This is a genomic window from Streptomyces sp. NPDC047085 (assembly GCF_040643735.1).
Lineage (GTDB): Bacteria > Actinomycetota > Actinomycetes > Streptomycetales > Streptomycetaceae > Streptomyces.
The window spans coordinates 1-57,671 of the sequence record NZ_JBEYUW010000008.1; the positions used below are offsets into that span (position 1 = coordinate 1).

At 71.3% G+C, this 57,671-nt stretch carries 44 protein-coding genes; 10 read left to right on the forward strand and 34 right to left on the reverse strand.

Annotated features, from left to right (window positions below; genetic code table 11):
* Positions 1 to 502 precede the first annotated feature (502 nt).
* From ABZ865_RS25395 to thyX, 3 genes are all read right to left on the reverse strand, one after another.
* On the reverse strand, positions 503 to 2,188 hold the full coding sequence (locus ABZ865_RS25395) for a ribonuclease J (RefSeq protein ID WP_361234614.1): 1,686 nt from the start codon (positions 2,186 to 2,188) through the stop codon (positions 503 to 505).
* Positions 2,189 to 2,342: 154 nt separating this feature from the next.
* Positions 2,343 to 3,242: a 4-hydroxy-tetrahydrodipicolinate synthase gene (gene dapA / locus ABZ865_RS25400; RefSeq protein WP_361234616.1), complete on the reverse strand. Its 900-nt coding sequence runs from the start codon at positions 3,240 to 3,242 to the stop codon at positions 2,343 to 2,345.
* Positions 3,243 to 3,453: 211 nt separating this feature from the next.
* Positions 3,454 to 4,197, reverse strand: a complete 744-nt coding sequence (thyX, locus tag ABZ865_RS25405) for an FAD-dependent thymidylate synthase (RefSeq protein WP_361234619.1) — start codon at positions 4,195 to 4,197, stop codon at positions 3,454 to 3,456.
* Between the two features lie 158 nt (positions 4,198 to 4,355).
* On the opposite strand from thyX, the gene ABZ865_RS25410 reads away from it, so the two are divergent.
* Both ABZ865_RS25410 and ABZ865_RS25415 read left to right on the forward strand, forming a co-directional pair.
* On the forward strand, positions 4,356 to 4,538 hold the full coding sequence (locus ABZ865_RS25410; RefSeq protein WP_361234622.1) for a hypothetical protein: 183 nt from the start codon (positions 4,356 to 4,358) through the stop codon (positions 4,536 to 4,538).
* A 90-nt stretch (positions 4,539 to 4,628) separates the two neighbouring features.
* The gene (locus ABZ865_RS25415; RefSeq protein ID WP_361234625.1) at positions 4,629 to 5,183 is read left to right on the forward strand and encodes a hypothetical protein; all 555 of its coding nucleotides are present in this window, start codon (positions 4,629 to 4,631) and stop codon (positions 5,181 to 5,183) included.
* 68 nt (positions 5,184 to 5,251) lie between these two features.
* Here the strand turns inward: ABZ865_RS25415 and ABZ865_RS25420 are convergent, their stop codons facing one another.
* The 5 genes from ABZ865_RS25420 to rpsO form a co-directional block, all read right to left on the reverse strand.
* Positions 5,252 to 5,716, reverse strand: a complete 465-nt coding sequence (locus tag ABZ865_RS25420; protein ID WP_361234628.1) for a hypothetical protein — start codon at positions 5,714 to 5,716, stop codon at positions 5,252 to 5,254.
* A gap of 9 nt (positions 5,717 to 5,725) precedes the next feature.
* A complete protein-coding gene (gene dapB / locus ABZ865_RS25425) occupies positions 5,726 to 6,478 on the reverse strand; it encodes a 4-hydroxy-tetrahydrodipicolinate reductase (RefSeq protein WP_361234631.1) in 753 nt (250 codons plus the stop codon).
* A 27-nt stretch (positions 6,479 to 6,505) separates the two neighbouring features.
* On the reverse strand, positions 6,506 to 7,885 hold the full coding sequence (locus ABZ865_RS25430; protein ID WP_361234635.1) for a pitrilysin family protein: 1,380 nt from the start codon (positions 7,883 to 7,885) through the stop codon (positions 6,506 to 6,508).
* On the reverse strand, positions 7,882 to 10,104 hold the full coding sequence (locus ABZ865_RS25435; protein WP_361234638.1) for a polyribonucleotide nucleotidyltransferase: 2,223 nt from the start codon (positions 10,102 to 10,104) through the stop codon (positions 7,882 to 7,884). Before ABZ865_RS25435 ends, ABZ865_RS25430 begins: the two co-directional genes overlap by 4 nt.
* 315 nt (positions 10,105 to 10,419) lie before the next feature.
* Positions 10,420 to 10,707, reverse strand: a complete 288-nt coding sequence (gene rpsO, locus ABZ865_RS25440) for a 30S ribosomal protein S15 (RefSeq protein ID WP_030619140.1) — start codon at positions 10,705 to 10,707, stop codon at positions 10,420 to 10,422.
* A gap of 354 nt (positions 10,708 to 11,061) precedes the next feature.
* Between rpsO and ABZ865_RS25445 the strand changes: the two genes are divergently transcribed.
* Positions 11,062 to 11,358 (forward strand): DUF397 domain-containing protein, encoded by a 297-nt coding sequence (locus ABZ865_RS25445; protein ID WP_361234641.1) that lies wholly within the window; start codon positions 11,062 to 11,064, stop codon positions 11,356 to 11,358.
* A gap of 82 nt (positions 11,359 to 11,440) precedes the next feature.
* Here the strand turns inward: ABZ865_RS25445 and eccD are convergent, their stop codons facing one another.
* Positions 11,441 to 12,970: a type VII secretion integral membrane protein EccD gene (gene eccD / locus ABZ865_RS25450; protein WP_361235428.1), complete on the reverse strand. Its 1,530-nt coding sequence runs from the start codon at positions 12,968 to 12,970 to the stop codon at positions 11,441 to 11,443.
* A 358-nt stretch (positions 12,971 to 13,328) separates the two neighbouring features.
* Between eccD and eccCa the strand changes: the two genes are divergently transcribed.
* Positions 13,329 to 17,294, forward strand: a complete 3,966-nt coding sequence (gene eccCa / locus ABZ865_RS25455; RefSeq protein WP_361234645.1) for a type VII secretion protein EccCa — start codon at positions 13,329 to 13,331, stop codon at positions 17,292 to 17,294.
* Between the two features lie 50 nt (positions 17,295 to 17,344).
* Here the strand turns inward: eccCa and ABZ865_RS25460 are convergent, their stop codons facing one another.
* The 9 genes from ABZ865_RS25460 to ABZ865_RS25500 form a co-directional block, all read right to left on the reverse strand.
* A complete protein-coding gene (locus ABZ865_RS25460; protein WP_361234648.1) occupies positions 17,345 to 18,025 on the reverse strand; it encodes a serine/arginine repetitive matrix protein 2 in 681 nt (226 codons plus the stop codon).
* 118 nt (positions 18,026 to 18,143) lie between these two features.
* Complete coding sequence (locus ABZ865_RS25465) at positions 18,144 to 18,449, reverse strand: WXG100 family type VII secretion target (protein WP_361234650.1); 306 nt, start codon at positions 18,447 to 18,449, stop codon at positions 18,144 to 18,146.
* Positions 18,450 to 18,473: 24 nt separating this feature from the next.
* Complete coding sequence (locus ABZ865_RS25470; RefSeq protein WP_361234653.1) at positions 18,474 to 18,812, reverse strand: WXG100 family type VII secretion target; 339 nt, start codon at positions 18,810 to 18,812, stop codon at positions 18,474 to 18,476.
* Positions 18,813 to 18,866: 54 nt separating this feature from the next.
* Positions 18,867 to 20,024: a S8 family serine peptidase gene (locus tag ABZ865_RS25475; protein WP_361235431.1), complete on the reverse strand. Its 1,158-nt coding sequence runs from the start codon at positions 20,022 to 20,024 to the stop codon at positions 18,867 to 18,869.
* Between the two features lie 85 nt (positions 20,025 to 20,109).
* Positions 20,110 to 21,804 (reverse strand): hypothetical protein, encoded by a 1,695-nt coding sequence (locus tag ABZ865_RS25480; protein WP_361234656.1) that lies wholly within the window; start codon positions 21,802 to 21,804, stop codon positions 20,110 to 20,112.
* Positions 21,804 to 22,226 (reverse strand): hypothetical protein, encoded by a 423-nt coding sequence (locus ABZ865_RS25485; RefSeq protein ID WP_361234659.1) that lies wholly within the window; start codon positions 22,224 to 22,226, stop codon positions 21,804 to 21,806. Before ABZ865_RS25485 ends, ABZ865_RS25480 begins: the two co-directional genes overlap by 1 nt.
* A 142-nt stretch (positions 22,227 to 22,368) precedes the next feature.
* Positions 22,369 to 23,652, reverse strand: a complete 1,284-nt coding sequence (gene mycP, locus ABZ865_RS25490; RefSeq protein ID WP_361234662.1) for a type VII secretion-associated serine protease mycosin — start codon at positions 23,650 to 23,652, stop codon at positions 22,369 to 22,371.
* 11 nt (positions 23,653 to 23,663) lie between these two features.
* Positions 23,664 to 25,193: a type VII secretion protein EccB gene (eccB, locus tag ABZ865_RS25495; protein ID WP_361234665.1), complete on the reverse strand. Its 1,530-nt coding sequence runs from the start codon at positions 25,191 to 25,193 to the stop codon at positions 23,664 to 23,666.
* A 244-nt stretch (positions 25,194 to 25,437) separates the two neighbouring features.
* Positions 25,438 to 26,928 (reverse strand): PQQ-binding-like beta-propeller repeat protein, encoded by a 1,491-nt coding sequence (locus ABZ865_RS25500; protein WP_361234667.1) that lies wholly within the window; start codon positions 26,926 to 26,928, stop codon positions 25,438 to 25,440.
* Between the two features lie 444 nt (positions 26,929 to 27,372).
* Between ABZ865_RS25500 and eccE the strand changes: the two genes are divergently transcribed.
* From eccE to ABZ865_RS25515, 3 genes are all read left to right on the forward strand, one after another.
* Complete coding sequence (gene eccE / locus ABZ865_RS25505; RefSeq protein WP_361234670.1) at positions 27,373 to 28,710, forward strand: type VII secretion protein EccE; 1,338 nt, start codon at positions 27,373 to 27,375, stop codon at positions 28,708 to 28,710.
* A gap of 62 nt (positions 28,711 to 28,772) precedes the next feature.
* Positions 28,773 to 29,519, forward strand: a complete 747-nt coding sequence (locus tag ABZ865_RS25510; protein ID WP_361235433.1) for a hypothetical protein — start codon at positions 28,773 to 28,775, stop codon at positions 29,517 to 29,519.
* A 359-nt stretch (positions 29,520 to 29,878) separates the two neighbouring features.
* Positions 29,879 to 33,325, forward strand: coding sequence for an SCO5717 family growth-regulating ATPase (locus tag ABZ865_RS25515; RefSeq protein WP_361234673.1), 3,447 nt, complete (start codon positions 29,879 to 29,881; stop codon positions 33,323 to 33,325).
* Positions 33,326 to 33,397: 72 nt separating this feature from the next.
* Here the strand turns inward: ABZ865_RS25515 and ABZ865_RS25520 are convergent, their stop codons facing one another.
* From ABZ865_RS25520 to rimP, 9 genes are all read right to left on the reverse strand, one after another.
* On the reverse strand, positions 33,398 to 34,345 hold the full coding sequence (locus tag ABZ865_RS25520) for a bifunctional riboflavin kinase/FAD synthetase (RefSeq protein WP_361234676.1): 948 nt from the start codon (positions 34,343 to 34,345) through the stop codon (positions 33,398 to 33,400).
* Between the two features lie 196 nt (positions 34,346 to 34,541).
* Positions 34,542 to 38,402, reverse strand: coding sequence for a trypsin-like peptidase domain-containing protein (locus tag ABZ865_RS25525; RefSeq protein WP_361234679.1), 3,861 nt, complete (start codon positions 38,400 to 38,402; stop codon positions 34,542 to 34,544).
* A 258-nt stretch (positions 38,403 to 38,660) separates the two neighbouring features.
* Positions 38,661 to 39,566 carry a tRNA pseudouridine(55) synthase TruB gene (gene truB, locus ABZ865_RS25530; RefSeq protein ID WP_361234682.1) on the reverse strand — a complete coding sequence of 302 codons (906 nt, stop codon included), beginning with the start codon at positions 39,564 to 39,566 and terminating at the stop codon, positions 38,661 to 38,663.
* Positions 39,563 to 40,015 carry a 30S ribosome-binding factor RbfA gene (rbfA, locus tag ABZ865_RS25535; protein ID WP_361234685.1) on the reverse strand — a complete coding sequence of 151 codons (453 nt, stop codon included), beginning with the start codon at positions 40,013 to 40,015 and terminating at the stop codon, positions 39,563 to 39,565. Before rbfA ends, truB begins: the two co-directional genes overlap by 4 nt.
* 42 nt (positions 40,016 to 40,057) lie before the next feature.
* A complete protein-coding gene (locus ABZ865_RS25540; RefSeq protein WP_361234688.1) occupies positions 40,058 to 40,351 on the reverse strand; it encodes a DUF503 domain-containing protein in 294 nt (97 codons plus the stop codon).
* A 272-nt stretch (positions 40,352 to 40,623) separates the two neighbouring features.
* The gene (infB, locus tag ABZ865_RS25545; RefSeq protein ID WP_361234690.1) at positions 40,624 to 43,674 is read right to left on the reverse strand and encodes a translation initiation factor IF-2; all 3,051 of its coding nucleotides are present in this window, start codon (positions 43,672 to 43,674) and stop codon (positions 40,624 to 40,626) included.
* Between the two features lie 145 nt (positions 43,675 to 43,819).
* Entirely contained in the window at positions 43,820 to 44,113 is a 294-nt protein-coding gene (locus ABZ865_RS25550) for a YlxR family protein (protein WP_361234693.1), read from the reverse strand.
* Positions 44,114 to 44,214: 101 nt separating this feature from the next.
* On the reverse strand, positions 44,215 to 45,201 hold the full coding sequence (gene nusA, locus ABZ865_RS25555) for a transcription termination factor NusA (protein WP_361234696.1): 987 nt from the start codon (positions 45,199 to 45,201) through the stop codon (positions 44,215 to 44,217).
* A gap of 2 nt (positions 45,202 to 45,203) precedes the next feature.
* On the reverse strand, positions 45,204 to 45,713 hold the full coding sequence (gene rimP, locus ABZ865_RS25560) for a ribosome maturation factor RimP (RefSeq protein ID WP_361234699.1): 510 nt from the start codon (positions 45,711 to 45,713) through the stop codon (positions 45,204 to 45,206).
* A 227-nt stretch (positions 45,714 to 45,940) separates the two neighbouring features.
* Between rimP and ABZ865_RS25565 the strand changes: the two genes are divergently transcribed.
* The 3 genes from ABZ865_RS25565 (at position 45,941) to ABZ865_RS25575 (ending at position 47,975) form a co-directional block, all read left to right on the forward strand.
* Positions 45,941 to 46,492 carry a hypothetical protein gene (locus ABZ865_RS25565; protein WP_361234702.1) on the forward strand — a complete coding sequence of 184 codons (552 nt, stop codon included), beginning with the start codon at positions 45,941 to 45,943 and terminating at the stop codon, positions 46,490 to 46,492.
* Entirely contained in the window at positions 46,489 to 47,001 is a 513-nt protein-coding gene (locus ABZ865_RS25570) for a ferritin-like domain-containing protein (protein ID WP_361234704.1), read from the forward strand. Before ABZ865_RS25565 ends, ABZ865_RS25570 begins: the two co-directional genes overlap by 4 nt.
* A 65-nt stretch (positions 47,002 to 47,066) precedes the next feature.
* Positions 47,067 to 47,975, forward strand: a complete 909-nt coding sequence (locus ABZ865_RS25575; RefSeq protein ID WP_361234707.1) for an aminoglycoside phosphotransferase family protein — start codon at positions 47,067 to 47,069, stop codon at positions 47,973 to 47,975.
* 109 nt (positions 47,976 to 48,084) lie between these two features.
* Here ABZ865_RS25575 and ABZ865_RS25580 read toward each other — a convergent pair whose 3' ends face one another.
* The 7 genes from ABZ865_RS25580 to ABZ865_RS25610 all read right to left on the reverse strand — a co-directional run bounded on the left by ABZ865_RS25580 (position 48,085) and on the right by ABZ865_RS25610 (position 57,556).
* Positions 48,085 to 49,788, reverse strand: a complete 1,704-nt coding sequence (locus tag ABZ865_RS25580; protein WP_361234710.1) for a proline--tRNA ligase — start codon at positions 49,786 to 49,788, stop codon at positions 48,085 to 48,087.
* Positions 49,789 to 49,877: 89 nt separating this feature from the next.
* The gene (locus ABZ865_RS25585; protein WP_361234713.1) at positions 49,878 to 50,408 is read right to left on the reverse strand and encodes a GNAT family N-acetyltransferase; all 531 of its coding nucleotides are present in this window, start codon (positions 50,406 to 50,408) and stop codon (positions 49,878 to 49,880) included.
* A gap of 20 nt (positions 50,409 to 50,428) precedes the next feature.
* Positions 50,429 to 51,277, reverse strand: coding sequence for a GNAT family N-acetyltransferase (locus ABZ865_RS25590; RefSeq protein WP_361234716.1), 849 nt, complete (start codon positions 51,275 to 51,277; stop codon positions 50,429 to 50,431).
* A gap of 222 nt (positions 51,278 to 51,499) precedes the next feature.
* A complete protein-coding gene (ispG, locus tag ABZ865_RS25595) occupies positions 51,500 to 52,657 on the reverse strand; it encodes a flavodoxin-dependent (E)-4-hydroxy-3-methylbut-2-enyl-diphosphate synthase (protein ID WP_361234719.1) in 1,158 nt (385 codons plus the stop codon).
* A gap of 170 nt (positions 52,658 to 52,827) precedes the next feature.
* The gene (locus ABZ865_RS25600) at positions 52,828 to 54,129 is read right to left on the reverse strand and encodes a site-2 protease family protein (protein WP_361234722.1); all 1,302 of its coding nucleotides are present in this window, start codon (positions 54,127 to 54,129) and stop codon (positions 52,828 to 52,830) included.
* On the reverse strand, positions 54,126 to 55,397 hold the full coding sequence (gene dxr / locus ABZ865_RS25605; protein WP_361234725.1) for a 1-deoxy-D-xylulose-5-phosphate reductoisomerase: 1,272 nt from the start codon (positions 55,395 to 55,397) through the stop codon (positions 54,126 to 54,128). Before dxr ends, ABZ865_RS25600 begins: the two co-directional genes overlap by 4 nt.
* A 221-nt stretch (positions 55,398 to 55,618) precedes the next feature.
* On the reverse strand, positions 55,619 to 57,556 hold the full coding sequence (locus ABZ865_RS25610; RefSeq protein WP_361234728.1) for an acyl-CoA dehydrogenase family protein: 1,938 nt from the start codon (positions 57,554 to 57,556) through the stop codon (positions 55,619 to 55,621).
* Positions 57,557 to 57,671 lie beyond the last annotated feature (115 nt).

The following is a 57,671-nucleotide window of genomic DNA, read 5'->3' on the forward strand; positions in this document are numbered from 1 at the left end:
CTCTCGGGCTTTCCTCCGGGCGCTTCCCTTCGGTCTTGCGTTTCCGACTCTATCAGATCTTTTCTCGATCCGATTTCCTCGGTGCTTTCCAGGTTCCCGCTCTCGCGTTTCCCTTTCCGGCGTTTCCGACTCTATCAGATCCTCGCGGTGCCTGATTCCCAGTCAGAGGGGGTTGTCTTCGCGGCTGTTGGGCCGTTCCGACGTCTCAAACCTTAGCGGATCAGCTCGGCAGTTCCTAATCGGGCCGCCGGACTCCGATCGAATGAATTACATGCGGGCGCGCCGAATGCAGTCCCGATCGGGAGATCGTGCTGTTGGTTGGGTGCCGCTTTCGCGGCGGAGGTGCCACCACAGAACCGTTCCGGCTCCGGGGCAGACCAAGAACTTTACGGATCCAGTAGAGGGGTGTCAACCCTGCTGTCAAGATTTTTTCAGCCGGATGGCCGAGTGGGGCCCCTCGACGTGTGTCGAGGGGCCCCACTGCTGGTCAGCGCGCCGGAGGTCAGACCTCGACGACGACCGGGAGGATCATCGGGCGCCGGCGATAGGTGTCCGAGACCCACTTGCCGAGGGTGCGGCGGATGAGCTGCTGGAGCTGGTGCGGCTCCACGACGCCGTCCTGGGCGGACCGCTCCAGGGATTCGGTGATCTTCGGGATGACGTCCGCGAAAGCCGAGTCGTCGATGCCGGAACCACGGGCCTGCACATGCGGGCCACCCGTGATCTTGCCGGTGGACGAGTCCACGACCACGAAGACCGAGATGATGCCCTCGTCGCCGAGGATCTTGCGGTCCTTCAGGGCCGGCTCGCCGACGTCACCGACGGAGAGGCCGTCGACGTACACGTAACCGGCCTGGACCTTGCCGGCGATCCTCGCCTTGCCTCCGACGAGGTCGACAGCCACGCCGTCCTCGGCGATGACGATCCGGTCGTGCGGCACGCCCGTCAGCGCGCCCAGCTCGGCGTTGGCGCGCAGGTGGCGCCATTCGCCGTGCACCGGCATCAGGTTCTTCGGGCGGCAGATGTTGTAGAAGTACAGCAGCTCGCCCGCGGACGCGTGGCCGGAGACATGGACCTTGGCGTTGCCCTTGTGGACGACGTTGGCGCCCCAGCGGGTCAGGCCGTTGATCACGCGGTAGACCGCGTTCTCGTTGCCGGGGATGAGGGACGAGGCCAGGATGACCGTGTCGCCCTGGACGATCCGGATCTGGTGGTCGCGGTTGGCCATGCGGGACAGGGCGGCCATCGGTTCGCCCTGGGAGCCCGTGCAGACCAGGACCACCTCGTCGTCCGGGAGGTCGTCCAGTGTCTTGACGTCGACGACCAGGCCCGCAGGCACCTTCAGGTAGCCGAGGTCCCGTGCGATGCCCATGTTGCGCACCATGGAGCGGCCGACGAAGGCGACCCTGCGGCCGTACTCCTGGGCCGCGTCCAGAATCTGCTGGATGCGGTGGACGTGGCTGGCGAAGCTCGCCACGATGATCCGCTTGCGGGCTGCGGCGAAGACCTGGCGCAGCACGTTGGAGATGTCGCGCTCGTGCGGGGTGAAGCCGGGGACCTCGGCGTTCGTGGAGTCGGTGAGGAGGAGGTCGATGCCTTCCTCGGACAGTCGTGCGAACGCGTGCAGGTCGGTGAGGCGGTTGTCCAGCGGGAGCTGGTCCATCTTGAAGTCGCCGGTGTGCACCACCATGCCGGCGGGGGTGCGGATGGCGACCGCCAGGGCGTCCGGGATGGAGTGGTTGACGGCGACGAACTCGCAGTCGTAGGGGCCGATGCGCTCGCGGTCGCCGGCCTCCACCTCGAGGGTGTACGGGCGGATCCGGTGCTCCTGGAGCTTGGCCTCGATGAGTGCGAGGGTCAGCTTGGAGCCGATCAGCGGGATGTCCGGCTTCTCGCGGAGCAGGAACGGGACACCGCCGATGTGGTCCTCGTGGCCGTGCGTGAGGACGATGCCCTCGATGTCGTCGAGGCGGTCCCGGATGGACGAGAAGTCCGGCAGGATCAGGTCGATTCCGGGCTGCTCCTCCTCGGGGAAAAGCACTCCGCAGTCGACGATCAGGAGACGGCCGTCGTACTCGAAGACCGTCATGTTCCGGCCGATCTCACCGAGGCCGCCGAGCGGGGTGACCCGTAGGCCGCCCTTGGGGAGCGGCGGGGGCGGGCCGAGTTCGGGATGCGGATGACTCAAAAGACTCTCCTCACCACACGCGCCACGTACCGGTGGGCACGTGGCGCGCGTGACGTTCGTGCAGAAGCAGTTGTCGTGGGGAATGCGGGCACCGGTGGCCCGCGTATGCGGTTGTCGATTCAGTTGTGAAGCTCGGGTGGAGCCAAGTCTGTTGTCAGAGCTGTACCCCGCTGGCAGCAAGATCGATCTTGAGCTGGGCGATCTCCTCGGGCGAGCACTCGACCATGGGGGCGCGCAGGGGCCCTGCGGGCAGTCCCTGGAGGGCGAGTGCGGCCTTGGTGGTCATGACGCCCTGGGTGCGGAACATGCCGGTGTAGACCGGGAGCAGCTTCTGGTGGATCTCGGTGGCCTTGACGACGTCGCCCGAGGTGTACGCGTCGACGAGGGCGCGCAGGTCCGGGGTGACGAGGTGGCCGACGACGGAGACGAAGCCGACCGCGCCCACGGAGAGCAGGGGCAGGTTGAGCATGTCGTCGCCGGAGTACCAGGCGAGGCCGGACCGGGCGATGGCCCAGCCGGCGCGGCCCAGGTCGCCCTTGGCGTCCTTGTTGGCGACGATCCGGGGGTGCTCGGCGAGGCGGACGAGCGTCTCGGTGTTGATCGGGACGCCGCTGCGGCCGGGGATGTCGTAGAGCATGACCGGAAGGCCGGTGGCGTCGGCGACGGCCGTGAAGTGCCGGTACAGGCCCTCCTGCGGGGGCTTGTTGTAGTACGGCGTGACGACCAGGAGGCCGTGGGCGCCGATGCGCTCGGCTTCGCGGGCGAGTTCGATGCTGTGGTGCGTGTCGTTGGTGCCGACTCCGGCCACGATGTGGGCGCGGTCGCCGACGGCTTCGAGGACGGCTCGTACGAGGTCCGATTTCTCCGCGTCACTGGTGGTGGGGGACTCGCCGGTGGTGCCGTTGATGATCAGGCCGTCGTTGCCTGCGTCCACCAGGTGGGTGGCGAGCCGCTGCGCGCCGTCGAGGTCGAGTGCGCCGTCCGCCGTGAAGGGCGTGACCATGGCGGTGAGGACCCGCCCGAAGGGGGTCTGCGGAGTCGAGGTCGGAGCCATGGGTTACACGCTACTCGGTGCGCAATCCGGGGTCTGCCCTTGGGGTGCCGGGAAAGTCAGGACAAATATGGAGCCCGGCACTGCCTGCTCGGGGGTTCAAGCAGTGCCGGGTCCGTTTGATCAGGCTAGATGAACTTCTCTAAATGCCGCAATACGGACACTTCGCGCGGCTGATCCGTACATCCGTTCCGCGCGGGGGAACAGGGCTTCGTTACGGGGCCACACGCCCGTTCGCATTGAAGGCGGCATAGGTGAGGGGCATGAGCCGGGCCCACTCCTGCTCCATCTTCTCGCCGACCATCTCGATCTCCCGCTGCGGGAAGGACGGCACCTTGGCCAGCTCGTGCTGGGTGCGCAGACCGAGGAAGTGCATCAGGGAGCGCGCGTTGCAGGTGGCGTACATCGAGGAGAAGAGGCCGACGGGGAGCACCGAACGGGCGACCTCGCGGGCGACGCCCTCGGCGAGCAGCTTCTGGTAGGCCGCGTACGCCTGCTCGTAGGACTCCTCGAGGGTGGCGCGCACGGTCTCGTGCTGGGCCGGGGTGCCCTCGACGAAGACGTACTTGCCCGGGCGGCCCTCCTGGACGAGCTTGCGGGAGGCGTCGGGGACGTAGAAGACCGGCTCCAGCTCCCGGTAGCGGCCCGACTCCTCGTTGTACGACCAGCCGACGCGGTGCCGCATGAACTCGCGGAAGACGAAGATCGGGGCGCTGATGAAGAACGTCATCGAGTTGTGCTCGAACGGGCTGCCGTGCCGGTCGCGCATCAGGTAGTTGATCAGGCCCTTCGAGCGCTCGGGGTCCTTCTTCAGCTCGTCCAGGGACTGCTCGCCGAGCGTGGAGACGCGGGCGGCGAAGAGGACGTCGGCATCCGAAGCGCTGGACTTCACGAGTTCGACGGTGACGTCACTGCGCAGGGTGAGCGACTCGGGGGTGGTCACGGGGGTCCTTCCCATCACTTTTCGGTTCGCGCCCACTGTACGGGGGCCCACTGACAGAGCCCGAACCATGACCGCGCCGAGGATTTTTTCGGACATGGGCACCTTTTGTGTCACTCGAGCGTCTGTATCGGTGAGAACTGCCTGTTCGATCCCGAGAGGAGCGGTGCCCGCCCGTGCTCAGCGAAGTCACTCCCCCGCCCCGTCAGCGGTTGTCCGCCGCTCAGATAGCCGGGCGGTGGCTGCTCGGCCTCACGATCGTCGCCGGGCTCGTGGGCTCGGTGATCATCGGCAGGCCCGCCCTGTCCACGCCGGCCGGCACGCCGACCCAGCAGTCCCAGGCCTCCCAGGGGCACTGACCCTTCCGGACGCCCAAGGGTGGTGAGCGGGAACGGGGGCGGATAGCCTCACCGGGCACAGCCCATGCGAGGACCGAATGAGGACCAGCCGTGCCCCTGCCCTTTCTGACGGCCGACCGCACCTTCGACGCGGCATCCGACAGCTCGCTGCCGTACGACGACCGTGACCGCTGGCGGCGCCCGTACCGCCCCGGCCCGTGGCGCGTGGGCGGGGCCGCGCTGGGGCTCCTGCTGGCCTCGTTCGTGCTGTTCGCGGCGGTCCTGATCGCCCTGACCGGATCCGCGTCCTCCGCCGCCGTGGTCCTCGGTCTCGCGCTGGCGGTCATCGCGGCCGCGCTGCGGATGCTGCGCATGGGCGTGTGGGTGAGCGCGCGCGGACTGCGCCACGTGTGCTTCCTGATGACGCGTACGGTGCCCTGGAGGCGCGTGGTCTCGGTGCGGACGGTCCAGCAGCCGGTGCGCTGGCTGGGGCTGCCCCGCACGGTGCAGGGGCAGGCCCTCACGCTCGTCCGCAAGGACCGGGCCCCCGAGGACACCGATCCGCTCCTCACCACGCACTCGCTGGACTTCCTGCACCGCCCCGCGGCCTTCGACCGGGCGGCGGACACGGTGGAGGCGTGGGCCGCGGAGTACGGGCGCCACTGACCGCGTCAGCGACGCAGGAGGGGCCGGTCCGCGAGGTGCGGACCGGCCCCTCCTGCGTAGCGCCCGGCTCAGGCCGTCGTAGCGCCCGGCTCAGGCTTGCCTTCGTGCAGGGCGATGGCGCGCTGCATGGCCTTGCGGGCGCGCGGGGTGTCGCGGGCGTCGTGGTAGGCGATGGCGAGCCGGAACCAGCTGCGCCAGTCGTCCGGGGCCGCCTCCGTCTCGGCCTTGCGCTTGGCGAACACCTCGTCGGCCGAGTCACGGTCGATCCGGCCGCCCGGGGTGCGCTTCAGCTCGTCGACGGGCAGGCCGCCCTCGGCGTCGAGTTCGGCGGCCAGCTGGTTGGCCTTGCGGACGAACTGCGTGTTCTTCCACAGGAACCACAGTCCGATGACCGGCAGGACGAGTACCGCCACGCCGAAGGTGACGGTGAGCAGCGTGCCGGACTGGATGAGCATGACGCCGCGGCTGCCGACCAGGACGAAGTAGAAGACGAGGACGGCGGCCGTGACGAGGTAAGTGATCTTCGCGCGCATCAGACGGGTTCAGCCCAGGTCCAGGAAGTTCTCCAGGCCGAACGTCAGGCCCGGGGTGGACACCACACGGCGGACGCCGAGCAGGATGCCCGGCATGAAGCTGCTGTGGTGCAGGGAGTCGTGGCGGACGGTCAGGGTCTCGCCCTCGCCGCCGAGCAGTACCTCCTGGTGGGCCAGCAGGCCGCGCAGGCGGACCGCGTGCACCGGGACGCCGTCGACGTTCGCGCCCCGGGCGCCCTCCAGGGCCGTCACCGTGGCGTCCGGGGCCGGGGCGGTGCCGGCGGCGCGGCGGGCCTCGGCGATGAGCTGGGCCGTGCGCGTGGCGGTGCCGGAGGGGGCGTCCACCTTGTTCGGGTGGTGCAGTTCGACGACCTCGACCGACTCGAAGTACGGCGCGGCGATCTGCGCGAACTTCATGGTCAGGACGGCCCCGATGGAGAAGTTCGGGGCGATGAGCACGCCCGTCTCCGGGGACTGGGCGAGCCAGCTCTTCAGCTGCGCGAGGCGCTCCTCGGTCCAGCCCGTCGTACCGACGACCGTGTGGATGCCGTGGCGTACGCAGAAGTCGAGGTTGCCCATGACGGAGGCGGGGGTGGTCAGCTCGACGGCGACCTGGGCGTCGGTGTCCGCCAGCGTCTCCAGCTTGTCGCCGCGGCCGAGGGCAGCGACCAGCTCCATGTCCTCGGCGGCCTCGACCGCCCGTACCGCCTCGGACCCGATGCGGCCCTTGGCTCCGAGGACCGCCACGCGCAGCTTGCTCATCTGTTGCTTCCTTACCGAAGACGGGGGTTAGGCGACGGCGTCGTGCAGCCGCGCGGCCTGCTTGTCCTTCAGCGGGCCGATGACCGACAGGGACGGGCGCTGCCCCAGGATGTCGCGGGCGACCGACCGGACCTCGTCCGGGGTGACCGCGGCTATCCGGGCCAGCATGTCGTCGACGGACATCTGCTCGCCCCAGCACAGCTCGCTCTTGCCGATACGGTTCATCAGCGCGCCGGTGTCCTCGAGGCCGAGGACGGTGGAGCCCTGGAGCTGGCCTATGGCGCGGTTGATCTCGTCGTCGGAGAGGCCGTGCTCGGCGACGTGGTCGAGTTCGTCGCGGCAGATCTTCAGCACGTCGTGCACCTGGCTGGGCCGGCAGCCGGCGTAGACGCCGAACAGGCCGCAGTCGGCGAAGCCGGAGGTGTACGAGTACACGCTGTAGGCGAGGCCGCGCTTCTCGCGGACCTCCTGGAACAGCTTCGACGACATGCCGCCGCCGAGGGCCGTGTTCAGGACGCCCATGGCCCAGCGGCGGTCGTCGGAGCGGGCGAGGCCCGGCATGCCGAGGACGACATGGGCCTGCTCGGTCTTGCGGCCTATCAGCTCGACGCGGCCGGCCGTGCGGATCGTGCGGCGGCCGTGGCGTGGGGTGATGGGCAGCGCGCCGGCGTCCTTGAGGGCGCCCGCCTTCTCGAAGGCCGCGCGGACCTGTCGTACGACCTTGTTGTGGTCGATGTTGCCGGCGCAGGCGACCACGAGGTGGGTCGGGTCGTAGTGCTTGCGGTAGAAGCGGCGGATGCGGTCGGCGGTGAGGGCGTTGACCGTGTCGACGGTGCCGAGGACCGGGCGGCCGAGGGCGTTGTCGCCGAACATGGTGTGCGCGAACAGGTCGTGCACGCAGTCGCCCGGGTCGTCCTCGGTCATCGCGATCTCTTCGAGGATCGCGCCGCGCTCGACGTTGACGTCCTCTTCGAGGATCAGCGAGCCCGTGAGCATGTCGCAGACGACGTCGATGGCGAGCGGCAGGTCGGTGTCGAGCACGCGCGCGTAGTAGCACGTGTACTCCTTGGCCGTGAACGCGTTCATCTCGCCGCCGACGGCGTCGATGGCGGCGGAGATGTCCAGCGCGGACCTGCGGTCGGTGCCCTTGAAGAGCAGGTGCTCCAGGTAGTGCGTGGCGCCGTTCAGGGCCGGGGTCTCGTCGCGGGAGCCGACGTGCGCCCAGATGCCGAAGGTGGCCGAGCGCACGGAGGGCAGGGTCTCGGTGACGATGCGCAGGCCCCCCGGGAGGGTGGTCTTACGGACCGTACCGATGCCGTTCTGCCCCTTGATGAGGGTTTGGGTACGGGCAACGGCCCGCGCCTCCGAAGAGGTGCGGGCCGTCGCCTGCGAGCTGCGGGACGTCACTGGTCGGCGTCGTCCTTCTTCGTCTCGTCGTTGCCTTCTTCGCCCTCGATCACCGGAACGAGGGAGAGCTTGCCGCGGGAGTCGATCTCGGCGATCTCGACCTGGACCTTCTGGCCCACGCCGAGGACGTCCTCGACGTTCTCCACGCGCTTGCCGCCGGCCAGCTTGCGGATCTGCGAGATGTGCAGCAGACCGTCCTTGCCGGGCAGCAGGGAGACGAACGCACCGAAGGTGGTCGTCTTCACGACCGTACCGAGGTAGCGCTCGCCGACCTCGGGCATCGTCGGGTTGGCGATGCCGTTGATCGTGGCGCGAGCGGCCTCGGCGGAGGGGCCGTCGGCGGCACCGATGTAGATCGTGCCGTCGTCCTCGATGGTGATCTCGGCGCCGGTGTCCTCCTGGATCTGGTTGATCATCTTGCCCTTGGGGCCGATGACCTCACCGATCTTGTCGACCGGGATCTTGACGGTGATGATCCGCGGGGCGTGCGGGGACATCTCGTCGGGCCGGTCGATGGCCTCCATCATCACGTCGAGGATGTGGAGACGGGCGTCGCGGGCCTGCTTGAGGGCCGCGGCCAGGACGGAGGCCGGGATGCCGTCCAGCTTGGTGTCGAGCTGGAGGGCGGTCACGAACTCCTTCGTACCGGCGACCTTGAAGTCCATGTCACCGAAGGCGTCCTCCGCACCGAGGATGTCGGTGAGGGTGACGTAGTGCGTCTCGCCCTCGATCTCCTGGGAGATGAGGCCCATGGCGATACCGGCGACCGGGGCCTTCAGCGGCACACCGGCGTTCAGCAGCGACATGGTGGAGGCGCAGACCGAGCCCATGGACGTCGAACCGTTGGAGCCGAGGGCCTCGGACACCTGGCGGATCGCGTACGGGAACTCCTCGCGCGTCGGCAGCACCGGCACGAGCGCGCGCTCGGCGAGGGCGCCGTGGCCGATCTCGCGGCGCTTCGGGGAGCCGACGCGGCCGGTCTCACCGGTGGAGTACGGCGGGAAGTTGTAGTTGTGCATGTAGCGCTTGCGGGTCACCGGGGAGAGGGTGTCCAGCTGCTGCTCCATGCGGAGCATGTTGAGGGTGGTGACGCCCAGGATCTGGGTCTCGCCACGCTCGAACAGCGCGGAACCGTGCACCCGCGGGATGGCCTCGACCTCGGCGGCGAGGGTGCGGATGTCGGTGACACCGCGGCCGTCGATGCGCTTCTTCTCCTTGATCACGCGCTCGCGGACCAGCTGCTTGGTCAGCGCGCGGTACGCGGCGGAGATCTCCTTCTCGCGGCCCTCGAACTCCGGCAGGAGCTTCTCGGCGGCCAGCGCCTTGACGCGGTCCAGCTCGCCCTCGCGCTCCTGCTTGCCGGCGATGGTGAGCGCCTGGGCCAGCTCGGGCTTGACGGCGGCCGCCAGGGCCTCGAAGACGTCGTCCTGGAAGTCCAGGAAGATCGGGAACTCGCCGGTCGGCTTGGCGGCCTTGGCGGCGAGGTCGGACTGGGCGCGGCACAGCACCTTGATGAAGGGCTTGGCCGCCTCCAGACCGGCGGCGACGACCTCCTCGGTCGGCGCCTCGGCGCCGCCCTCGACCAGCTTGATGGTGTGGTCGGTGGCCTCGGCCTCGACCATCATGATCGCGACGTCGCCGTCCTCCAGGACGCGGCCGGCGACCACCATGTCGAAGACGGCGTCCTCGAGCTCGGTGTGCGTCGGGAACGCGACCCACTGACCGCGGATCAGCGCGACGCGGACGCCGCCGATCGGGCCGGAGAAGGGCAGGCCGGCCAGCTGGGTGGACGCGGACGCGGCGTTGATCGCGACGACGTCGTACAGGTGGTCGGGGTTGAGCGCCATGACCGTCGCGACGACCTGGATCTCGTTGCGCAGGCCCTTCTTGAAGGACGGGCGCAGCGGGCGGTCGATCAGGCGGCAGGTGAGGATCGCGTCCTCGGAGGGGCGGCCCTCGCGGCGGAAGAAGCTGCCGGGGATCTTGCCGGCAGAGTACATCCGCTCCTCGACGTCCACCGTGAGCGGGAAGAAGTCGAGCTGGTCCTTGGGGCTCTTGGAGGCGGTGGTGGCCGACAGCACCATGGTGTCGTCGTCCAGGTACGCCACGGCGGAACCGGCGGCCTGCTTGGCCAGGCGGCCCGTCTCGAAACGGATGGTACGGGTGCCGAAGGCGCCATTGTCGATGACGGCCTCGGCGTAGTGGGTCTCGTTCTCCACTAGCGTTTTCTCCTCGTCTTCGTCCTCCTCGCCCGTGTGGCAGGGGGACGGTTGCGGAGAAGCGCGCCGTGCGGTGCGGGCCGGTCTTCGATCGAAGCACCCGGGGCTCGCTTCCCCCCGGGGGCCACTACCGAGGACCGGCGGCGGCGTGGTGCGCTCCTCCTCGTTCTGTGTCGTACGTACTGCGTCGTGCGTTCTGCGTTACCGCGTTGTGCTACCACACTACAAAGCGTGTGTGACACTTCGCACGTTTCCGCACGTACGGCAAAGGGAGCGGCCCCCGAACGTCTCGGGAACCGCTCCCCTCACGGCGTCTTACTTGGCGCCCGCCGCACCGCGGCGGATGCCGAGGCGGTCGACCAGCGTACGGAAGCGCTGGATGTCCTTCTTCGCCAGGTACTGCAGCAGGCGACGGCGCTGACCGACCAGGATCAGCAGACCACGGCGGGAGTGGTGGTCGTGCTTGTGGGTCTTGAGGTGCTCGGTCAGGTCGGAGATCCGACGGGACAGCAGAGCGACCTGAACCTCGGGGGAGCCGGTGTCACCCTCCTTGGTACCGAACTCGGCGATGATCTGCTTCTTCGTAGCGGCGTCGAGCGACACGCGTACTCCTCATGGTCTGTGACTGCCACCGAGTGCCCCCGGTCTGCTTCTCGGGGGAGCTTCCGTGACTCGGAAGGCGGGGATCCGCTGCGCGCGGCCTCCAGGGCGGGGAGCTCCGGGGGTGCGTACACGAACGGCCGTCACTCAGCGTACCAGGGTCGGAGGGCGGCCCTTGCCAGGGCCCCAGGGGGCCGTCTGCGGGCAGGCCGCCCGGGTCAGTCTCCTCGCCGGCCTGTGACGCTTTCGTGGCGCCCCGTAATCGGGCGCATGTCGGCGAACCGCTGACCAGCCAGAACCCCGGCCAGTAGGGTGACTTCACCGCTCGCCGGCACAGAAGGAAGGACGACGGCCGCGATGACCGACGCCGATGACAAGGAACTCAAAGCGCGCAAGGAACGGGAGCGCGACGAGCTGTACGCGCTCGACATCTCGGACGTCGAGTGGCACTGCGCCCCGGGCACGGAGGAGCACGAGGAGCGCGTGGAGATCGCCTACCTGCCGGGAGGGGCGGTCGGCATGCGGTCCTCCCTGGACCCGGACACCGTGCTGCGCTACACGGAGGCCGAGTGGCGTGCCTTCGTGCTCGGCGCGCGGGACGGGGAGTTCGACCTGAAGCCGATGCCGCACAACGGCGGGCTCGACGTGAAGTGACGACGTCCGGGAGGGGTCGTGAGGCCTTTCCTGCCCGTCAGCCGGAGCCGGGGTTCGGTATCCCCGGCTCCGGTCCGTCGGCTCACTTGCTGGTCATCGCCCGCGCGGTCGCGTAGACGTCGAAGACCGCCAGGGTCAGCGGGATCAGCGTCAGCAGGACGAATCCCTCGCAGATCTCCAGGAAGCGGCCCCAGAAGGGGGTCAGGCCGCCGCGCGGCAGGATCAGGCCCAGCGCCGTGACCAGTGCGGTGGCCGCGGCGATGACCGCGATCAGCCAGACCGTGCGGATGTCCAGGTCGGTGCGGTGACCGGCGAGCGCCGCGCGCACCACCGAGTCCGGCGGGTTCAGGGCGAGCCCGAGGCCCAGCAGGACCAGGGAGCCGAGGCCCGCGGCGAGGACGGACGCGACCTGCGCGGTGTAGCGGAAGAGCTGGGCGCGCATCAGCATCGCCACACCGGTGGCGAGGGCGAGCAGTTGGGCCCAGATGTCGCTGGAGAAGCCGAGCACCGCCGAGGCGCCGACGGCGAGGAGCGCACAGCCGCCGACCAGTCCGACGAGGAGTTCGTGCCCCCTGCGGGCCTGGGCCTCGACGCGCTCGGTGTCCACGGCGTCGGGCATGGGGGCGTCGGTGCCGTAGGCGGACCGGGCCGCGTTGTCCGGGGGCTCGAAGCCGATCGGCAGCCGGGCGAAGCGCATCGACATCCCCGGCAGGAAGGCCAGGGCGCCGACGGCCACCGGGGCGCACACGCCGGCCGTCTCGACCGGCGTCCAGTCGAGCAGCGTCGCCGCGAAGACGACGGCCAGGGCGACGGCCGAGGCGAACACGAAGGCCACGAACGGGCCGTCGCCGTGCGGGGAGCTCAACGCGAGGATCAGGGCGGCGACCAGGACGGCCGCGCACGCCAGCAGGAACTGGAGCCTGCCGATCCCCTGCCCGTCGGCCAGGGGCAGCAGCCCGCTGCCCGCGACGCCCATGTTGGGCAGCGCGCCGAGGCCGAGGGCGACGGCCGAGCCGCGGTCGTCGTAGACCCGTGCGCGTACGGCGGACAGCACCACCAGCAGGACGCCGGTGACGGCGGCGAGGATGCCGGCCAGCCCGTGCATGTCGTGGCGCGGGTCGGCGGTCCAGGCGACGAACGCGAGCAGCGCCGGCAGCACACCGCCGCCGACGAGGCCCGCGGCCCGGGTCAGGTCGCCGCTCCACAGCGTGTGCTGCCGGGTGACGGCGGACGCGACGGCCTCGGTGACGTCGTCGAAGACGGCGGGCGGCAGGGACTCCGCGAAGGGGCGCAGCGTGAGGAGTTCACCGTCGAGAATGCGCTGGGCGGCGAAGGACCGGGAGCTGTCCAGCACGGTGCCGTCGGTGCGGACGAGGTGGTAGCCGACCGGGGCGCCGGCGTCGGGGCTCTGCCGGGACAGCCGGAGGATCTCCGGGTACAGGTCGGCGACCGGCACGTCGTCGGGCAGGGCGACGTCGATCCGGCTGTCCGGCGCGACGATGGTCACCCGGCAGAAACCGAGTCCCGTACCGGCTGCGGCTCCCGCTCCCACTCCCCCTCGTGCTCCGGAAGGGGTTCCCGTCCCGGGTCCGCCGGTGGTGGCGGCCGTCATGCTCACCTGCTGCTCCCCCTCAGTGGTCGTGCTGCGTCTGCGTCGTCGTGCGTGTGCGTCGTCGTGCGTCTACGTCGCGGTGCGTCCGCGTCGTGAAGGTCCTGTGCCGATCGGCCCCGTGTCCTCCACACCGGCGGCGGCACGGCGGCCGCAGGGCCGGACTCCGGGGCCATCTCGGGCCAGCTTCGGGTGAGTTGTCCGGAATTCCCGGCCGTGCGACCGTGTGCTCACGCGAACACCCGGCACCCTACCGCTCACCCGCCCGCCGTGAACTCAGTAGGATCACGCGGCGGCCTGCGTCCGCCGGACACGGGGCGGTGGGTGGAAGGCCCGGGTCGGGCAAGGGAATTGGTGAGCAGTGAGCCAGATCGTCGTCAAGCGCCCTCCTCGGGCGCTGCCGTCCGAAGTGCCCACGCAGGAAGTCGCTGTCCAGCCGCCGCCCGCATTGCCGCGGGGGCACCAGGAGAGCGTGCTGATGCAACTGCTGCCCACGCTCGGCATGGGCGGCTCGGTGGTCTTCTTCTTCACGAGCGGCCAGCCGTTCATGAGGATCATGGGCATGGTCATGATCGCCTCGACGGTGGCGATGTCCATCGCGATGGTGGTCCGCTTCCGCCGCGGCTCCCAGGGGCAGCTGGCCGACCTGCGCCGCGACTACCTCAGCTACCTGTCACAGACCCGCAAGTCCGCCGTGGCGACCGCGAAGGCGCAGCGGGACGCCCAGTACTACCTGCATCCCTCCCCCGAGCAGCTGTGGGCGCTCGTCGCCGAGGGCAGCCGGGTGTGGGAACGGCGGCCGGGCGACGAGGACTTCGCGCACGTACGCGTCGGACTGGGCCCGCAGCCGCTGGCGACCCCGCTGATCGCCCCGGAGACCGGCCCCGTCGAGCAGCTCGAACCGCTGACCGCGGGTGCGATGCAGCGGTTCCTGGCCCTGCACGGCACGCTCGACGATCTGCCCATGGCCGTCTCGCTGCGCGCCTTCTACCACGTCACCGTCAGCGGTGAGCCGCAGTCCGTACGCTCCTGCGCCCGTGCCCTGGTCGGCTCGCTGGCCTCACTGCACTCCCCCGAGGACCTGGTCGTCGCGGTGGCCGCGGGGCGCGAGGCGCTGCCGCACTGGGACTGGGCGAAGTGGCTGCCCCATGTGCAGGTGTCCGGCCTGGTCGACGGCGCGGGCACCCGCCGGCTGATCAGTACGGACACCCGCGAGCTGGAGGACCTGCTGGCCACCCGGCTCACCGGCCGCCCCCGCTTCCACCCGGACGCGGCACCGCTGCTCGACGAACCGCACATCGTGATCGTCCTCGACGATCTGTCCCTGCTGCCCGACTCGGTGCTCGCCAGTGCGGAGGGCCTGCAGGGCGTCACCGTGATCGAGGTGGTCCCAGGTCAGCTGACGGGCTCGGCCGGCGACCTGTCCGTCGTCGTACAGCCGGGCGCGCTGAGCCTGGAGTCCGGGCACGGCATGGTCTACGAGGGCGTCCCGGACGGCCTGTCGTACGAGTCGGCCGAGGCGCTGGCCCGGCAACTGGCGCCGCTGCGCATGGCGTCCGGCGGTGACGACGACCAACCGCTGCTCGCCAACCTGGAGTTCACCGACCTGCTCGGACTGGGCGACGCCGCGTCCGTCGACACCAAGCGGACCTGGCGGCCGCGTGCGCTGGCCGAGCGGCTGCGGGTGCCGATCGGCCTCGGCGAGGACGGCCGTCCGGTCATGCTGGACCTCAAGGAGGCCGCCCAGGAGGGCATGGGCCCGCACGGTCTGTGCGTCGGCGCGACGGGTTCCGGCAAGTCGGAGCTGCTGCGCACGCTGGTCCTGGGCCTTGCGGTCACGCACTCCTCGGAGACCTTGAACTTCGTCCTCGCCGACTTCAAGGGCGGCGCGACCTTCGCCGGCATGGCGCAGATGCCGCACGTGGCGGCGGTCATCACCAACCTCGCGGACGACCTGACCCTGGTCGACCGCATGGGCGACTCGATCCGCGGTGAGCTGAACCGGCGCCAGGAGTTGCTCCGCGACGCCGGCAACTACGCCAACATCCACGACTACGAGAAGGCGCGCGCGGCGGGTGCGCCCCTGCAGCCGATTCCCTCTTTGGTGTTGGTGATCGACGAGTTCAGCGAGTTGCTGACCGCCAAGCCCGACTTCATCGAGATGTTCGTGCAGATCGGCCGTATCGGCCGTTCGCTGGGTGTGCATCTGCTGCTGGCGTCGCAGCGCCTGGAGGAGGGCCGGCTGCGCGGCCTGGAGACGTACCTCTCCTACCGGATCGGTCTGCGCACCTTCTCCGCGGCCGAGTCGCGGGCCGCCCTGGGCGTCCCCGACGCCTACGAACTCCCCAACGTCCCCGGTTCGGGCTTCCTGAAGTTCGGCACGGACGAAATGGTCCGGTTCAAGGCGGCGTACGTCTCCGGGGTGTACCGCACGGGCGCGCAGCGGGCGGCGCTGCCGGGCGGGCCGCTGCCGGTGGACCGGCGTCCGGCGCTGTTCACGGCGACGGAGGTGCCCGTGCAGCACGCCGCCGTACCGCAGCAGCGCAGCGAGCCCGCGCCGGACGTGGACGACGCGCTGGCCGACACGGTCCTCGACGTGATCGTGCGCCGGCTGGAGGCGCAGGGGCCCGCGGCGCACCAGGTGTGGCTGCCGCCGCTGGAGAGCCCGCCCTCGCTGGACGCGCTGCTGCCCGGTCTGACGGCCGTGCAGGGCCGTGGCCTCACCCAGCCCGACTACGAGGGCGCGGGACGCCTGGTGGTCCCGGTGGGCCTGGTGGACAAGCCGTACGAGCAGCGCCGTGACCGCCTGCTGCTGGACTTCTCGGGCGCGGCGGGCCACATGCAGATCATCGGCGGCCCGCAGTCCGGCAAGTCGACCCTGCTGCGCTCCCTCATCTGCTCCTTCGCGCTCACGCACACGCCGTACGAGGTGCAGTTCTACGGCCTGGACTTCGGTGGCGGCGGCATGACGGCGGTGGCCGGCCTGCCGCACGTGGGCGGCGTCGCCTCCCGCCTGGACCCGGAACGGGTGCGCCGCACCGTCTCCGAGGTCTACGGCATCCTGACCCGCCGCGAGGAGTACTTCCGCTCGTCAGGCATCGCGTCCATCGCGGACTTCCGCGCCCGGCGGGCACGCGGGGACATCTCCGTCACGGACCAGCCGTGGGGCGACGTGTTCCTGGTCATCGACGGCTGGGGCAACTTCCGTACGGACTACGACGGCCTGGAGCCGGCGGTCCTGGACATCGCCGCGCGGGGCCTCGGCTACGGCATCCACGTGATCGTCACGGCGTCGCGTTCGATGGAGGTCCGGGCGAACCTCAAGGACCACCTCATGAACCGCCTGGAGCTGCGGCTCGGTGACGTGATGGACTCCGAGATCGACCGCAAGGTGGCGGCGAACGTCCCGGCAGGCGTGCCGGGACGTGGTGTGTCGCCGCAGAAGCTGCACTTCATGGCGGCGGTGCCGAGAATCGACGGCATCACCTCCGACACCGACCTCGCCGACGCGACGGCGGCGCTGACCACCGAGGTCGGCCGGCACTGGCAGGCGCCGGGCGCCCCGCAGGTACGGCTGCTGCCCCGCCAGTTGGAGGCGCTGCAGCTGCCGCCGGGCGACCGCTTCCCGAAGCAGGGTGTCGCCTTCGCGCTGGACGAGGACAACCTGGAGCCGGTGTTCGTCGACTTCGACCAGGACCCGTTCTTCCTGATCTTCGGCGAGAGCGAGTCCGGCAAGTCCAACCTGCTGCGGCTGCTGATCAAGCAGCTGACGCTGCGCTACGGCGGCGACGAGGCCAAGTTCTTCGTCGTCGACAACCGCCGCTCCCTCCTGGACATCACGCCGGCCTCGCATCTGGCGGAGTACATCCCGATGTCCAACGCCATGGACCATCACATGGTGGCGCTGGCCGACCTGATGAAGCGGCGCACGCCCACCGCGGAGGTCACGGCTCAGCAGTTGCGGGAGCGAAGCTGGTGGCGGGGGCCGACGGTCTACGTGGTCGTGGACGACTACGACCTGGTGTCGACCTCCAGCGGGAACCCGTTCAGCGGGCTCGCCGAGATGCTCCCGTTCGCCCGCGACGTCGGCGTGCGGTTCATCATCGCGCGGTCGACGGCGGGGGCGGGGCGGGCCTCGTTCGAGCCGTTCATGCAGCGGATGACGGAGCTGGGCGCGCAGGGCGTGGTCCTGGCCGGCGACCCGAGCGAGGGGGACCTCCTCGGCGGGGTGCGACCGCGCCCGCTGCCGGCCGGGCGGGGCGTCTACGTGTCGCGGCGGCGGGGGAAGATGCTGGTGCAGACGGGACTGGTGGATGTGGAGTACTGAGTGAGGGGCGGGCGCACGCGGCGTCTCCGCCGGACGGCATTCTGAGGGGATCAGTAGGACATGGGGCCGGACGTGGGCCCCGGGCCGGGAGGACCGGAGGTCGGTGCGCCCCAATGCGCTGCGGGTGCCCACCCGGTGGCGAGCCGTTGACGGTGGCGGCTGCGGCGGACGGCGGTGACGACCACGATGGTCACCGATACGACGAATGCGGCCAGGAAGCAGCCGACGCCGGCGGCGATGCTACCGATCGTGGCCCCCACGTGGGGCTTGTCTCCCAGCGCGAACTCGGCCGGCTGCTCCGAGGTGCAGGTGAGCGTGTAGTCGCCGCCGGCGTCGGGCGTCACCTCGAAGACGCGCTCCCAGGTGCGGGATCCGACGGTGATCTGGAAGCTGCTGTCCGGCTGCCTCATCGTCCCGGAGGGCATTCCCGGAATCCGGCAGTCGACCCGGCCCCTGCCTGAGGCGGAGACGTAGATCGCCTTGGTCTTCCCCTGGACGAAGCTGAACGTCCGCGAGTCACCGCTGGAGAAGCTCCGTGCGGTGTCGATCGAGTCCACCGTGTTCTTCACCGTCAACACGATGAAGACGGTGCCGAGGCCGGCCAGGACGAGCCCCAGCAGCGCGGCTACCAGGTACCAGATGCGTCGAGGCCGCACGTCCTTCGCCGGGATGTTCGGCGGCGGAGGCGGAGGACCGCCGTACGGGGCTCCCCAGGGGGTCTGTATGGCCACGACGCCGCATCGTACGGCAATCGTATGGAGCACCGTGCATACGGTCTTGACGGAACGGAGTTCGAGGGGTGGGCGCCTCCCGCGCGCGCCCACCCCTCGCTGTGTCTGCGGCGTGTGCTCACTCGAAGTAGCTGGCGCCCTTGAGGTCGCCGCCGCGGTAGTCACCGCCGGCGTTGTGGACGCGGTGCGTGATGGAGAGCAGCGCCTGGTGGATGGCCCTGGCGTGCTCGTCCCACTTCTTCGACTTGCGCTGGAAGGCTTCGTAGGCCTCGCCGCCCCAGCCTTCAGCGACGTGGATGACGCCGCTCTTCAGAGCGCCGAGGTCCTCCTCGAGCTTCTTGGCCACGTCACCGAGCTCGGTGGCGAGCGCGTCCAGGGCGCCGTACTTGACGGCGAGATCGTCGTAATGCGGCTTGGCGGTCATGTCTTCCTCTTTCCTAGCGGCCCGTCAGTAGAGATTCAGCGCCGAAGTGCTCGCACCGGCATCCACTTCGATCTTCGTGATCGTCGCGTGGAGTTCGTCCTCGAGCTTGTTCTTGTCGCTCTTGTTGAGGCGAATGCCCTCGAGGAAGTCTTCGAGCATGTGCCCGATGGCGGCCATGTGCTGGTTGATCTCGTGCTGCTTCTGCTTGAACGCGTTGGCTCCCTGGCCGGTCCACTGGGCCTCGATCATGTCGATCGTGCCCTGAAGCTTGCCGAGCTGCTTCTTGACGGAGTCGTAGCGGTCGATGACGTTCGTCTGGAGCTTTTGTGCGTGGTCATCTGCAAACTTGCGGCCTTCAGCCATTTCGACACTCCCCTTCGTGAGAGTTGTGCTTCGTGTTGTTTCTCTAGTGAGCCGTCAGGCGCGTCGTCGTGACCGGATGACAGCGAAGGCTCCGCCGCCGATCACCACGAGCGCGGCGGCCGCCCCGACGGCCACCCAGGTCAGGGCACCGTCGGACGACTTCGAGGATTTTCCGGTCGCCGAAGTCTGGCCGCCCGACGACGACTTGGCCGGGGAGGACGAGGGGGACGGCGAGGCCGTCGCCTTGCCCACCGAGTTCTCCTTGGCGAGCGGGTCGGCGTGCGCCGGGCCCGGGTTGTAGTCGGCGTTCTCCAGCACCTTCCGGGGACGGATGAGGCCGTAGCCCAGGTAGTTGCTGGGCGTGTCCTTGGGCCAGTCGCGGCCTGCGGTGTCGATCAGGGCACGGAGGACCTGGTCGTTGGTCCAGTCGGGGTGAGCGGACCAGATGAGAGCGGCGGAGGCGGAGGCGACGGCGGTAGCGGTGCTGGTGCCCATGCCATGAACGCAGTACGAATGGAAGGTCGCGTCGCACCACACGGGGACGTCGACTCCTGGGGCTGCGAGATCGACAGAGCGCCCGTGGGTCGAGAACTTCCCCACCGTGCCGGTCTTGTCAGCGGCGGCGACCCCAACGACGTAGGGATACGAGGCGGGATACAGATTGTTGTTCGTGGTCTCGGCATCGTTACCGGACCCGGCGAACATCAGCTTCCCCTTGGACTCGGCGTACTTGATCGCGGCTTCATCATCGTCGTAGGCGATGTAGCCGCCGAAGGACATATTGATGATCTTCGCGTCACTGTCGGCGGCGGCTCTGATCGCCGCGGCGATGCCGGGAGCCTTTTTGGCCTCTGCCTTGTCCTTCAACCCTTTGAGCGCGACCCTGTAAGGCACGATCTTGGCGCCGGGAGCGAGGCCTTTCACCCCACCGCCGGCACCTGTACCGGCGATCATCTCGGCGATCGACGTTCCGTGACCGGTGTAGTCCTTGGTATCGCCGTAGGCGACAGCCTTCGGTACCTCGTCGACCAGTACCTGGCCCTTCAGGGAGGGAGTCGCCGGATTGACGCCCGTGTCGATGACGGCGACCTTGACTCCCTTGCCGGTGCTCGTCTTCCACATCTGGTCGGCCTTCATGGCCGACAGGTACCACTGTTGCGACTGGACGTCGTCGGCCACCGCGCTGGGGGCCAGGCCCACCGGCAGAGCCATCAGTGCGCCAAGTGCCGCGCACACGGCGGTCACTCGTCTCGTGCTCGCTGACAACATGCCTCTCGTACGTCCTCGCTTCATCTGGTTAGTCGGTCTCCGACGCCTGCTGCCGGCGCGACGTCTTTCTGCCGTGGTCCCGTGCGGAGCCTCGGTTGGAGGCACGGCCTGAGACGCTCTCACCAGAGGTCCGTCCGCCGTTCGTTGCCGCTGACGCCTTGCCGTTGGACGCACCGACCACACCGTCGGTGGGGGCCACCGGCCTGCGCGACACCTGTCCGCCGCGGCTTCCCTGGTCGGGCGTCCTGATCACCCCGCGTTGCCCCGGTCGCTCGACCGTGCTCGGGGTACGGGAGGCGGGGTCGCCCCCGATGACCGTGCCACGGGGCACCCTGGAGCCGTTCAGGCCCTGGGAAGGTGGCGTGCTGGGCTTTCCACCGACGACACCGCTGGTGGTACGAGCTGCCCCGGTGGGGCCCGTACCGCCCGCGCGCTCGGCGGGCACGCCTACGGTCTTGGGCATTCCGCCGATGACACTACGACCTACCGGAGCCCTGCCCGCGGGCACCTGCCCCAGGGGCGCCCTGCCGACTGGCGACATGGGCCCGCGTGCTCCCGCCTGGCCTGGTACGGCAGTTCGCCCCACAGGGCCGAGGGGCGAGCGCTCTGTGCCGCCTCCGACTCGAGATGCTCCAGTGGCAGGAGTGGTCATGCGCGGCGGTGTCACCATCGGGCCTCTGGTTCCGCCCGCACCGCCACGCCCCACGGGCATACCCACGGTCGGAGGCATGGGGGCAGTAGGAACGGTGGGAATCGGCCCTCCAGGTCCTCCACCAGGTGCAGGGGACGCCGGCGGGGCGGCAGGGGGCGTCGGATGCACGGTCTGCGGCGGCAGCGTATCGACGCTGTCGATGTCGGTACCCACGTCCTGGGCGGGATCCGCGCCGATGTGCCGATCCGGAGCCGTGACGACGTCATGGAGCTTCTGGCCGGGGTCGAGGGTCTCCGAACGCGGTCCGGCCGCAGTGGCCGCGGAGTGACGGGAAACGTCGCCCGTACCACCGCTCCCGGGTTCATGAATCGGTGCATATCCGGCGGGATCCACCTTAGGCACCCCCATGTCCGGCATCTTCCCGAACTGAGGCACCTCCTGGGTGCGCAGCGACTCTTCTGAGACCGCATAGTACGACGCCAAGCGGTTCATCTGGTTGATCGCCTCTTGGCGGTGCCCTTCCACCTGTTGGGCCGCCTGGTACTCCTTGTTGGTGTCGACCTGAGCGACGATCGGGAAGTCTTGGACGCTTTTGGCGATGAGCCTCGTGTCGCGGGGCGGCATGGACTTGCGGACCGAGGCCAGTCCTGTGCCGGCCGCGGTGATCTGGGTGCCTACGTTCTCCGCGTAGAGAGCGAGCGTGTAGGCGTTGGTGACGAGGTCGGTTGCCCAGGTCTGGAACGCGGTGGCCGCTTCGCCGTGCCAGTCGATGCGTCCGATGTGGCCGCTCAGTTCCTCGGCGGCGTCGTTGATCGCGTCGCGGGCGTCCCAGAGCGCGTTGCCCGCGTTCTCCAGGTGCTCCGGATTCGCGGACTCCACCATGTCGATCATGTCGTTCAACTGGTGGCGCTCGAAGTTGGTCCGGCCGAAACTGATGCCCTGGCCGAAGCCCAGACCCAGCGGATCGAGGCCCCTGGACACGGCCATGACCACGTCGACGTTGTCGACCTGCTGCCTGGCCTGGTCGCGGTCCGCTTGGTGGGCGTCTGGCTGCGTGTGGTGGTCACCCATCAGTACCCCGCCTTCACCTGCTTGTGGTCCGTGCGCTTCTCGTCGCCTTGCGCATCGGTCAGTTGATCGTTGATCTCGGTCCGGATCTCGTGGAAGCGGCGCCGGAGATCGTCGTCCAGCTTGTCGAAGCCGACGTCCGCGCCATGCACGGCGATCTGCATCGCTTCGATCTGGAGCGCCAACGACTTGGAGAGTGAGGTGATCCGCTCGTGGACGCGCTCGTACTGACTGTGCAGACCCGCGGCCTCGGCGAAGTCGCCCTGGCCGCAGAACGAAGCCTGGGAGAGCGTGTGCATCGCGACCTTCTGGGAGCTGCCCGGCGAACTCTCGAAGCTCGTGAGCAGCGTGTCCACACGCTTCTTGAACGTCTTCAGCGCTTCCAGACCACGCCTGAGGTCGCTCCCGCCCATGTCAGGAAGCACGTTGCGCCTCCCCCGTCTCAGTCCCCCGCTTGAGGGGTTTGCACTCCTCAAGCATTCGTTTTCGCAACGGAGCCACTGTAGCCAACCGAACTGACAGCCCCAACTCCCTTATGTGACAGCCCTGCACCAGCCAAGCACCTCCTCACGCATCATTCACACCTCTGAGCTTGCCCTGCCGGCCGCCCCGCCGTCGCGCGTCGCGGATCGCGACCGCCGCCCCGGCGAGCCCCGCCACGAGCACTCCCACGCCGATGGCCACGTAGGTGGCCAGGCGGGCGTTGCGTTGTGCGGGGGTTTCGCCGAGGGTGAGTCGGGCGACGGTGGGGGCCTCCGCATGGGTGAGGCCGGGGTCGGGGTGGGGGGACTCGATCGGGTGATCGTCCTCCGTGAGGGCGCGGACGGGGTCGACGACGCCCCAGCCGACCAGGCGGTCGTGGCCGGCGATGGAGCGTTCGGCGGTCTGCTCGATCTGGGCGACGACCTCGCGGGCGGTCCAGTCGGGGTGCTTGGACTTGATGAGCGCGGCGACACCGGCGACGTACGGGGCGGAGAAGCTGGTGCCGTTGTCGGAGCAGTGGCCGCCCTGGGGGACCGTGGAGACGATGTCGACGCCGGGCGCGGCGACGCCGACGAAGTCGCCGGACTGGGAGAAGGCCGCGCGTTCATTGTTGCGGTCCGATGCGGCGACGGCCAGGACGCCGTCGTACGACGCCGGGTACGTCTTCTTGACGTTGCCGCCCAGGCCGTCGTTGCCGGCCGAGGCGACCACGACGATCTCGTGCGCGAGGGCCTCGTCGATCGCCCTGTGCAGGTCCTCCGCCGGTGCGACCGCGTTCGCGGTGTCCTGGGAGATGTTGATGACCTGGACCTTGGCCTTGATCGCGTGGCGGATGGCGCCGGCCAGGGTGTTGGCCGTGCCGTGGCCCTCGGCGTCGTTCTGCTTGATCGGGACGATCGTCGCCTGCGGGGCCAGCCCGACGAAGCCGGTGCCCCGCATGGGGCGGGCGGCGATGATGCCGGCCACGCGTGTGCCGTGGCCGACCGTGTCCGTGGTGGCCTTGGACTTGGCGCCGTCGACCGGTTGGCCCTTGCTGTCCTTGGCGGGCAGGAGGTTCTTGCCCAGCGAGCCGGCCACGGCGTGGGTGAGCTGCGGGTTGGCCGTGTCGACGCCGGTGTCGATGACGGCGACCCTGACGTTCTTGCCCTTCGACTGGCTCCACAGCTCGTCCAGCATGACGCGCTGCAGGGCCCAGGGCGTGCCGGCGTACATGTGGTTGGTCTTGGCGAACGTGCACTGGTCGGAGCCGGAGTCGGCGGCCGCCTGCGGTGCCGTCAGCAGGGTGCCGGCGGCGGCCGTGGCCAGGGCCGCCGTGAGCGTCGTACCGATGCGGAGGCGGGGGTGGGCGGTGACGTGGGTGGAGGACATGGACGTACCTCTCACGAACCCTGCGGCTGGCGGGCGTCCGCCGTCGACAGGCGGGGGCCCGTCGGCAGGAACTCCGACCAGGCGGCGGGAATCGGGGCGGGATCCACGTTGGCGTATCCGAGGTGGGTCTGCGCCAGCTTGGCCTCCTGCTGGAGCTGCTCGCGCTGCTTGGCCGTGATGCCGATGCCGGCGTCGTCGGTGGCGCTGTCGTCGTTGGACTGCAGGGCGTAGCGCAGGCCGGTGTCGGTGACCAGGAAGACCGGGCCGGCCTTGGTTTCCTTGCCCTGGAACTGGCGGTAGAGCTGGCCGGAGCCCGCGGTGACGTACGCGCTGGAGGAGCCGGTGGCCAGGACCGCCGGGAAGTCCGTGCCCGCCCAGGTGCTCAGTGTGGTGTCGCCGTTCTTCGCGTTGACGTCGCGCAGGACGGTGCAGATGGTGTTGCGGCTGCCCTTCGCGGTGGAGGCCTCGTTGACCGCGCTGGGCGTCTCGGTGGGCCATGTGTGCTCGGTGCCGAACGGCTGCCCCGGCACGACGGCGCCCGAGCTGACCTCCTGTGCGTGTCCGGTCTGGCCGAGCTTCACCAGGTCCTTGCTGGCCAGGAGCAGCTCGGCGACGAAGTCGGAGATCGGGGCGACCCGGCCCGGCAGCACCACGTAGTGCTGCTCCTTGCCGTTGACCGGGGCCCTGAGCACCATGCCGACGCGGTTGGCCCGGCTGTCCAGCTGACCGGGGGCGTGCGCGGCGGCCGCCGGCCTATCGGTGATCCGCGGGAAGCCGACAGGGTCGCCCTGGTGCAGGGTCTCGATCCACTCCTTGGTGACGTGCTGGGGTTCGCGGTTGTCACCCACAAGGGTCCGCAGCAGCAGCGCGTCCGTGCTGTCCACCTTGTACGCCCAGCCCCGCGCGTCCACGATGTAGCGGGTCTTGTCGGGCGTGACGACATAGAGCAGTTCGCCGCCATGCAGCTTCTGCCTGGCGCCCTCGGTCCGGTCCCGGTCGCGGGCGGCCAGGACGAACGCGGCCTTCTGGATGGAGTCGCCGCTGCCGCTGGGGCGTTCGCAGACGGCCCAGCGCTTCGTGGCCCCGGCCTCCGTGTCGGAGGGCAGGCGGTCGGGCGCGTAGGGGATGCCGATGGTGACGCCGTGCGGGATCTTGCCGTTGTCGAGGATCGACTCGTCGACGGTGACGACGTCGACGCCGCTCTGGGTGTCGAGGACGAGCTTGGCGGACGCCATGTTGAGCACCGGGTGGAGCTGGACCTTGCCCCTGGTCTTCAGCACCACGTACCGCGTGGTCGACTTGCTGGCGATGATCACCTTCTGGCCGGGGGCGTCCCAGCCCTGCGGTGCCGTCGGCTTGAACATGCCCCAGGCGCCGAAGACCGCCAGGACGACCGCGCCGACGATCGCACCGGGCAGCACCGCCCGGAGCGGACGGGGCGCCCCCTCGTCCGAGGCATCCGGTGACGACTGCACGAACGACGCGAGCATGCGGCGCTTCGCGAAGGTGTAGGCGTTGAGTTGGTCCCGCCGAGATGCCATCTGTGCCCGTTTCTCCCCGTGTTCTCACGTGGAGCGCGCCGGGGACCACGCTCCCCCGCCCTCCGTTGTCGGACCCGGCCCCTACTATGCCCGGTACGGGGAAGGGGCCATCGGAGTGGGTACGGTTTCCGGCCCCTCAAGGGGCTTGTGCTGCTGGTTGGTTTCGTCTGCAACGGCTCGTTCCGGCGGGGGGCGGGCGTGCCCGTACCTCGCCGGGGCGCGCCCGTCCCTCGCCGGGGCCGACTCAGTGCTTCAGGCCGGCGCTTCCCACGCCCATCACCGAAAGCACCGGGTACGTCGGGTTCTTGTCGTCGCGCTCCAGTGCCCTGGGGCCGAAGAAGACGTGGCCCTGCTCGTAGACGATGTCGGACTGCTCAGGGTCACTGAGTGTGTCCTCGTCGTCCTCCGGGAGCTGGAAGAGGAGATACGGGGTCTCCTTGTCCGTGCGGGGGTTCCAGTCGACCACCGCCGCGGGCTGGACGTCGTCGATGCTGCGCCGGTAGAGGATGAGGTCGTCGCCGTTCATGCGGACAGGGATGACCATCTGGAAGGGACGGCCCCAGAACTTGCCGGCGGTGGCGCCGCTCTTCACGTCGAACGCGACGATCTGGTCGGAGGGCTGTTTGATGTCGGTGCCCTCCTTGCTCATGACGAAGAGCCGATCGCGCCCGACGACCACGCCGTCGCACTTGTCGACCACGCCGAAGAACCCGTTGTCGTACGTCGTCCTGCCGCACTTGGGGTCGAACCCGCTCATCGAGATCGTGGCCGTGCGCTCACCGCTCTTCCCGTCGAGGGTGATCAGGTCGGTCACGTCGATGTCCCCGGCCTCGACGGCGACCACGGGCGGCTCGGAGGACGCCAGGTAGACGCCCTGGATGCCGCGCGCCACCTGGTACTTCCACACGACCTTGCCGGTACGCGCGTCCAGCTTCTCCACCCGATAGGTGGTGTCGGACGACCGGCCGCAGGTGACGAGTGCCAGGAGAGCGCGGCCGCCGGCATAGCCCATGTCGTGGCACTCGGACGCGATCGTGGTGTTCCACAGCCGCTTGCCCTTGTCCATGCCGTAGGCCACCGACCCCTTGCCCCAGGCGACGGCCACCACGCCCTTGGTCAGGGCGATGTTGGTGTTGGTGACGTAGGCGAAGTCGGCCCCCGGCATCTTCTGCTGCCAGACCTTCTTGCCGGTGTTCAGGTCGACGAACACCACCTCGTCACACATCTTCGCGCCCTCGTCGTTGACGTGCGCGGTCTGGACGACGACCGCGGTCCGGCCGTCGGCGGTGACGTCACGGCTGGTGGCGCAGATGTGGCCGTCGAGCTTGAGGGTCCAGGCCGTGTCGCCGCCATCGGGCTCGATCTTGTAGCCCTCGATCCGGTTCTTCACGCCCCGCGCGAGGATCTTGCCGGTGGCCCATGTGCCGGGCGCGTAGCGCGTGTCGGCGGTGAGTTTCGCTTCCTTCTGCTCGACGACGATCTGGCCCTCGGGTGAGCTGGGGGCCTTCTCGACGGTCTCGCGTATCTCGTCCGGGGCCTGCTCGACCGCCACCGGCCCGGACTTGTCGTTCCCGTCGTCGCCCGACTGCACCCAGACGACCAGCCCCGCGCCCAGGCAGAGGGCGACCGCCGCCGCGGCCACTCCGCCGATCCGGCGCCTGCGGCGTCTGGTCCGGGATTCGTCCGCGACGCGCGCGGATTCGGTGTAGATCGACGGGGGCGGGCCGAAGCTCACGCTGAGAAGTCCTTCCGGCGGGATGAGGGTTGGGGGTGGGGGCTGGGAGGGGGTCCAGGACGGGGCCTGGGGATGGGGTCCAGGAGGGGGCCTGGGGTCTAGGAGGGGGTCTGGGACCGGGTCCTTGGACGGGCCGAGGCCGGGGAAGCCGGGGAGGTCAGGGAGGCCGGCGTCTCTGCGGCGCCGGGGGCGGAGGGCGCGGCCGGGGCGTGTCGCTTCGCGAACGCGTAGGCGTTGAGTTCGTCCCGCTGTGATGCCATTGGTGCCTGCTTCTCCCCGTCTCGCGCCGGTGGGCAGCCGTCCCGCGCCGCGATGTCAGACCGGCCCCCTACTATGCATGGTGTCCGTGGGGGCTGGTCGAGCGGGTAGGGTACCGGGGCCTTGGAGGGGCTCAAGTGCGAAGTCCGGACCAGCCAGTTGTGAGCAATGCGGGGGGATTCTGTGATGGCTTCCGGTACACGGGTGCGATCGCGTGGCCGGGCGCGGGGCGAGGCCTCTCGTACGTCCTCTCCCGACGCGGCCCGGACGACCGGCGGGAGCGCGCGACGGCCGACCGGTGCCGGTGCGTCCCATTTCAGAACCTCGCCCGGCCGGGGCGGTTCGTTCCGGATGCAACGGCTTGTGCTGCTGGAGCTGGCGGCCGCGGTGCTGGTGGTCGGGTGGGTGATCGCCCCCTGGGCGCTGGTCGCGGCGGCGCCGGTCGCGGTGGCGCTGGTGCTGCTCGCGGTGGTGCGCCGCAGAGGTCGGTCGGTCCCTGAATGGGTGGCTACGGCCCGGCAGTTGAAGGTACGTCAACGGCGCGCCGCCGGGACGCCCATTCCGCCGGGCACGGAGCCGGCGCTGGTGCCGGCGCTCGAGTGCGAGCCCGCGCTGCGGACCTACTCGTACGGGGGCCGGGACCGGCGGCCGGTAGGAATGGCCGGGGACGGCACCTTTCTGACGGCCGTGCTGCAGGTGGAGGCCGACGCGACCGCGCTGCGGGCCGAGCGGAGCCGGCAGCCGCTGCCGTTGGGGCTGGTGCGGGACGCGCTGGAGGTGGACGGGATACGGCTGGAGTCGGCGCAGGTCGTGCTGCACACGCAGCCGGCCCCCGCGTTGCATCTGCCCCAGCAGTCCGTGGCCGTCGCCAACTATGTGCCGCTCCAGGAGCAGACGGGCGCCCCGGCGGTGCGCATCACCTGGATCGCGCTAAAGCTCGATCCGGAGCTGTGCGCGGAGGCCGTGGCCGCGCGCGGGGGCGGGCTGCTCGGGGCGCAGAAGTGCGTGGTGCGGATCGCGGACCATCTCGCGAGCCGGCTGACCGGCGCGGGCTTCCGGGCGACCGTGCTCGACGAGGAGGAGCTGATCGCCGCGCTCGCCACCTCGGCCTGCGCCAACCCCCTGGTCACCGCCGAGGCGGGGCGCGCCGAGACGCGGGAGCGGCGGACGGAGGAGTCCGGGCGCAGCTGGCGCTGCGACAACCGGCGACACACCACGTACTGGGTCAGACGCTGGCCCCAACTGGGCGGCGCCCGGGGCGAGTCGCTGCCGCAGTTCGTCGCCCGGGTCACCGCGATCCCGGCGCTGGCCACCACGTTCAGCCTCACCCTCGCGCGCGGGGAGCGGCAAGAGGTGTCGCTGTGCGGGCATCTGCGGGTGACCGGGCGCAGTGACGACGAACTCGTCGCGGCGCGGCGTGCGCTGGAGAGTGCGGCTCGGCAGGCCGGGGCCGGGCTGGCCCGGCTGGACCGTGAGCAACTGCCCGGCATGCTGGCCACGTTGCCCCTGGGAGGTGCGCGGTGACGATTCCGACGACGACAGCGGCCCCGGCCGGGCCGGGCGCGGACGGCGCGGGGGCGCCGGGAATGCCGGCGGCGCCCGGGACGTCCAGGGTGCGGCGGGCCGGCGAGCGGCTGCGGCACGGGCTCGGGCTGATCGGGCCCCGGCACGGACGGCACTCGCTGCCCGGGCCGGAACTCGACGCGCTCGCCCTGCCCATCGGGGACGACGGGGTGGTCGCCGGCGTGGACGCCGAGGGCCAGCCGGCCGTGCTCGGCATCAACCGGCCCACTCCGTACGACGTCGTCCTGATCGGCGGCCTGTGGACGGCCCAGGTGCTGGCGCTGCGGACGGCGGCGACAGGCGCGCGGGTGGCCGTGGAGACCGGCCGGCCGCAGGCCTGGATGCAGATGGTGCACGCCATGGGCGGCGGGCAGAACGGGCTCGCCGTGTACGACGTCGGGCGGGTGCCGCCCCAGGGTGCGTCGGCCGGCACACCCGTGCTGGTGGTGCGGGACTGCGGCATGCGGCCCCCGCGCGGGCGGGTGGTGGGCGGGCCGTGGCAGTCGGTGCTGACCCTGTTGCCGTATCTCAGCCCGGTGGCGCCCCGGTTGCTGCGGCAGGCGCGGCTCGCGGGGATCCAGCGAGTCTCGCCGGACGAGGCCGCGGAACTCGGGCGCACCGTGGGGCTGTCCAGGACCGAGGTGGAGTCGCTGCCGACGCTGCCCGACGGCGTCACGCTGTGGTGCACTGACCGTGACCGGCAGTATGTGATGACCCAACCCACCGACGCCGAGATCGGATTGTTGGGCACCCCGCGCCGGATGGACTGAACTGACCTTTCCTGTCCGGTTTGTTCGCCGCGGGTGCGGTGATTGCGCGTCGCGTGTTCGCCCCTTGTCCGCCGTTTGCTCCCTGATTGCCGTGACAGGGGGCGGGGTTGGCGGGGCGTGTACGGATGCGGTCCGAGCCGGTGGGCGGGCGGCGAGAGGCGGGCGGGCCTGCCGAGGTGTGCCTTCCGGTGATTAGGCTGGGAACGGGCGCGATGCCAGAACCCGTGGACACCGGGCGTCGTCCCAAGGGGGAGAGCCGGTGGATCGGACTGCCCCGAACCCACTACGGACGACTTGAACGAACACGACTTGGTCGCCTCGGCACGCCATGAGGGTGCGCGACCACACCAGGAGGAACTGTGAGCAGCGATCGGGACGGGATCCGCGGGGGCTGGGCCACACCCGACGATGACCAGCCCGACGCGGAGTCGGCCGTCGAGACCACGGGCGAGTTCACCATCGACTACGCCCCGCCCGCCTGGTACACGCAGAACGCGTCCGGGGCGAGCGGAGCGACCGGGGCCGGGGCCGCGGGGGGTGCGCCTGCGGCGGCTTCGGGTCCGGTCGGGGCGAGTGGTGCCGCCGGTGCGGGGGACGCTCATGGTGGCGCCGGTGGCCCATACGGTTCCGGTGTGGCCGGCGTCGGCCAGGAGGGCGCGCCGGTTCCGCCGTTCCCGCCGGCCGCCCCTGCGCCGGTGTCCGGTGCGCCGGCGCCCGGTGTTCCGTTCACCCCGCCGGCGCCGCCCGCGCCTCCTGCGCCTCCTGCGCCGGCGCCCGGGGCGCCCTTCGCCGCGCAGCCGCCTGCGCCGGCTCCGACTTCGGCTGCGACTCCGGCCGCGGGTCCCGGTGCGCCGTACGCTGCGCCCGCGCCGCCGGTCGGCAATCCCGTCCCGGTGCCGAAGCTGCCGGCCGGGTTCGAGCCGCAGCAGTCGCAGCAGCCGCCTCAGCCGCCCCAGGCGTTCCCGCAGCAGGTTCCGGCTCCTTCCGCTCCGGTCGCTCCGTCCGCGCCGTCCATGCCATCCGTGCCTGAGGCCGAGGCGAGCAACGGTGACTTGGAGAGCGGGGCGACGATGCGGTTCTCCGCCGTCGCCCTGAAGCGGGAGATCGCGGAGATCGCCGAGCGCGCGGCTGCCGAGCTGAACGCCACCGAGCCTGCGAGCGAGGGCTCCGGGGAGGGTGCCGGTTCGGCCGAGGCTGAGGACAAGGCCGAGACTGAGACTGAGGCTGAGACCAGGACTGAGGCCGAGTCGGAGACTTCTTCGCCGGAGGGCCTCGGTGCGGCCGGTTCCGTGCTGGGCGTCGAGAAGGACAAGGCCGAGCAGGAGGACGCCGGTAGCGAGAGCGGCGCGGCTGAGGAGGCCGGGGGCGCGGGTGCCGACGCGTCGGCTTCCTCGGTGTCTGCCGAGGATCAGGCCGGGGTTGAGGACGGGAACGACGTCCCCGGCGACATCAAGGCCGAGGGCGACGACTCCCCCGAGGCCGAAGAGGGCACCGCGCCCCAGGACGCCACTCCGCAGGAACCCCAGGACAGCTCGGCTCAGGGCAGCGCGCCCGACAGCGGCGCTCCCGAGCCCGGCACGCCCGAGAGCGCAACCCCGCAGGACGCGCCCCCCGCGCCCTTCCCCGCACCGCAGGACGCGGTCCCCGCCGCTCCGACCGCGCCTCAGGACGCACCGGCCGCTCCTCCCGCCCCTGTCCCTGCCCCTGCGCCTGCCCCGCAGGACGCACCGGCTGCCTGGGCTCCCCCGCCCGCGCCGCCGCAGGACGGGCTGCCCCCGCTGCCGCCGTCGTACCAGCCCGCCGCCCCGGCCCCGGCGGCCCAGTGGCCCCCGCAGCCCGCAGCGCCGCAGCCCGGCCCGGTGCCGGGTCAGCCGCAGCCGGCGGCGGCCCAGGCTCCCGCCGGTGTGCCCGCGCAGCAGCCGCCGTTCCAGCCACAGGCGCCGCAGCCCGCGCCCGCCGCCTGGAACCAGCCCGGCCAGCCCGGCCAGCCCTACGTCCCTGGCACCCCCGGGGTCCCCGGCACTCCGGGCGTCCCCACGGGCCCCACCCCACCGAGTGGTTACGGCTTCCCGCCGCCTCCTGCGCCGCAGCCGGCCCCGGACTCCCCCAACGCCCAGGCGCAGCCCGGCGGTTACGGCTTCCCCGCACCTCCGGCGCCCCAGGCGCCCCAGCCGAACCCGAGTGAGCCCAACGCCCAGGCCGGCTACGGGTTCCCCCCGCCCGGCACCCCCAACCCCCCGGCTCAGCAGGGTGGTTACGGCTTCCCGAACCCGGGCCAGCAGCCGCAGCCGCTGCCCTCGCAGGGCCCCGAGGCCGCCGCACAGGCAGCCGCCCAAGCCGCCGCCGCTCAGGCTGCACAGGCCGCCCAGGCCGCTCAGGCTCCGCAGCAGGCCGTCGACCCCCGGGTCGGTGCCGCCTGGCCGCAGCCCATACAGCACGACCAGCGGCAGATGACCAACCCGGGTGCCGCGCCGCTCGGTTACACCGCGGCCGTCGAGCTGTCCTCGGACCGGCTGCTCAACAACAAGAGGCAGAAGGCGAAGAGCGGGCGCCCCAACGCGGCGGCGTCCCGGTTCAAGCTGGGCGGGAAGAAGGAGGAGGCCGAGCGGCAGCGGAAGCTGGAGCTGATCCGCACGCCGGTGCTGTCCTGCTACCGGATCGCGGTCATCAGCCTCAAGGGCGGCGTCGGCAAGACGACCACGACCACGGCCCTCGGCTCCACCCTCGCCAGCGAGCGGCAGGACAAGATCCTCGCCATCGACGCGAACCCGGACGCCGGCACGCTCGGCCGCCGCGTGCGTCGCGAGACCGGGGCGACCATCCGTGACCTGGTCCAGGCGATCCCGTACCTGAACTCGTACATGGACATCCGCCGGTTCACGTCCCAGGCGTCCTCCGGTCTGGAGATCATCGCCAACGACGTCGACCCGGCCGTCTCGACCACGTTCAACGACGAGGACTACCGGCGCGCCATCGACGTGCTCGGCAAGCAGTACCCGATCATCCTCACCGACTCGGGCACCGGCCTGCTGTACAGCGCGATGCGCGGCGTGCTGGACCTCGCCGACCAGCTCATCATCATCTCCACGCCGTCGGTGGACGGTGCGAGCAGCGCCAGTACGACGCTGGACTGGCTGTCCGCGCACGGGTACGCCGACCTCGTCTCCCGTTCGATCACCGTCATCTCCGGAGTCCGCGAGACCGGCAAGATGATCAAGGTCGATGACATCGTGTCGCACTTCGAGACGCGCTGCCGCGGTGTGGTCGTGGTGCCGTTCGACGAGCATCTGGCCGCCGGCGCCGAGGTCGACCTCGACATGATGCGGCCGAAGGTGCGGGAGTCGTACTTCAACCTCGCCGCCATGGTCGCCGAGGACTTCGTACGGCACCAGCAGTCGCAGGGGCTGTGGACCAGCGACGGCAACCCGCCGCCGGTCGCCGCCCCGCCGATGCCCGGCCAGCCCATGCCGGGCCAGGCGATGCCGGGGCAGCCCATGCCCGGTCAGCCGATGCCGGGACAGCCCATGCCCGGCCAGCCCTACCCGCAGGCCGGTCCCGGGCAGCCGTACGCGGACCTCTACGGCCGGCCGGCCGCACCGGGCCAGCAGCCCCCCGCGCCGCAGCAGGGTGAGCCGGGGCAGCCGTACCCGCAGCAGGGGCAGCCGTACCCGCCGGCCGGCGCAGGGCAGCCTCAGCCGTACCCGCCGGCCGCTCCCGGACAGCAGCAGCCGTATCCGCCGCAGCCCGGATACCCGGAGCAGGGGCAGCCCCAGGCGCAGCCCCCGCAGGGTCAGCCGCCGCAGTAGCGGGACGGTACGACGAAGGGCGGCCGGTGCTCACCGCACCGGCCGCCCTTCGCGTTTCGCTCTTCCTGGTTCCTACGCGTCCGCCGCCACGATCTGGCGGCACCGCTCGACGTCCTTGGCCATCTGCTCCAGCAGGGCCTCCAGCGACTCGAACTTCGCCTGGCCACGGACGTACGCCAGAAAGTCGACAGCGACGTGCAGGCCGTACAGGTCCAGGCCGACGCGGTCGATGGCGTACGCCTCCACCGTGCGCTCGGTGCCGTCGAACTGCGGGTTCGTGCCCACGGAGATCGCGGCCGGCATGGCCTCGCCCTCGACGTGGAGGTAACCGGCGTAGACGCCGTCGGCGGGGATGCAGGTGTGCGGCAGGGTCTCGACGTTCGCCGTGGGGAAGCCCATCTCACGGCCGCGCTGGGCGCCGCGCACGACGACGCCCTCGACGCGGTGCGGGCGGCCCAGGATCTCCCGGGCGCCGGCCACGTCGCCCTCGGCGATGAGGCGGCGGGTCAGGGTCGAGGAGAACGGCTGCCCACCGCCCGCCTCTCCGGTGACGTACAGGTCGATGATGTCGACCTCGAAGTCGTAGATCTTGCCCTGCTCGGCGAGGAAGTCCACGTTGCCGGCCGCGCGGTGGCCGAAGCGGAAGTTCGGGCCCTCGACGACGGCCTTGGCGTGCAGCTTGTCGACCAGGACCTTGACGACGAAGTCGGCCGGCGACAGCTTCGAGAACTCGGAGGTGAAGGGGAGGATGAGGACCGCGTCGACACCCAGCTCCCCCATCAGCTCGGCCCGGCGGTGGTGCGGGGCCAGCAGCGGCGGGTGGCTGCCGGGGCGGACGACCTCGCTGGGGTGCGGGTCGAAGGTGACCACGACGGCCGGGACGCCCAGCCGGCGGGCGCGATCGACGGCATGCTTGATGATCAGCTGGTGGCCGCGGTGGACGCCGTCGTAGGAACCGATGGTGACGACGCTGCGCCCCCAGTCCTGGGGGATGTCCTCCAAGCCACGCCAGCGCTGCACTGTGACCGCTCCTCGAACCTGTGTCCGTGTCTACCGTTGACCTCTTGTGCAGGTCTAAGGGTGCCATGCCGGGTGCCGTCGGCCCTCATCGGCATGGAGGCTGTGACCGGTCGCACGTTCGCCTCCGGCCCGTACGACGGCGGCTCAGGCCCGTACGACCGCTGCTCACGGCGGCTCGAGCCTGTGCGGCGGTTGCTCATGCCGGTACGCGAATCCCCGCGAGGTTCTCGATCATGCGACGGGTGCTGGGGCCCACGACGGCCGCCCAGGCGTCCGGGGTGTCGGTCAGCCAGCGGGCCACCCGCGCGGCGAAGCCGGGCACGTGCCGGGCCAGGTCGACCAGGCCGCGGTCGAAGCGGGTGGCGCCCTCGGGGGTACGGACGAGGAGCAGGCCGGTCCGGTGCACGAGCCCCCGGACCTCGTCGTCCCGAGCGGACTCCGCCTCCCCGCCCTCGGCCTCCCCACCTTCCCCGCCCTCGCTTCCCTGCCTGACCGCCGTGTGCAGAACCGCCATCAGGACCGCGGGGTCCCGCTCCTGGGCGAGCAGGAGTTCCAGCAGTTCTCGGCGCAGGGGGCTGGAGGCCGGTGACCCGGAGGCGGCGAGCACGGCGGCGAGGGCCGCACGGACCTGTCCACCGCCGTCGGCCTGTCCGGAGCCGTCCTCGAGGAGGCCGCCGACCAGCGGCAGCAGCGCGGTGCGGATCGTGGGGCCGTGCTCCAGGAGGCGGCCGACGTACGCGGCCACGTGCCCGGCGATCTCGGGCCGTGGCGCGACGGTCTCGCGTACGAGGGCGGTGACCCGGCGGGCCAGCGGCGGGCCGGCGGTGGTGGTCAGGTCGGCAAGCGTGCGCAGTGTCGCTCCGGTGTCTGGCCCACCGCGCAGGCGGGCGCGGAAGGCTTCCAGGACCGGTTCGGGATGGGTGGTCAGGGCCGGGGCCAAGGCGTCCGGCGGGACCTGTGGATCGCCCTCGGCGAAGTGGCGTAGCGCCTCGGTCAGGTGCTGGACACGGGTCTGCGGGTCGCGGACCAAGAGGGCGAGGGCGCCGCCGTGCAGGGTGCTGTCGGCGGGGCGGGCGAGCAGGGCCTGGGCGGCGTAGCGCAGCAACGCACGGTCGGCCGCCGAGCGGGCGTGCGGGGCGGCGCGCAGCCCGAAGGCGAGGGCGGCCACCCGGCGGGCGGGGCGCTCGTCGTGCGCCCAGCGGTCGACGGCCCGGCACACGGCCGAGGGCTCGTCCTCGGCGAGCACGGCGAGCAGTTCGTCGGCCCGCCGGTGGGCGCTCGCCACCAGCGCCTCGGTGAGGTCGTCCAGGGCCCCGTTCCGGTGCGTGTGCAGCAGCGCCTGCGCGGCGGTCGCCACGGTGGCGTGCGGGGTCGCGGGCAACGGCCGCTCGTCGTCGAACCAGCGCGTGAGCAGCGGCTGTACGGCGGCGGGGGCGGCCGCCAGCAGCCGGGCGACGGCATCGAGATACCGCTCACCCAGGGCCTCGGCGGCACGGTCGCCTCGGCTCCCCGCTGCGGCGGTCCCCGGCCCACTCACATGCGCCTCGCTGCCATCGGACCAGCCTGCGCGCCCACCCGCACACTCACGCCCACTCCCCTCTCCCGGCCCCACCGGCGTCCCGTCCGCCAGGATCAGGCGCTGGAGCAGGGCGAAGCGTTCGGTGTCCGGGAGGGGCACCGTGGACCAGAAGGCGGGGGCGAAGTCGGGCGGTACCGGGCGGCGGGCGTGGCGCCAGGTGACGATGCGGTCGGCCAGGAGGCGCAGCACCTCGCGGTACGGCGTCGCGTCCGGTACCTGGAGCAGGGTCCGGGAGAGCAGGCGGGCCGCCCACCAGGAGGCAGGGTCCAGGTCCAGGGCGTCGGCCAACTCTCGCAGTCTGAAGGACAGTCGGCGGGTGCCGTACTCGCGGCCGAGGAGGAGCAGGGACTGGACGACCGGACCGACGCGATGGTGCGGCACGGGCAGCGGGTGGGCGCCCTGGGGGCTCCGGGGGCGATGGACCAGGGCGTGCAGGGCCTCGTCCAGGTCGAGGTGCATGCCCTGGATCCAGTCGGCCAGTTCCTCGTACGCGAAGCGGTAGCCGCCGCCCGCCGGAACCAGGAGGCCCTCGGCGAGCACGGCGGACGCCCAGCCGGAGCCGCCGCCGAGCCGGGCCGGGGCGGGCCCCCACGGGAACACGGACTCGAAGGACTCCCGGTCGAGCGTGCCCTGCCCGGGGCCGAGGCTGCGCCGGACGGCCTCGTGCACCTGCCCGGCCACCCGGGCGGCGAGCCGTCGTACGGCCGTGCCGCGCAGGCCGTTGGCGGCGGCGAGCCGGACCGCGACGCGCAGGCACATCAGGTCGAGGTGGGCGGCGAACACGTCGTGCCGGTCGAGCCCCTGGGCCGCCGGGGCGTCAGGCAGAGCCGAGCGGACCTCGGACAGGAGGCGCAGGGTGAGCGGATGGCGGGCGTCGCGGTCGATGAGGGTGCCGTCGGGGATGCCGTAGCGGGTGCGGGCCCGGCGGGCCTCCTCCGGGGCGAGGTCGGTCAGCCGTACGCAGGGCGGGAGCGGGGCGACGTCGTCGGCCGGGGTGTGCAGGAGGTCCGCGGGGAACTCGGCGCCCACGTGCTCCCAGTACTCCTCCCGGCAGGCCACCACCAGCCGCACCCCGGTCTCCCGCAGCCACGCGGCGGTCCCCTCGGTCCACTCGCGCAGCCGGTCGGCGAGGACGGGCGGCATCTCCTCGGGACCGTCGAAGAGGAGCAGCAGGGGACGGCCGGCGCGTTCCGCGAGACGGGCCAGGCGCTCGAGCGTGAGGTCGCCCAGGGCAGCCAGGGCACCTGGGTCGGCTGGGCCCGCGGAGCGGGACGCGGCGACGAGACGGGCGGCTCGGTCGAGGGTGCGGCGGGCCACGTCGGCCACGCAGCGGTCGGCGTCCCGCAGGTCGGCGCCGCGCAGCCACAGCGTGGGGGCAGGCCGCTCGCCCCGGTTGCGGCGGGCGGCGAGGGCCGCGAGTTCGGCCGTACGACCGCTGCCCGGGGCGCCGACGAGACCGAGCACGGCGCGGGAACCCTCACCCTCGGCGAACGCCGCCAACTCACGCGCCACGGCGGCTCGTTCGATCGGCTCCATGACTCCGGGGCCCGTGCCGCCGGCCCGGCCGGCGGAGCTGGCAAGGGCGCCGGGCGGGCCGTCCTGGCCCACGGAGGTGGCGGTCAGTTCCAGGACGCCGGCGAGGTTGAGGTCGGCGCCGTAGGCGGGCACGGTGGCCTCGTTGCGGGCGAGCAGTTCGGCGAGGGCGCGATCGGCGACCGTCGGCTCATCTGCCGGGGAGCGCACGGGAGTCGGGGTGCGCAGGGGCACCGCGAAGCCGGCGTCGCGCTGCGCGGTGTGCAGGGCGGTGCCCAGGACGCCGAGCACCGCGCCGGTCCGCGCGTCCAGTACCGGTCCGCCGGCCGCGCCGCCGCCCAGCCTGAGCGCGTCCCGGCCCGCTGTGCCGATCGCCAACTCCAGTGCGTCATCGAGGAGATGGAAGCGGTCCGTGGCGGTGTACGTCACCTGGGTGGCGGCCAGCACCCGCGCCTCGCGCCAGCAGCCCGCGGCGATCCTGACGTACGTGCCGGCCTCGATCCGCTCCCGCACGGTCAGCGGGAGGGGGTGTACGCCCAGGCCCTCGGTGCGGACGAGGGCCAAGCCGCGCGCGGGCAGCGGGACGACGGCGTCGGCCCCGACCACGCACGTCCGTCCCCCCGCGGCGTGCAGCACGACCCGGGCGAGGCCGTCGACGGCCTCGTGGCTGGTAAGGAGGGTGCCGTGGTGGTCGGCGAGGAAGCCGATGCCCCGGGGACGGCCGGCGAGGTCATGGATCTGGACGAGGGCCTGGGCACGGATCGCGTCGAAGGCCGCAGCATCAGCGGGGGCCGCAGCGCTGTCATGGGTCGCGCCGCTGTCGGGGGCCGCAACGCCGGCGTCGGCATCGCGGAAGGCGTCGGCGCCGCAGCTGCCTTCGGCGTGGTGGGTGGCGTCCCTCGGTGTTCGGTGGCCGCTTTCGGACTGTCGGACTCGTCCCGTCATTGCCGCACCTCCCCGCCCGTACCCACGCGCCCTCATCATCGACGGTAGGCGGGCGGTGATCAGCGGGACAGCTCACGATGCGAAAGCGCCCCCTTCCGCTCCCCCGGTTCACTCCGAGCGCCTGCCCGGTCGGGTGAATAGGAGGGGGCGTCTGGATACACCCTAGGGGTGGGGGAACCGAGGGGGGACCGTGGAGCGGCGGCAGTGGCAGTACCCCGTGGCCGCCGCTCCACGGGCAGACACCCGTACGGATCCTGGTCAGCCGAAGACGGCCACGCTCTTCGCCTTGCCCTTGTGCTCCTCGACGAGCGCGAGGAATCGGCCGTCGGGGCCGAACACCGCGACCGGGCCGGCGCCCGCGTACTCGTCGGGCATCTCCAGCCGCACACCGTTGGTGAGCAGCCGGGCCCGCTTGGCGTCCACGTCCCAGCGCGGGAACGCGGCCGTGGCGGCCTCGGCGATCGGCATCACGGTCAGCTCCTGCTGGAGCTGGTCGAGCGTCTTCGCGGAGTCCAGCTTGTACGGCCCCACGCGCGTCCTGCGCAGCGCGGTGAGGTGGCCGCCGACACCGAGGTCGGCGCCCAGGTCGCGGGCGAGGGCGCGGATGTAGGTGCCGGAGGAGCAGACCACCGAGACGACCAGGTCGAGCACCGGGGTACCGTCCGCGGCCACGGCGTCCCGGACGTCGTACACCGTGAAGGAGGACACCGTCACCGGGCGGGCAGGGATCTCGAAGTCCTCGCCCTCGCGGGCCCGCTTGTACGACCGTACGCCGTCGATCTTGATGGCGCTGACCTTGGACGGCACCTGCATGATGTCGCCGGTCAGCTTGGCGATGCCGGTGTCGATCGCGTCCCGGGTCACCTTGGAGGCGTCGGTGGAGGAGGTGACCTCCCCTTCGGCGTCGTCGGTGATCGTGTTCTGGCCCAGGCGGACGGTGCCCAGGTACTCCTTCTCCGTGAGGGCGAGGTGCCCGAGGAGCTTGGTCGCCTTCTCGACGCCGAGGACGAGGACGCCGGTCGCCATGGGGTCGAGGGTGCCGGCGTGGCCGACGCGGCGGGTTCGGGCGATCCCGCGCATCTTGGCGACCACGTCGTGCGAAGTGAAGCCCGACGGCTTGTCGACGATGACGAGGCCGTCGGGCGGGGTGGGCTTGCTGGTCATTCCGTGGTGTCGTCCGTCTCGTCCTCGGAGCCCGGCTTCTTGTACGGGTCCGCTTCACCGGCGTACGCGGCGCCGGCGGACGCCTCCCGAACGGCCGCGTCGGACTGGCGGGCCCGGTCGAGGAGGTCCTCGATGGTCCGGGCGGTGTCCGGCAGGGCGTCCGCGACGAAGGTGAGGGTCGGCGTGAACTTCACGCCGGCGGCGCGGCCGACCTCGGAGCGCAGGATGCCCTTGGCGCTCTCCAGGCCCGCGGCAGCGGCCTTCCGCTCCTCGTCGTCGCCGTAGACCGTGTAGAAGACGGTCGCCTCCCGCAGGTCACCCGTGACCCGGGTGTCCGTGATGGTGACGTGCGAGCCGAGCCGCGGGTCCTTGATCCCGCGCTGCAGCTTCTGGGCCACCACCTCTCGGATGAGGTCCGCCAGCCTTTTCGCCCGCGCGTTGTCGGCCACTGGTCCGTCTCCCGTTCTGTTTCTTCTTCTTGCGTTCTGTGGTCAGTCGTCGTCGCCGTGGAAGCGCCGTCGCACGGACAGCAGCTCTATTTCGGGGCGGGCGGCGACCAGCCGTTCGCACCGGTCCAGTACGTCGGTGAGGTGGGCCGCGTCGCCGGAGACCGCCGCGAGGCCGATGATGGCCCGCCGGTGGAGGTTCATGTGGTCCACCTCGGCCGCGCTCACGGCGTACTTCCGCTGGAGTTCGGCGACGATCGGGCGGACGACGGAGCGCTTTTCCTTCAGCGAGTGGACGTCGCCGAGGAGGAGGTCGAAGGACAGAGTCCCCACGTACATGTGTGTAGCCGGTTCACCCGCCGGTACGGGATCGGTGGCCCCGGGGCCGTGCGGCCGGGACACCAAGAACGGTACCGCGTACCTGCCGGTGGCTCGACAGGGTTTCCCTCGGCACCGTTTGCTGTGCTGGGTGCCCGGGGTCCGCCCCCAGACCCCCGCCAGGGACTCGCCCGTGGACCCCGCCTCGCAAGCGGGGTCCGGGGGCGGAGCCCCCGGAACGGCGTGCTGGCCGACGGAGCCGAAGCCCCGCCGGCCAGCACGAACCGTAGGCGTTACGCCCGCGGCTTCTCCCGCATCTCGTACGTCGCGATGACGTCGTCGACCTTGATGTCGTTGAAGTTGCCGAGGTTGATACCGCCCTCGTAGCCTTCGCGGATCTCGGTGACGTCGTCCTTGAAGCGACGCAGGCCCTCGATGTTGAGGTTCTCCGCGACCACCTTGCCGTCGCGGATGAGGCGGGCCTTGGTGTTGCGGCGCACCTCGCCGGAGCGGATGAGGACACCGGCGATGTTGCCCAGCTTGGACGACTTGAAGACCTCGCGGATCTCCGCCGTACCGAGCTCGACCTCTTCGTACTCCGGCTTGAGCATGCCCTTGAGGGCCGCCTCGATCTCCTCGATCGCCTGGTAGATGACCGAGTAGTACCGGACGTCCACACCCTCGCGCTCGGCCATCTGCGCCGCGCGGCCGGCCGCGCGGACGTTGAAGCCGATCACGATGGCGTCGGAACCCATCGCCAGGTCGATGTCGGACTCCGTGACCGCACCGACGCCGCGGTGCAGGACGCGGATGTCGACCTCTTCGCCGACGTCCAGCTGGAGCAGGGAGGACTCCAGGGCCTCGACGGAACCAGAAGCGTCACCCTTGATGATCAGGTTCAGCTGCTGGACCTCGCCGGCCTTGAGCACCTTGTCCAGGTCCTCGAGGGACACGCGGCGCGTGCGCTTCGCGAAGGCCGCGTTGCGCTCACGGGCGGCACGCTTCTCGGCGATCTGACGGGCCGTACGGTCCTCATCGACCACCAGGAAGTTGTCACCCGCGCCCGGGACGTTGGTCAGACCCAGGACCTGGACCGGCGTCGACGGGCCGGCCTCGGCGACGTTGTTGCCGTTGTCGTCGAGCATGGCGCGGACTCGGCCGTAGGCGTCGCCCACGACCATCGTGTCGCCGACCCGCAGCGTGCCTCGCTGGACGAGGACCGTCGCCACGGCACCACGGCCGCGGTCGAGACGGGACTCGATCGAGATGCCCTGCGCGTCCTGGGCCGGGTTGGCCCGCAGGTCGAGCGAGGCGTCGGCCGTGAGGATCACGGCCTCCAGCAGCGAGTCGATGTGCAGACCCTGCTTGGCGGAGATGTCGACGAACATCGTGTCGCCGCCGTACTCCTCGGCCACCAGGCCGTACTCGGTCAGCTGACCGCGCACCTTGGTCGGGTCGGCACCCTCGACGTCGATCTTGTTGACCGCGACGACGATCGGGACGTCGGCCGCCTTGGCGTGGTTGAGCGCCTCGACCGTCTGCGGCATGACGCCGTCGTTGGCCGCGACGACCAGGATCGCGATGTCGGTCGACTTCGCACCACGGGCACGCATGGCGGTGAACGCCTCGTGACCCGGGGTGTCGATGAAGGTGATCTTGCGCTCTTCGTCGTTGACCTCGGTCGCGACCTGGTAGGCACCGATGTGCTGGGTGATGCCACCGGCCTCGCCCGCGATGACGTTCGTCTTGCGGATGGCGTCGAGCAGACGGGTCTTACCGTGGTCGACGTGACCCATGACGGTGACGACCGGCGGACGGACCACCAGGTCCTCCTCGTCGCCCTCGTCCTCGCCGAACTCGATGTCGAAGGACTCGAGCAGCTCGCGGTCCTCCTCCTCGGGGCTGACGATCTGAACCTCGTAGTTCATCTCGCCCGCGAGGAGCTGCAGCGTCTCGTCGGAGACGGACTGCGTGGCCGTGACCATCTCGCCGAGGTTCATCATGACCGCGACGAGGGACGCCGGGTTGGCGTTGATCTTCTCCGCGAAGTCGGTGAGGGAGGCACCGCGCGACAGGCGAATGGTCTCGCCGTTGCCGCGAGGCAGCATCACGCCGCCGACCGACGGGGCCTGCATGGCCTCGTACTCCTGGCGCCTCTGCCGCTTCGACTTGCGGCCACGACGCGCGGGACCGCCGGGACGGCCGAAGGCGCCCTGCGTGCCACCACGGCCACCGGGACCGCCGGGACGGCCACCGAAGCCAGGACGGCCACCGCCGCCACCGCCGGGACCACCACCGGGACGGCCGGCGAAGCCGCCGCCACCGCCACCCGGACCCGCGGGACGACCGGCGAAGCCGCCACCGCCACCCGGACGACCGGCGAAGCCGCCGCCCGGACGACCGCCACCGCCACCGGGACGACCGCCGCCACCGGGACCGCGGCCGCCGGGGCCACCGCCACCGGGACGCGGGCCGGCAGCGGGACGCTGCGGCATCATGCCGGGGTTCGGACGGGGACCGCCGCCGGGACGCGGACCGCCACCGGCACCCTGCGGACGGGGCATGCCGGCGGGCGACGGACGGGGACCGCCCGGAGCCTGCGGACGCGGACCGCCGCCCTGGGCGCCGGGCGCCTGCGGACGGGGACCGGCGCCGGGGGCACCGGGACCACCCGGACGCGGGCCGCCCTGCGGGCGCGGGGCCTGCGGACGGGCCATGCCGGTGGAGCCACCGGAGGTGAAGGGGTTGTTGCCCGGGCGCGGACCGGCCGGACGGGCACCCGGACGCGGGGCCTGGCCACCGGCGCGCGGGGCACCCTGACCCGGACGGGCCTGACCCTGGCCGGGAGCGGCCGGACGGCCGCCGGGCTTCGGGGCACCCGGACGGGCACCGGGACGCGGACCCTGGGCGGCCGGAGCCTGCGGGGCCTGGGCGGCCGCCGGAGCGGTGAACTCCGGGGCGGCCGGGGCCGGACGCGGCGCGGGCTTCGGACCCGGAACCGGACGCGGACCCGAGGCAGGCGCCGCGGGGGCCGACGGAGCGGCCGGCTGCTGGGCAGCGGGCGCCGTCGGAGGCTTCGGGGCCGCCGGCTTCGGGGCAGCCGGACGGGCCGCCTGCGCCGGAGAGGGCGCGGCGGGCCTGGGGGTCGCCTTGCGGGGGGCGGGCTTACCGGCGGCCTTGCCGGAGCCACCCTGGAAGGCGTCGGTCAGCTTGCGTACTACGGGCGCTTCGATGGTCGAAGACGCCGAACGGACGAATTCACCGAGTTCCTGGAGCTTGGCCATGACGACCTTGCTCTCGACACCGAACTCCTTGGCGAGTTCGTAGACCCGGACCTTAGCCACTTCGCTCCTTTGAGGTCCGGGTTGAAGCCGGACCGTCGCTAGTTCATGGGCGTACTCATCGCGTACTCATCGAGTGCTCATCGCAATCTCGACCTGCTTTCGACTCGCGAGGTACCAGGCCGCACGGGGTTCCGTACGGCACGTCTTACGGTGTTGCGTCAGCAACTGTCGTCTGCTCGACGTACTGGCGCAACGCCTTTGTGTCGAGCGCTCCCGGGGCGCGCAGTGCCCGCGTGAACGCCCGGCGGCGCACCGCCTGGTCGAGACAGACCGGAGCCGGGTGTACATAGGCACCCCGGCCGGGCAGCGTACCGCGAGGATCGGGGACGCATGTGTCCTCGATCACCACGATCCGCAGCAGATCCTTCTTGGCCGCCCGCTCCCGGCACCCCACACAGGTACGTTCAGGGCGTGCTCCGGCATGCGTCCGGCCAGACACCGTTAAGTCTACCTCCCCGTACCGACCTCACCCCTTTGGGGCAATGATCGAACAGTTGCCGTGCGTGTGCGCCTCGTATCCAAGCGGCCATCGGCCTGGATCTATTCCCCGGTCTGCTCCGTGTCGGGCCGGATGTCGATCCGCCAGCCGGTGAGCCGGGCAGCGAGCCGGGCGTTCTGGCCTTCCTTGCCGATCGCCAGCGACAGCTGGTAGTCCGGCACGGTCACCCGGGCGGACCGGGAGGCGAGATCCACGACCTCGACCTTGCTCACCCGAGCGGGTGACAGCGCGTTCGCCACCATCTCCGCCGGGTCGTCCGACCAGTCGACGATGTCGATCTTCTCGCCGTTCAGCTCGGCCATCACGTTGCGCACCCGTCCGCCCATCGGGCCGATGCAGGCGCCCTTGGCGTTCAGACCCGAACGGGTGGACCGTACGGCGATCTTGGTGCGGTGACCGGCCTCGCGGGCGATGGCCGCGATCTCGACCGAGCCGTCGGCGATCTCCGGCACCTCCAGGGCGAAGAGCTTCTTCACCAGGTTCGGGTGCGTACGGGAGAGGGTCACGGAGGGACCGCGCACGCCCTTGGCCACCCGGACGACGTACGAGCGCAGCCGCATGCCGTGCGGGTAGGCCTCGCCGGGGACCTGCTCCTGCACGGGCAGGATGGCCTCCAGCTTGCCGATGTCGACGAGCACGTTCTTCGGGTCGCGGCCCTGCTGGACCACGCCGGTGACGATGTCGCCCTCGCGGCCGGCGTACTCGCCGAGCGTCGCGTCGTCCTCCGCGTCGCGCAGCCGCTGCAGGATCACCTGCTTGGCCGTGGTGGCCGCGATGCGGCCGAAGCCGGACGGGGTGTCGTCGAACTCGCTGGGCTCCTGGCCCTCCTCGAGGTCCTCAGGGTCCTCCTTCGCCCACACGGTCACATGCCCGGTCTCCCGGTTGAGCTCCACGCGCGCGTGTCGGCGGCTTCCCTCGGTGCGGTGGTAGGCGATGAGGAGGGCCGACTCGATCGCCTCGACCAGCAGGTCGAAGGAGATCTCCTTCTCCCTGACCAAGCCCCGCAGGGCGCTCATGTCGATGTCCACGGCTACGCCTCCTCCTCTTCCTTCATGTCCTTCTTGTCCTTGCGGCTGAACTCGACCTGCACGCGCGCCTTGGCGATCTCCGGGAAGCCGAGCCTGCGGGTCGTCGCCTTGCGGCCCTTGACGCCGGGCACCTCGAGGTCCAGGCCCGCGTCGTCGACGTCCAGGATCCGCGCGACCAGTTCGCCGCCCTCGGTCAGCTGGAACTTGACGAGCCGGTCCACGGCGCGCACGAAGTGCCGGTGCTCGGTGAGGAGGCGCTCCGCGCCGGGGGTTCCGACCTCCAGGTCGTACGCGGCGTCACCCATCGCGTTGGTCTCGTCGAGCTTCGCCGAGAGCGCGCGGCTCACATCGGCGATGGCGTCCAGATCGGCTCCGGTGTCGGAGTCGACGACCACACGCAGCACCCGCTTGCGTCCGACGGAGTCCACGGCGATCTCTTCGAGATCCAGCCCCTGGGAGGTGACGAGCGGTTCCAGCAGCTCTCGCAGCCTCTCGCTCTGGGTGGTGCTCATCCGGGTGACTCCTCGGCCGCGTGTGCTGTTGTGGGATGGGTCGCGTGTCTGGTCAAAGGGTATCCGGTCGCGGGGAGTGATGGCGTCCTCCGGCGCCCGGCCGCGTCCGGACGGTGCCGGTGATCGGTGCCGGACCGGAGCGCGGGTACGGTGATCACGGGCGTGCCGCCCCCGGTCTCCCCCACGTCCGGTCATCCCTTCGTACGAGTGCCCCGAGGACGCCTGTCGTGCCGTACCCTCCGCCGCCGCGTACCCCCTCGGGGCCGCGCAGAAGATCCCTGCTCGCCTCGGCCGCCGCCGGGGCCGCCCTGCTGGTGGGCTGCTCGGCCGGCCCCGATTCCGATGACGGCGGCGGCAGTTCGTCGGTGTCCGCCCGGGCACGCGCGCGTGCGGCCCACGACAGCAGGGACCTGCTCGCGCGGTACGACGCCGTGCTCGCCGCCCATCCGGCCCTGGCGGAGCGGCTGCGGCCGCTGCGCGCGACGGTGGCGGCGCACGTGAAGGCGTTCGGCGACGGCACGGCCACCGGCTCCAAGTACCCCACTACGTCTCCCAAGGCCGCCCCCGAGGCGTCCGCCACGGCGTCCCGGGCGTCCGCGCCGTCCGCGCCCACGGCCGAGAAGGACGCACTCGCCTGGCTCGCCACCGCCGAGCGGCTGCTCGCCGACCGGCGGGCGAAGGACCTGCTGGAGGTGCCGGGCGAACTGGCCCGGCTGATGGCGTCGGTGGCGGCCGCCGGGGCCACGCACACGTACCTGCTGACCGAGGGGGCCAAGTGAGCGACGAGACCAGACAGGCTCAACTGACCGCGCTGCAGGCGGCGCTGGCCGCGGAGCACGCGGCGGTGTACGGGTACGGCGTCGTCGGCGGCCGGATCGGCGCGCCGCGGCGCACCGAAGCACGGGCGGCCTACGACGCGCACCGGGCCCGCCGGGACGCGCTGGTGCGCGAGGTGCGCGACCTGGGCGGTGCGCCGGTGGCCGCGAGCGCCGCCTACGCGCTGCCGTTCCCGGTGGCGGACTCCGCATCCGCGGTGCGGCTCGCCGCCGAGTTGGAGGAGCGGATCGCCGGGGTGTACGCGGACCTGGTGCGGGCGACGACGGGCGCGCGGCGCGCTTCGGCGGCCGCCGCGGTGCGTGAGGCAGCGGTGCGGTCGGTGCGCTGGAGCGGGGAGAGCGTAGCCTTCCCTGGGCTCGCCGAGCGGGCCGGTGACACGGCCGGACGGGCCGGTGCGGCCGGTTCTACGGCTCCGACGGCTCCGACGGGCGCCGCGTCCCCGACGGCGTGACGCCCGGCAGCACCGGTACGGCAGAGCCCGTACGGCTCATTCAGGAGGAAGGGAACGACTCGCGCATGGCTTTCGAACCGCCGCAGCGCCTGGTGCGGGCGCTCGGGGAGACGGCACCGGCCGGGGACGACTGGCTGGCGCGGCTGCCCGAGACGGCCGAACGGGCCGTCGCCCGGCGCGAGTTGACCGTGGAGCGGGTCCAGGTGCCGGGCGGGCGCAGCAGCCTGGTGGTGCTGGTCCGGCGCGCGGACGGCAGCCCGGCGGTGCTGAAGCTGGCCCCCGCCCGGGCCCGGCCGGAGAGCGAGCGGGCGGCGCTGGCGCACTGGGGCGGCCTGGGCGCCGTACAACTGCTGGAGACGGATCCCGAGGACGCCGCCGAGGGCGTGCTGCTGCTGGAGCGGCTGCATCCGGACGTGTCGGTGCGGTCGCTGCCGGAGGCCAAGGCGCTGCTGGAGGCGGCGGGGACGCTGCGGCGGCTGTGGGTCGAACCGCCGGGCGGTCATCCCTTCGAGACGGTAGCGGAGCGCACCGGGCGGCAGGCCGAGGCGATGCGGGCGAGCGTGCTGGCCGAGCCGGAGGCGGCGCCGCTGGTGGACGCGGCGCTCGCGGCCCGTGCGGAGCTGCTGGCCGCGCCGCCCGAGCACCGGTTGCTGCACGGCACGTTCCGGCAGAGCAAGGTGCTGGCCGGGGAGCGGATGCCGTGGCTGGCGGTGGGTCCTGACCCGGTGGCCGGTGAGTGCGCGTTCGATCTGGCGCGGCTGGTGCGGGACCGGGTGGAGGACCTGATCGCCGCGCCGTCCGGTCCGGCCACCACCCGGCGCCGGATCAAACGGCTCGCGGAGTCGCTGGAAGTGGACCAGGAACGGCTGCGGGGCTGGACGCTGTTCCGGGCGGTGGAGTCCGGCGTGCGGGCGCTGCGCGTGGGGCGGCCGAAGGACGCGGAGCTGTTGCTGGAGTTCGCCACGTGGCTGTAGGCCGCGGCGGAGCCGCGTAGCGGGGCGTTTTCAGGGCGTGGCGGAGCCGCGCCGCGCGACGGCCCCGCGCCCCTTCCGGGGTGCGGGGCCGTGCTCCGTGATCAGAGGGTCAGGCGGTCAGGCGCGCGATCGCGTCCTCGACGGTCAGCTCCTCGCGCTCACCCGTCTTGCGGTCCTTCAGCTCCAGGACGCCCTCGCCGGCGCGGCGGCCGGCCACCAGGATCTGCGGCACGCCGATCAGCTCGGCGTCGGTGAACTTCACGCCCGGGGAGACGCCGGCCCGGTCGTCCACCAGGACGCGGACGCCGGCGGCGGCCAGCTTCTCGGAGACGTCGAGGGCGACCTCGGTCTGCAGGGCCTTGCCGGCGGCGACGACGTGCACGTCGGCCGGGGCGACCTCCTTGGGCCAGCACAGGCCCTGCTCGTCGGCGGTCTGCTCGGCGAGCGCGGCGACGGCGCGGGAGACGCCGATGCCGTAGGAGCCCATGGTGACGCGCACGGGCTTGCCGTTCTGGCCGAGGACGTCGAGCTTGAGGGCGTCGGCGTACTTGCGGCCCAGCTGGAAGATGTGGCCGATCTCGATGGCGCGGTCCAGCTTCAGGCCGGTGCCGCACTTCGGGCAGGGGTCGCCCTCCTGGACCACGACGACGTCCACGTACGCGTCGACCTCGAAGTCACGGCCCGCGACGACGTTCTTGGCGTGCGTGTGCTCCTTGTTGGCGCCGGTGATCCAGGCGGTGCCGGGGACCACGCGCGGGTCGGCGATGTACTTCACCTTCTCGCCCCGGCCCTGCGGGCCGACGTAGCCGCGGACCAGGTCGGGGCGGCCCGCGAAGTCCGCCTCGGTGACCATCTCGACGACCGCCGGGGCGAAGTGCGCCTCGACCTTGCCCATGTCGACCTCGCGGTCACCGGGCACGCCGACGGCGACGATCTCGCCGTCCACCTTGACCAGCAGGTTCTTCAGCGTGGCGGAGGCCGGGACGCCGAGGGAGGCGGCCAGGGTCTCGATGGTCGGGGTGTCGGGCGTGGGGATCTCCTCGAGCGCGGGCACGGCCGAGCCGTCCACCGGCTTGAGCTCGTAGGCGACCGCCTCGGTGTTCGCCGCGAAGTCGCAGTTCGGGCAGTCCGCGAAGGTGTCCTCGCCGGCCTCGGCCGGGGCGAGGAACTCCTCGGACTTGGAGCCGCCCATCGCGCCGGCGGTGGCGGCGACGATGCGGTAGTCGAGGCCGAGGCGCTCGAACGTGCGCCGGTAGGCCTCGCGGTGCAGGGCGTAGGACGTGCCGAGGCCCTCGTCGTCCAGGTCGAAGGAGTAGGAGTCCTTCATCAGGAACTCACGGCCGCGCAGGATGCCGGCGCGCGGGCGGGCCTCGTCACGGAACTTGGTCTGGATCTGGTAGAGGATCACCGGCAGGTCCTTGTAGGACGTGCACTGGTCCTTGACCAGGAGGGTGAAGATCTCCTCGTGGGTGGGGCCGAGGAGGTAGTCGCCGCCCTTGCGGTCCTTGAGCCGGAACAGCTCCTGGCCGTACTCGTCCCAGCGGCCGGTGGCGTCGTAGGGCTCACGCGGCAGCAGGGCGGGGAGCGAGACCTCCTGGGCGCCGATGGCGTCCATCTCCTCGCGGACGATCCGCTCCACGTTGGCGAGGACCTTCTTGCCGAGGGGCAGCCAGCTCCAGATACCGGCGGCGGTGCGGCGGACGTAGCTGGCACGGACGAGGAGCTTGTGGCTGAGGACCTCGGCGTCCGCCGGGTCGTCGCGCAGCGTCTTCGCCATCAACTGGGACATGCGCTGGACCGGTGCGTTCGCCATGGTTCTCGTACTCCTGCCGGGAAAGGGTGATGGCATGGAGGTTAGCCGGGCTGGCTGTTCCGGCGGAAATCGGTTATGGACGGCGTGGCCTACCGCCGGCGCAGCGGGAGCGGGGCGCCCATCACGGCGTACGGCTTCGGGGCGCTCGGGAAGTGGACCTGGCGGGCCAGGTCGATGTAGCCGAGCGAGTGGTAGAGGCCGCGTGCGGGGCTGTCGGTGTCGATCGCGGAGAGGATCGAGCGGGGTTCGGCGGCGGAGTCGGTGATCGTGGTGATCAGGCGGCGGCCGATGCCCCGGTTCTGGTGGCGGGGGTGGACGTGCAGCTCGGTGATGACGAAGGAGTCGTCGAGCCAGTACTCGTTGTTCTGGGCGCGGAGGTAGGGCTCCACGACGGTGGACCACCAGTGGGTGCGGCTGTTGGGCATGCCGTAGACGAAGCCGATCAGGCTCCCCCGGCTGGTGGCGCCGAGGGCTCGGGCGCCGGGGTACTGCATGTGGCGCTGGACGATCTGGCGGCGTACGGCGACCTCGTCGGGGCCGAGCCCGAAGGCCAGCGCCTGGACGGCGAGGGCCTCGTCCACGTGGGCTGCGAGGTCCAGGGGGCCGATGACGAGGTCCATGCCGGGAGCGTACAGGGGCTTCAGAACAGCACGCTCATGAAGGCGCCCACCTCTTGGAAGCCCACGCGCGCGTACGTCCTTCTCGCCGCCGTGTTGAAGTCGTTGACGTAGAGGCTGACGACCGGGGCCACGTCCGCGAGGGCGTAGCGGAGGACCGCCGCCATGCCCGGGGCCGCCAGGCCCCTCCCCCGGTACTCGGGGGCGACCCAGACGCCCTGGATCTGGCAGGCCTGGGGCGTCGCCGCCCCGATCTCCGCCTTGAAGACCACCTTGCCGTGGTCGTCGAGGCGGGCGAAGGAACGGCCGGAGCCGACCAGCTCGGCGACGCGGGCCTGGTACAGGAGGCCGCCGTCGCCGGCCAGCGGGGAGACGCCGACCTCCTCGGTGAACATCGCCACGCACGCCGGCATGATCGTCTCCATCTCGTCCTTGCGGATGCGGCGGACGTACGGATCCGGGGCGATGTCGGCGGGCATGCGGTCGGTGACCATGAGGGGCTGGTGGGAGCGGACCTCCCGGGCCGGGCCCCAGTGCGGTTCCAGCAGGCGCCACAGCTGCGCGGTGGGCTCGGCGGGGCCGACGATCGAGGAGCAGCGGCGCCCGGCCCGGCGGGCGCGGTCGGCGAAGGCGCGCACGGCGCGCGGGGTGGCGCAGATGGGAACGAGGTTGGCGCCCGCGTAGCAGAGGGACGTGAGCATGCCGTCCTCGTACCAGCCCCACATCTCGCCGCCGAGCCGCCACGGGTCGAGGCCGGCGACCTGGACCCGGGCGGTCACGAAGGCGTTGTGGACCGGCTCGCGGTCGAGGACGGCGAGCGCGGCGTCAAGGTCGCTCGGACCGAGCACCCTCGAGGTGGTCTGGGTCAACACGTGCGGGGCCTCACGCTGCGGGTTCTGCTGATCTCCGCACTATAGCTGCGCTGCTTTTGCGGTGCGCCTTCTAGCTCGGGGGCTGGGGTTTGCCTGGCGGGTGCGGGTTTGTTGTGGTTGCTCGCGCCCACGCGGCGGAGCCGCATGTCGATACAGCCCCGCGCCCCTTTCGGGGCGCGGTCGTCCACCGGGGCTGGAAACAGACCGTGACCGGAGCGGAGCTCAGCCCGCGACCGACACCGAAGGTTCGCCGGAGGCGACGCCCTCGTCCTGCATCTGTTCGGCGAGCTTCATGGCCTCTTCGATGAGGGTCTCGACGATCTTGGACTCGGGGACGGTCTTGATGACCTCGCCCTTGACGAAGATCTGGCCCTTGCCGTTGCCGGAGGCGACGCCGAGGTCGGCCTCGCGGGCCTCGCCGGGGCCGTTGACGACGCAGCCCATGACCGCGACGCGCAGCGGGACCTCCATGCCGGTGAGGCCGGCGGTGACCTCTTCGGCGAGCTTGTAGACGTCGACCTGGGCGCGGCCGCAGGACGGGCAGGAGACGATCTCCAGGCCGCGCTGCTTGAGGTTCAGGGACTCCAGGATCTGGAGGCCGACCTTGACCTCCTCGGCGGGCGGGGCCGAGAGGGAGACGCGGATGGTGTCGCCGATGCCCTGGGAGAGGAGGGCGCCGAAGGCGACGGCGGACTTGATGGTGCCCTGGAAGGCCGGGCCGGCCTCGGTGACGCCGAGGTGGAGGGGGTAGTCGCACTGGGCGGCGAGCTGGCGGTAGGCCTCGATCATGACGACCGGGTCGTTGTGCTTGACGGAGATCTTGATGTCGCGGAAGTCGTGCTCCTCGAAGAGGGACGCCTCCCACAGGGCCGACTCGACCAGGGCCTCGGGGGTCGCCTTGCCGTACTTCTGCAGCAGGCGCTTGTCGAGGGAGCCGGCGTTGACGCCGATGCGGATCGGGGTGCCGTGATCCTTGGCGGCCTGGGCGATCTCCTTGACCTTGTCGTCGAACTGCTTGATGTTGCCGGGGTTCACCCGGACCGCGGCGCAGCCGGCCTCGATGGCCGCGAAGACGTACTTGGGCTGGAAGTGGATGTCTGCGATGACCGGGATCTGCGACTTCCTCGCGATGGTGGCGAGGGCGTCGGCGTCGTCCTGGGTGGGGCAGGCGACGCGGACGATCTGGCAGCCGGAGGCGGTCAGCTCGGCGATCTGCTGGAGGGTGGCGCCGATGTCGGACGTACGGGTCGTGGTCATCGACTGGACCGAGACGGGCGCGTCTCCGCCGACGGCCACGGATCCGACCTGGATCTGCCGGCTCTTCCGGCGCTCGGCGAGCTTGGTCGGAACGGACGGCATGCCGAGAGAAATCGCAGTCATCTGCTGTGCAACCCCAAGTCGTGGATCAGGATCCGGTCCCGTGCAACGGCGGGCTCCAGGCTCTGAGATTACGGCACCGGCCCCGGCGCCAGCACACCCCACCCGGGAAACCCACTCTATGGAAGGCGGCCCGGAACGCGGGATTCCGGGCCGCCCTGAACGCGAGATGGCTAGGAGATTTTCACCGGGTTGACCACGTCGGCGATCAGCACCAGGACGGTGAAGCAGACGAAGATCCCGGCCACCATGTACGCCACCGGCATCAGCTTGGCCACGTCGAACGGGCCGGGGTCGGGCCGGCGCAGGACACGCGCGACGTTGCGCCGCAGGGACTCCCACAGGGCGCCGGCGATGTGGCCGCCGTCGAGCGGGAGCAGCGGGAGCATGTTGAACAGGAACAGGGAGAGGTTGAACCCGGCGAGGAGGAACACGAAGTTCGCCAGTTGCTGGGAGGCGGGGATGTCCAGCGTGGCGATCTCGCCGGTGATGCGGGCGGCGCCGACGATCCCCACCGGGGAGTCCGGCTCGCGCGGGCCGTCGCCGAAGGCCGCGTCCCACAGGGCGGGGACCTTGCCGGGGACGGCGACGAGGTTGTCGACGGCGTCCCCGACGCGGTCGGTCATCCAGGTCACGGAGTCGCCGAAGTCCAGCCTGTCGACGCCGGTGGCGGGGCTGAAGCCGAGGAAGCCGGCCGGGACGTAGCCCTTGACGTAGTTGCCGTGGGAGTCCTTCTTCGCGACCAGGTTCGTCGTGATCTTCGCGTGCAGGGTCGTCTCCTGGCCCTTGCGGTCGACGACGATCGCGACGTTCTTCCCGGCGCTCTTGCGGATGAGGTCCGAGAGCGTGTTCCAGTCCTTGGTCGGCACGCCGTCGAAGGAGACGATCTTGTCGCGCGCCTTCAGGCCGGCCTGCTGCGCCGGGGAGACCGGGTCGGACTTCTTGCAGGTGTCGCGGTGCGCGCTCTGCGCGATGGAGCACGGGGAGACGGAGGAGACGGTGGTGGTCTGCCGCTCGACGCCGAAGCCCATCAGCACGGTGAGGAACAGGCCGATCGCCAGCACCAGGTTCATGAACGGGCCCGCGAACATGACGATGACCCGCTTCCACGGCTTGCGCGTGTAGAACATGCGCGTCTCGTCACCGGGCTGGAGCTCCTCGAAAGCCGCCGAGCGGGCGTCCTCGATCATGCCGCGCCACGGGGAGGTGGAGCGGGCGGTGACCCGGCCCTGGTCGTCGGGCGGGAACATGCCGATCATGCGGATGTAGCCGCCGAGCGGGATGGCCTTGATGCCGTACTCGGTCTCGCCCTTGTTCCGCGACCAGATGGTCGGGCCGAAGCCGACCATGTACTGCGGGACGCGGATGCCGAAGAGCTTGGCCGTGGACAGGTGCCCCAGCTCGTGCCACGCGATGGAGATCAGCAGGCCGACCGCGAAGACCACTATGCCGAGGATGAACATCAAGGTCGTCATGCACGCGCCTCCGCGGTCGCCGTCGTGGCTGTCAGTTCGCGGGCCCTGGCCCTGGCCCAGGTCTCCGCTTCGAGGACGTCCGACACCGTGAGTGAAGTTCCCGCGGCCGGGGTGCCGTGTTCCTCCACCACCCGGACGACGGTCTCCATGATCCCGTTGAAGGGCAGCGCGCCGCCCAGGAAGGCCTCGACGCACTCCTCGTTGGCCGCATTGAACACCGCCGGGGCGGTGCCCGCGAGCTGCCCCACGTGCCGGGCGAGGTTCACCGAAGGGAAGGCCTCGTTGTCCAGCGGGAAGAACTCCCAGGTGGAGGCCTTGCTCCAGTCGAAGGCGGGCGCCGCGTCGGGAATGCGTTCGGGCCAGCCCAGACCGATGGCGATCGGCCCGCGCATGTCGGGGGGCGTCGCCTGGGCGATCGTGGAACCGTCGGTGTACTCGACCATCGAGTGGACATACGACTGCGGGTGGACGACCACCTCAATGCGGTCGAAGGGAATGTCGTAGAGCAGGTGCGCCTCGATGACCTCCAGGCCCTTGTTGACCAGGGTCGCCGAGTTGACCGTGATGACCGGGCCCATCGCCCAGGTGGGGTGGGCGAGGGCGTCCTGGACGCTGACGTTCGCCAGCTCCGCCTTGGTGCGGCCGCGGAAGGGGCCGCCGGAGGCGGTGACGACCAGCTTGCGGACGTCGGCGCGGGTGCCGGCGGCGAGGGACTGGAAGAGCGCGGCGTGCTCGGAGTCGACCGGGATGATCTGGCCGGGCTTGGCCAGCGCCTTGACCAGCGGGCCGCCGACGATCAGCGACTCCTTGTTGGCGAGCGCGAGGGTGCGGCCCGCCTCCAGTGCGGCGAGGGTGGGCGCGAGGCCGATGGACCCGGTGATGCCGTTCAGCACCGTGTGGCAGTCGGAGGCGGCGACCTGGGTGGCCGCGTCCGGTCCGGCGAGGATCTCGGGCAGCGGCTCCCCGGCGCCGTACTCGGCGGCGAGCGCCTCGCGCAGGGCCGGTACGGCGTCCTCGCGGGCGACGGCCACGGCCCGCACCCGCAGCCGGCGGGCCTGCTCGGCGAGGAGGGCCACGCGGGAGCCGTTCGCGGAGAGGGCGGTGACCCTGAAGCGGTCGGGGTTGCGCAGCACGAGGTCGATGGCCTGAGTGCCGATGGACCCGGTGGAGCCGAGGATCACCACGTCCTTCGGGCCGTCGCCCGCGAGGGCGTCGTACACGAGGTGCGGGTCGGCGAGCGGGGCGGGGCTGGCGGGACTGTCGGTCATCCCCCCATTGTGGCCGCTGCCGCCGGCCGTCAGGACAGCGCGTCCCTCGGGCGAGTGGGTTAACAGCATTCGTCGCCGGATGACGCCGGATGAAGCGGTTGCCCCTTTGTGAAGTATCGGTGAAGATCAGCGGGCCCTTCAGGACCCAGCCCCGGACCTGGGCACCTGGGGCGGCTGAGCCCCAGGTGCGCGCAGGGGTCCGCGGGAGTCCGCGGGGGCGGTCAGGCGTCGTAGGGGCGCCGTTGGTTCTCCCGTGTGGCCGGGCCCGGGGTCGCGTCGGCGATCCAGGGGCCGTCCTCGGAGGGGTCGATGATGCCCTCCTCCAGCCAGGTGTAGGCCCCGCCGAGCACGCCCTTGACCACCTTGCGGTCCAGGTCGTCGGTGTTGGCCCACAGACGGCCGAAGAGTTCCTCGACCCGGATGCGGGCCTGGCGGCAGAAGGCGTCGGCGAGCTGGTAGGCCTCGCGGCCGTGCTCGCCCTCGACGCGCAGCCGCTCGGCCCGTACGCAGGCCGCGCTCATCGCGAACAGTTCCGCGCCGATGTCCACGATCCGGCCGAGGAAGCCCTGCTTGGTCTCCATCCGGCCCTGCCAGCGGGACATGGCGTAGAACGTGGAGCGGGCCAGCTTGCGGGCGTGCCGCTCGACGTAGCGCAGATGCCCGGAGAGGTCGACTCCGTGCTTGAACTCACCGTAGGCCGACGGCAGTTGCCCGGGACCGGCGACCAGCTTCGGCAGCCACTTGGCGTAGAAGACGCCCGCGCTCGCGCCCGCCTTCGCCTTGTCCGAGAGGGTCTTGTCGGGATCGATGAGGTCGCCGGCGACCGAGAGGTGGGCGTCGACGGCCTCGCGCGCGATGAGCAGGCGCATGATCTCGGTGGAGCCCTCGAAGATGCGGTTGATGCGCAGGTCGCGCAGCATCTGCTCGGCCGGCACCGCGCGCTCGCCGCGGGCCTTGAGGGACTCGGCGGTCTCGTAGCCGCGGCCGCCGCGGATCTGGACCAGTTCGTCGGCCATCAGCCAGGCCATCTCGGAGCCGTAGAGCTTGGCGAGGGCGGCCTCGATGCGGATGTCGTTGCGGTCCTCGTCGGCCATCTGGGAGGACAGGTCGAGGACGGCCTCCAGGGCGAAAGTGGTGGCCGCGATGAAGCTGATCTTGGAGCCGACGGCCTCGTGCAGCGCGACCGGCTTGCCCCACTGCTCGCGCTCCGCCGCCCACTCGCGGGCGATCTTCAGGCACCACTTGCCGGAACCGGCGCACATCGCGGGCAGCGAGAGCCGTCCGGTGTTGAGGGTGGTGAGCGCGATCTTCAGGCCCGCGCCCTCGGGGCCGATGCGGTTGCCGGCCGGGACCCGCACCTGGTGGAAGCGGGTGACGCCGTTCTCGATGCCGCGCAGGCCCATGAAGGCGTTGCGGTTCTCGACGGTGATGCCCTCGGACGCGGCCTCCACGACGAACGCGGTGATGCCGCCCTTGTGCCCCTCGGACTTCGGCACCCGCGCCATGACGACGAGCAGGTCGGCGACCACCCCGTTGGTGGTCCACAGCTTCACCCCGTCGAGGACGTAGTCGTCGCCGTCCGGTACGGCCGTGGTGGCGAGGCGGGCCGGGTCGGAGCCGACGTCCGGTTCGGTGAGCAGGAACGCCGAGATGTCGGTGCGGGCGCAGCGGGGCAGGAAGGCGTCCTTCTGCTCCTGGGTGCCGAAGAGCTTCAGCGGCTGCGGGACGCCGATCGACTGGTGGGCGGAGAGGAGCGCGCCGACCGCGGGGCTGACCGAGCCGACGAGGGCGAGGGCCTTGTTGTAGTAGAGCTGGGTGAGGCCGAGACCGCCGTACTTGGGGTCGATCTTCATGCCGAGGGCGCCGAGTTCCTTGAGGCCGGCGACGACCTCGTCGGGGATGCGGGCCTCGCGCTCGATGCGGGCGGAGTCGAGTGTGGACTCGCAGAAGGCGCGCAGCTTGGCGAGGAACTCCTCGCCGCGGAGCACGCTGTCGGGGTCCGGGAGCGGGTGGGGATGGATGAGGTCGAGCCGGAAGCGTCCGAGGAACAGTTCCTTGGCGAAGCTGGGCTTGCGCCAGTCCTGTTCCCGGGCGGCCTCCGCCACCTGGCGGGCCTCTCGTTCGGTGACGGTGGTGCGTTGGGTGGTGGGGGCGGACATGAGGCTCACCTCGCCGCGAAGAGGGATGATTGCGGACTGTCGTTACCGACCAGTGCTACTGGATCGTTGGTACCCGAAACGGGCCGACACCACCACCCCTCGCGCGACCCTTCAG

Bases quoted from the DNA above. Each gene is read 5' to 3' on its own strand.
- ABZ865_RS25480 (WP_361234656.1), bottom strand. From the start codon at position 21,804: ATGGGTGACCACCACACGCAGCCAGACGCCCACCAAGCGGACCGCGAC.
- ABZ865_RS25445 (WP_361234641.1), top strand. From the start codon at position 11,062: ATGACCGACGCCGATGACAAGGAACTCAAAGCGCGCAAGGAACGGGAG.
- eccB (WP_361234665.1), bottom strand. From the start codon at position 25,193: ATGGCATCTCGGCGGGACCAACTCAACGCCTACACCTTCGCGAAGCGC.
- ABZ865_RS25580 (WP_361234710.1), bottom strand. From the start codon at position 49,788: ATGGCGAACGCACCGGTCCAGCGCATGTCCCAGTTGATGGCGAAGACG.
- ABZ865_RS25475 (WP_361235431.1), bottom strand. From the start codon at position 20,024: ATGGCTCTGCCGGTGGGCCTGGCCCCCAGCGCGGTGGCCGACGACGTC.
- ispG (WP_361234719.1), bottom strand. From the start codon at position 52,657: ATGACTGCGATTTCTCTCGGCATGCCGTCCGTTCCGACCAAGCTCGCC.
- rimP (WP_361234699.1), bottom strand. From the start codon at position 45,713: ATGAGCACCACCCAGAGCGAGAGGCTGCGAGAGCTGCTGGAACCGCTC.
- dxr (WP_361234725.1), bottom strand. From the start codon at position 55,397: ATGACCGACAGTCCCGCCAGCCCCGCCCCGCTCGCCGACCCGCACCTC.
- dapA (WP_361234616.1), bottom strand. From the start codon at position 3,242: ATGGCTCCGACCTCGACTCCGCAGACCCCCTTCGGGCGGGTCCTCACC.
- ABZ865_RS25540 (WP_361234688.1), bottom strand. From the start codon at position 40,351: ATGTACGTGGGGACTCTGTCCTTCGACCTCCTCCTCGGCGACGTCCAC.
- ABZ865_RS25470 (WP_361234653.1), bottom strand. From the start codon at position 18,812: ATGGCTGAAGGCCGCAAGTTTGCAGATGACCACGCACAAAAGCTCCAG.
- ABZ865_RS25585 (WP_361234713.1), bottom strand. From the start codon at position 50,408: ATGGACCTCGTCATCGGCCCCCTGGACCTCGCAGCCCACGTGGACGAG.
- ABZ865_RS25525 (WP_361234679.1), bottom strand. From the start codon at position 38,402: ATGACGGGACGAGTCCGACAGTCCGAAAGCGGCCACCGAACACCGAGG.
- ABZ865_RS25420 (WP_361234628.1), bottom strand. From the start codon at position 5,716: ATGCGCGCGAAGATCACTTACCTCGTCACGGCCGCCGTCCTCGTCTTC.
- ABZ865_RS25465 (WP_361234650.1), bottom strand. From the start codon at position 18,449: ATGACCGCCAAGCCGCATTACGACGATCTCGCCGTCAAGTACGGCGCC.
- ABZ865_RS25575 (WP_361234707.1), top strand. From the start codon at position 47,067: ATGGCTTTCGAACCGCCGCAGCGCCTGGTGCGGGCGCTCGGGGAGACG.
- ABZ865_RS25600 (WP_361234722.1), bottom strand. From the start codon at position 54,129: ATGACGACCTTGATGTTCATCCTCGGCATAGTGGTCTTCGCGGTCGGC.
- mycP (WP_361234662.1), bottom strand. From the start codon at position 23,652: ATGTCCTCCACCCACGTCACCGCCCACCCCCGCCTCCGCATCGGTACG.
- eccD (WP_361235428.1), bottom strand. From the start codon at position 12,970: ATGACGGCCGCCACCACCGGCGGACCCGGGACGGGAACCCCTTCCGGA.
- dapB (WP_361234631.1), bottom strand. From the start codon at position 6,478: ATGAGCAAGCTGCGCGTGGCGGTCCTCGGAGCCAAGGGCCGCATCGGG.
- thyX (WP_361234619.1), bottom strand. From the start codon at position 4,197: ATGGGAAGGACCCCCGTGACCACCCCCGAGTCGCTCACCCTGCGCAGT.
- ABZ865_RS25610 (WP_361234728.1), bottom strand. From the start codon at position 57,556: ATGTCCGCCCCCACCACCCAACGCACCACCGTCACCGAACGAGAGGCC.
- eccE (WP_361234670.1), top strand. From the start codon at position 27,373: ATGGCTTCCGGTACACGGGTGCGATCGCGTGGCCGGGCGCGGGGCGAG.
- truB (WP_361234682.1), bottom strand. From the start codon at position 39,566: ATGACCAGCAAGCCCACCCCGCCCGACGGCCTCGTCATCGTCGACAAG.
- ABZ865_RS25510 (WP_361235433.1), top strand. From the start codon at position 28,773: ATGCCGGCGGCGCCCGGGACGTCCAGGGTGCGGCGGGCCGGCGAGCGG.